A 57,671-nucleotide genomic window follows, 5' to 3' on the forward strand; every position below is an offset into this window, starting at 1 on the left:
GTTGTCATCGGTTACGGCGAACCCGAGAAGGTAGTTCTTGACCCCGATCTCAAGTAGAGCGAGAAGGTCGCTCGGACCACGCCATGGAGCCCGAACTAGCTATCGCGGCTTCGGTCGAGACCTTGCGTATCGCGATCGGGTAGATGTCTGCCGGGAGGCTCTGGCCGCGCGGGTAGCGGTCACCGTTCGCCCCACACCACCCGCGCCAACTCCCGCCACGGCGTGACGCGCACACCGAGCCGGTCCTGGCTCGCGTCGCCGCCGTACACGAGGTACCGCTCCCAATCGTTCTCCGGTAGTCCGGTCAGGTGCCGCATGAACTCCGCCTGCACCGTCTGACCGGCCTTGGCCTCAACGGCGATGCCCCGTGGGTGCCCTGGGATCAGCACGTCGATCTCGGCGCCGCGGACCTCGCGGTAGTGGTGGAGGTCGGCGGTGAGGCCGCGGTTCAGGTGCCACTTGAGCAGTTCTCCCGCCACGAAGGTCTCGAAGATCGCGCCCCGCAGCGGGTGGTTGGTCAGCTGGGCGGGGTCGGAGATCCCGAGCAGGGCGCAGGCCAGGCCGGTGTCGACGAAGTGCAGCTTGGGGCGCTTGACGAGTCGCTTGGTCACGTTCGGGTGCCAGGCGGGGAGCTGGAAGACGAGGTGGCTCGCCTCGAGCACGCCCAGCCAGGCGCGCGCGGTGTTGTGTGACACGCCGGCGTCGGCGCCCAGTTGGCTGAGGTTCACCTCCTGCGCCGTGCGGCCGGCGCTGAGACGCACGAGGCGGGTGAACGCGCTGAGGTCGCTTACCTGCGTGAGCTGACGGACGTCGCGCTGCACGTAGGTCGTGATGTAGTCCTGCAGCCACCGGTAGTGAGGTATCCCGGCCACCAGCGGCCGGGGGTAACCGCCCTGGACCAGGACCTCGTCCAGCGAAGCGTGGCGGGGTCGCGCAGCGAACCGCTCCTCGAGGGAGAAGGGGAGCAGCACGAGCATCGCCGTCCGGCCGGCCAACGACTGGCTGACCGTCGTGGTGAGGTTCAGGTTCTCCGAGCCCGAGATGATGAAGCGCCCCGGCGTGGGGTCCTCGTCGACCAGTTCTTGCAGGTAGCTGAACAGCTCCGGCACGCGTTGTGCCTCGTCGAAGATCGCACCGGCCGCGTGCTGGCTCAAGAAGCCGCGGGGATCGGAGGTGGCGAACTCCCGGTTGTCGAGGGGTTCGAGGGAGACGTACGCGTGCTCCGGGAACGTGGCTCGGCACAGCGTCGTCTTGCCGGATTGGCGCGGCCCGGTGACCGTGACGACCGGGTACTGCGCCGCGGAGGCCAGGAGGGGCCCAGCGAGCGTCCGCGGGACGAACTCGGCCATGCACCGATTGTAAATCAGATTGACAGATGGTGCAAACCGGCGAGTCGCCGTGTCGTCACCGGCATCATCTCGTCCGCGGATCGAACGCGTCCCTCAGCCAGTTCCCGAGGAATATCAGGCTGAGCGACAAGAGGGTGATGGCCACCCCCGGGAAGGTCGCCAGCCACCAGGCGGTCGACACGTACTGCTGACCCTGCGAGAGGAGTTGGCCCCACGTGAGGGTGGGGGGTTGCACGCCGAAGCCGAGGTAGCTGAGGGTCGACTCGATGATTATCGTCGAGGACGCCTTGAGGGTGCCGAGCGCGATGACGCTGCCCATGATGTTGGGCAGCACGTGGCGGACGGCGGTGACGCCCTCGCGTTGGCCGAGCGCGCGCGACGCCTCGATGTACTCGCGGTTGCCGATGGAGAGCACCTCGCTGCGGATGATGCGCGCGGTGGTCGTCCAGCCGAGGAGGCCGATGACGGCGATCAGGAGCGGCAGGCTGGGGCCGGCGAGCGCCATGATCGTCAGGTAGAGGATGTAGTTGGGCACGGAGACGATGATGTCGACGAGGCGCATGATGGCCGTGTCCCACGCGCCCCTGAAGAAGCCCGACACCACGCCGAGGGCGACGCCCACGAGCATCGCCAGGCTCGTGGCGGCGAAGGCGACGAGGACGGCCACGCGGCTGCCGTAGAGCACGCGCGACGCGAGGTCGCGACCGAGCTGGTCGGTGCCCAGGGGGTACGCGCGGCTGCCTCCTTCCAGCCAGAAGGGCGGCAGGAGCCGCGCCCGCAGGTTCTGCTGCAGCGGGTCGTGAGGCGCGAGCACGGGCGCCAGCAGGGCCATGAGCAGGAACGCGAGCAGGATGATCATGCCCGTCACGGCCAGCGGGTTGCGGTGGATGCCGCGGAGCTGCCTCACTGGTAGCGGATCCTCGGGTCGATGATGGTGTAGAGCAGGTCGACGACCAGGTTGGCGAAGATGACGAGGACGGCGGAGAAGATGACCACGGCCTGGATGAGCGCCATGTCGCGCCCGCCGAGGCCGTTGATGAACAGGAGGCCCATGCCCGGCCAGGCGAAGATGCGCTCCACCACGACCGAGCCGCCCAGGAGGCTGGGGACGGCGAGGCCGAGGAGGGTCACGTAACCCAGCGCCGCGTTGCGCAGCGCGTGCTTGAGCAAGACGGTGCGGCGCGCCAGGCCCTTGGCGTGCGCGGTGCGCACGTAGTCCTGCTGCAGGGCCTCGATGAGGCCCGAGCGCATGAGGCGCGTCTGGAGGGCGGCCATGGAGGTGCCCAGGGTGAGGGCGGGCAGGACGAGGTTGCGCCAGCTGCCGCTGCCCGACACGGGCAGCCAGCCGAGCCGCACGCTGAACAGCAGGATGAGCATCACGCCGAGCCAGAAGTTGGGCATGGCGTCGCCGATCACGGAGTAGACGTTCACGACGGTGTCGGGCAGCTTGTTGCGCTTGACGGCGGCGAGGATGCCGCCAGGCAACGAGATCAGCACGGCGACGAGCAGGGCGGCGGCGGCCAGCGTGGCCGTGGCAGGCAGGCGCTCGAGCAGCAACGCCAGGGCGGGGCGGTTCTGGTAGATGAACGACTGGCCGAAGTCGCCCCTGGCGACGTTGCCCAGGAAGACGAGGTACTGGACGGGCAGGGGGCTGTCGAGGCCGAGGTGCCGCCTGATGGCGGCCTCCTGCTCGGGGGTGATGACGGCGCTATCGGCGGCGTCGCTCCCCAGGTAGGCGGCGATGGGGTCGCCCGACAGGCGCAGCGTCACGAAGACGAGGAGGGTGATCCCCACGAGCGTGGGGATCACCTGCAGGAGCCGCCTGAGGACGTAACCGGTCATCGCTTGCCTGGGCCGCCTACTGGGCCGGGGTGGTCTCCGCCAGCACGATCAGCGAGTCGGCGCGCGGCGTGAACGAGACGCGGTTGCTGACCCCGACGAAGGAGGCGTTGCTGTAGAGGTAGTACTGGGGGCGCTGCTCGAGGAGGATCTCGGTCGCCTGGCGCAGCAGCTCGGCGCGCTTGGCGTCGTCGAACTCCTCGTTGGCGGCCTCGACGAGGCGGGTGTACTCCTCGTCGCACCAGTGGCTGCGCTTGGCGTGCACGCCGTTGGGGCAGGTGAGGTCGACGAGGGAGTTGCCGTAGTCGAACGACGAGTCGCTCGAGGCGCCGAACGCGACGTTGGTGAAGTCGCCGGGCTGCCAGTAGCGGCTGTTCCACACGCTGCTCTCGAACAGCTCGATGCTGGTGTTCACGCCGACGTCCGCGAGCATGGCGGCCACCAGGTCGGCGAGGTCGGCGTGGCTCGTGTTGCCCATGAGGGTGAGGGTCAGCGCGCCGTCCGCGTAGCCGGCCTCGCCCAAGAGGCGGCGGGCCTCCGCCGGGTCGTAGAGGTAGGCGTCGTAGTACTCGAGCGGCGAGAACGACGTCTCGGGCGACACGCGGGCGCGCACCGGCACCCCGGCGCCGTCGGTGAGGATCTCGGCGAGGAGCGCGTCGTCGACGGCGTAGTCGACGGCGGCCCGCACGAGCGGGTCGGCGGTCGGCTGCCCGGTGGAGACGTTGAAGGTGATGTACTGCGTGCTGTTGCCGCCCACGTGCTCGACGCGCGCGCCGCTGGCGCCCTGGATGCGGCCGACCTCGGCCACCTTGACGTTGGTCACGATGTCGACGCCGCCCGTGAGGAGCTCGCTGACGGCAGTGGAGTTCTCGGGGATCACGCGGAAGACGGCGCGGTCGAAGGCGGCGCGCCCGCCCCAGTAGTCGGCGAACGCCTCGAGGACGAGCCTGTCGTCGGTGCGGTACTCGACGAAGCGGTAGGGGCCGGTGCCGATGGGGGCGAGGGCGGCCTGCTCGACGCCGACGGCCTCGTAGTAGTGCCGGGGGATCACGCTGGCGCCGTTGCGGCTGAGGGCGCTGAGGAAGGTGGGGTCGGGTCCGTCGGTGTGGAACACGACCTCGTGGTCGTTCACGACCTCGACGTCGGTGATGTTCTTGTAGTACGAGTGGCGCACCAGGAGCTCGTCCTTGGCCACGCGCTCGAACGTGAACTCGACGTCGGCGGCCGTGAACGGCGTGCCGTCGTGCCACTTGACGCCCTCGCGCAGCTGAACGCGCCAGGCGCTGCCGCCCACCGGCTCCCACGCCGTGGCGAGGGCCGGCTGGAAGGCGCCGGTGGCGTCCTTGAAGATGAGGTAGTCGAACAGGTTGATGTAGATGCCGGAGGCCACGGCGCGGTTGTTGTTCTGCGGGTCGAACCCCGGCGGGCCCTCGGGCACCGCGATCGTCACGGTGCTCTGGGCAGCGGCCAGGGCCAGGCCCATCAGCAGGGCCGTCGTCGTCAACAGGGTGCGGAATCTCATGGTGCTTCTCCCGTAGCTTCGTTCCACGTCACGGCTGCTTCGCTTCCGCCGGCGCGCCGTCAAGCGCCGACGAAGACCCCGTTCTCCGCGAAGATCTCGCCGTCGAGCGAGATCCGCCCCCCGCCACGTAGGTCCTTGATGAGGTCCCAATGGAGGGCGCTGTCGTTCAGCCCCCCGGTCTGTGGGTAGCTCTTGCCGAGCGCCAGGTGCACGGTGCCGGCCGTCTTCTCGTCGAAGAGGGTGGCGCCGAGGAAGCGCGTCATGCGTTCGTTGCCGCCGATGCCGAGCTCGCCGACCACGCGCGCGCCCGCGTCGACGGCCAACCGGCGCGTCAGCGTGGCCTCGCCCTCGACGGCGGTGGCCCGCTCGAGCCGACCGCGGTCGAACTCGAGCGTCACGCCCGCGACGCGCTCCGGGAAGTTGTAGCTGGGCACGTCGAAGCGGATGACGCCGTGCGCCGACGTCTCGACCGGGCTCGTGTACATCTCGCCGCTGGGAACGTTGCGGCGACCGTAGCTGTTCACCCAGCCGCGCCCGGCCGTGCTCAGGGTGAGGTCGGTGCCGTCGCCCTCGATCCGCACCGTCCGGGCCGCGCGCAGCCGCGCGAGCAGCGCCTCCTGGCGGTCGCGCAGCGCGTGGAAGCCGACCACCGGGTCGGGGTCGTCCAAGTGGAGGAGGCCCGCGTAGTAGTCGGCGAGCTGCGCCTCCGACATGCCGGCGCGAGCCGCGAGCGCCACGTCGGGCAGGTAGGTGGAGGTCTTGCGGAGCGTCATGCGCAACTGGCGCACGGTGGCGCTCGGCTCCGGCCGGTCGGCCGGCGCGGCCGCCACGGTGCGGAGGCTGACGTAGCCCGTGAGGCGGCGCCAGAGCGCCTCGTCGGTCGCGGCCCCTCGCGGGTCGTCCAGGTCGACGAGCAGCGCCTCCGCTCCGCGCGCGCCGAGCGCCTCGGCGACCGACCGGCCCACCGCGGCGGTCGCCGCCACGACCTCCACCAGCACCAGGTCGCCGGCGGCGGCCTCCTGGCAGAAGCCGGCGACGAGGTTCGCGAAGGCGGCGCGGCGTTCCGGGGTCATCAGACGTCGAGCCTCCCGGCGTCCATGACGACGCGGCCGTCCACCGTGATGGTTGGGTCGTGCAGCACGAAGTCGTAGTGGCACTTGGCCTTCACGTCGCCGCCGAGGGTGTAGCTGCTGCCGATGCCGAAATGGCAGGTGGTCGCCACGCCCTCGTCGTCGAGCATGCGGCCCGTGAGGCGGCAGCTCGGGTTCATGCCGATGCCCAACTCGGCGAGGTGGTAGACGTTCGGGTCGGCCAGGGCCTCCCAGGCGGCCCGCACGGTGTCGGCGGCGGCGCCACCCTCGATGCTGACGACGCGGCCTTCCTCCACCGTGAGCGTGACGGGTTCCGTCAGGAGCCCGATGCCGAGGTAGGGGATGCTGGCGTCGCACACGATGACGCCGCTGCCCGTGACGGGGGAGACCGGCGCCTCGATGTCGGGGATGGGGTGGAACGTGCCCGGCCGCACCACGCCGGTCTTGGCGTGGGGGGTGCCGAGGCGACCGCGGATGTCGAGGGTCATGTCGGTGCCGGCCGCGCTCGTCACCCGGACGGTGGAGCCCTCGTCCCAGACGCGCGCCATGCGCATGACCTGCGGTTCGATGGCGCGGAAGTCGGCCTCGATGCCGCCGCCTTCCAGCATCTCGGGCACCCACTGGGTGAGCGCGGCCACCCGGGCGCCGGCGGCGCAGGCCGCCTTGGTGGCCTCGGTGTGCGTGAGCGACACCTGCACGGCCGTGAAGATCACGTCGGACGCGAGCATGGCGGCCGCCACGGGCGGCGCGGCCTCGCCGGAGTCGGTCTTGGCGCTGTCGGTGAGCAGCACCGTGGCCACAGCGCCGACCTCGCGCAGCGCCTGGGCGAGCGCCCTGCCGATGAGGGGGTCCGTGGCCGTGTCGATGACCACCAGGCCCTGCTCGCCCGCCTTCACGTCGGTGCAATGCGAGACGAGCCGGCGCGCGCCGTACATGTACTTCTCTTCGACCATGGTGGATGCTCCCACCTTGGCATCAACGTTGTCAATCTTGATTGACTGTCAAGATGTTGCTAGCCTGGTCGTCACCATGGCCGAGACCTCGAGCGACTACATGACAGCCACTGAGGCCGCCGACTTCCTCGGCGTGTCGAAGGCGACGCTCTACTCCTACGTCAGCCGCGGCATGCTCGCCTCGCTGGAGCTCGAGCCAGGCGCCCGCCACCGCAGCTACCGCAGGGCGGACCTCGCCGCCCTCAAGCACCGCAGCACCTTCAGGAAGAACCCCGACCTCGCCGCCACCGAGGTGATCGAGTTCGGCACGCCCATCCTCGCCACGGCCATCTCGCAGATCACCGAGGCGGAGCACTCGTACCGCGGCGTCAGCTCGCGCGAGCTGGCAAGGCTCTACTCGTTCGAGCAGGTGGCGGAGTACCTGTGGACGGGCGAGCCCGCGGCCGCGCCCAACGGCGCGCCGCTGCCCCCACCCAGGGACGTGTGGCGCCGGCCCATCGACCCCGGGTTCGGCGGCAGGCCGCGCGTCGCCCTCAGCCCCGTAGAGCGGCTGCAGGCCGTGCTCCCCCTCATGGAGAAGGACGACCTGCACGCCTACGGGGTCAAGCCGGCGGTCCTGTTGCCCGCCGCCGCGCGCATCGTGCTGCAGCTGGCCGCGTTCGCCAGCGGCACCCGCTACGGCGGCTCGCTGGCCGGCACGCTGGCGGATGCCTGGGGCGCGGACGCCGCCAAGCTGGACGCCCTCCTCGTACTGGTCGCAGATCACGAGCTGAACATCGCGACCTTCACGGCCCGCTGCGCCGCCAGCGCCGGCGCCAGCATCTACCAGGCCGTCCTCGCGGGCCTGGCGGCGCTGCAGGGGTACAAGCACCTGTACGGGCAGGTGGCCGAGGCACGGGCGTTCTTCGCCGAGGTGGTCGCCGAGGGCGGTCCGGCGCCCGTCGTGAGGCGTTACCTGCGCCAGCGCGGCGTGGTGCCCGGCTTCCACAACCCGTACCGGCGGCTCTACGCGGGCAACGACCCGCGGGTGGCGGCGCTGGTCGAGCTCCTCGCCGACTCGCCCCGCTACCCGCTCCTCCGCGAGACCCTAGACGTGGCGGAGGCCGCGACCGGCGAGCACCCGCGCGTCGACTTCGCCCTCGCCGTCGCGGAGCCGCTCCTCGAGCTGCCGGAGGACGCCATCTTCAGCCTCATCGCCCTGGGGCGCACGGCCGGCATGATCGCGCACGTGTTCGAGCAGTACGCCTCCGAGCGCGTCATCCGGCCGCGCGCGCGCTACGTGCCGCGCGTGGGGTGAGGGCGGCGGGCCCGCGCTGGCGTCACCACGGCCGCGCTCGTGCCATCTATACTCCGCTCAGCATGCCGAGGCCGACGGTTCCCCGCGCCCCCGAGCGGAGCACGCGGTGAGCCTCGACGGCCGCACCGTCTTCGTGATGGGGGTCGGCTTCCTGGCCGTCACCACCCTCACCCTGGCGCTGTTGGTGCGGACCCTCCCGCGAGACACCCGCCGCAGCGCGCTCGTCGGCGCGTTCGCCAGCGCGACGCTCGCGCTCTCCTGGACGCTGATAGCGCTCGAAGGTCACGTGCCGGAGGCGGTTTCGGTCGTGGGCGCCAACCTGCTCTACCTGGTCGCCATGGCGCTCGTCTACCAGAGCGTGCGCCTACTGGACGGCGAGCCAGCCGGGTCGGGCGTCTACCTGCGCGTCGTCGCCCCCACCATGCTGATCGTCGTCGCGGCGCGTTACGTGGTGGACCTGTACGAGGTGCGCGTCATCGCGATGTCGGTGGCGCTCGCCCTGCTCCTGGCACTCGCCTCGCGGCGGCTGTTCACGGCCGCGCCCGGAGCCCCGCCCAACCCCGGCAGGCGCGCGGCGGCCTACTGGCTGGCCACGTCGGCGGCGGTGCTGCTCGCGAGGGTGGTGATCACCGCGGCGCAGGGCGGCGCGAGGCCGCTGTTCGGCGACGACGCCGTGCCAGGCCTGCTGGTCGCGGGCAGCGTCGTCGTCGCCCTGGGCGCGGTGTTCGCCTACTTCCTGCTGTTCAGCGGCCGCGTCACGGCCGAACTGGCGCTGCAGGCCCACCTCGACCCCCTCACCGAGGTCCTGAACCGCCGCGGCTTCGAGGAGCGCGCGCGGCAGGAGCTCAAGCGCGCAGCCAGGTCGGGCACGGCCGTCAGCCTCCTCATGGTCGACGCCAACGAGTTCAAGCGCATCAACGACGGTTGGGGCCACCAGGCCGGCGACGAGGCGCTACGCGCGATAGCGAACGGCATCCGCGCGCAGGTGCGCCCCTACGACCTGGTCGCGCGCCTCGGCGGCGACGAGTTCGTGGTCCTCCTCCCCGGCCTAGACGCGCAGAGCGCCGCCGACCTGGTGACGCGCCTGCGCGCCTCCGTGGCCGCTCAACCCACCTCGCACGGCGGCGGCCTCGACGTGAGCATCGGTCGCGCCAGCCTGACCCCCGGCGTGAGGAGCCGCGAGGAGGCGGAGCCCGACGTGGACGAGGCGCTGCGGGCGCTGCTTGGCGCGGCGGACAAGGACCTTTATGGGGTCAAGCACACGCGTTACTAATAAGTAGTGGGCGTGTGCCCTGACCACGGGCGTAGGGCCGCGCGCCCAGCGGGCGTCTACGCTGCTAGGTGCCTGGCGCCTGGGGAACGCGGACACGGGTGGCCGTCGGCCGGACCCGACCGCGCCCGTCAGCCCCGCTGGGCAGTCGCGGCGTCGCCGAAGATGAACGCGTAATCGCCCGCGAACACGCGCCCGAAGAGGCCGCGGATCATGATGAGGATCGTCTCGTCGTAGGGCGCCCGGTACTCCTCGAGCAGCTCGTAGGTGTTGGGGTCACGCACCTCGCCGACGAGCGTGCCCTTGCTGACCACCTTACCGAGCCGTTCGAAGCCGATGGCCGGCACGAATACCCCGCCCTGGAGGTGCCTGGCCAGCTTGCGATCCCCGATGACGACCTGCCGCGGGTTCTGCGTCGGAGCGCCCTCCAGCATGCCCAACGCGCGCATGACGTTGTGCACCCCGGCGACGGAGCGGTCCAACACCGCCTGGGAGCCGCTGGTGACGGCGCCACCCAGCATGGCCACGACGGCCGGTATGCCCATCGACTCCGCCAGTTCCGAGATGGAACTGATGGCGTCCGGGTCGGTGCGAGTGATGGAGAGGTAGTCGGAGCCGAACGCCTTGGAGAGTTCGAGGATCTTGGGGGCGACCGGCCCGCCGCTCTGCTTGACGAGCGTGTAGTCGATGGCGCTCTCCAGCCCGCCGCTATGGAAGTCGATCAACGCGTCGAGGTGCGGCAGGTACTGCTTGGCGATGACGTGCGCCATCTGCGCCACGAGCGAGCCCGTCGGTGAGCCGGGGAAGACGACGTTCAGGTTCACGGCGTCCGTGGTCATCCCGATGCCGGTCAGGCGCGTGAACGTCTCGAACGCCACGGGGTTGCATACGGGGAGGCCGAGGACGGCGCCGCTCAGGGTGGCCGGGTCGAGATTGTCCATGACCTCGTGGATGGTCCTTATCGCGAACGCCTCGTCGCCGTGTGAACCGGACTCCAGCCCAAGCACGGGGCCCGGCTTCAGGCCGACGACCGCCCGCACGACCAGCCCAAGGGTGTCGCCCCGCGGCATTCGAGCGACCGGGAGGGTCACGAACTTGCTCTCGCCGGGGCGGATGGTGGTTCCGGCAACGGTAATCGGTTCCATGTTCAACGCTCCTTGGTTACCTTTCGGCACGGGTCGGTTCAGTTCTTGATGCGCGGGTCGAGCCTGTCTCGCAGGCCATCGCCGATCAGGTTGATGGCCAGGACGGTGAGCATGATCGCTAGGCCGGGCAGCGTCGCCGGCCACCAGGCGATGAGTAGGTAGGTGCGGCCGTCGGCGAGGCTGGCGCCCCACGACGGCGTGGTGGCACCGACTCCGAGCCCCAGGAACGACAGGGTCGCCTCCGAGACGATGGCCGTGGCCACCCGAGACGAAGCGATGACGATTATCGAGGAGAAGATGTTGGGAAGGACGTGCCGCAGCATCACGCGCCACGGGCCGGCCGCCAGGGCCTGCGAGGCTTCCACGAACTCGCGCTCCTTCAGCCCCAGCACCTTGGCGCGCGCCACGCGGGCGTACGGCACCCAGCTCGTGAAGCCGAGCACGAGTATCACGTTGGTGAGGCCCGGGCCCGTCAGGGCCATGACCACGAGGGCCAAGACGAGGAACGGGAAGGCGAGGAAGACGTCGACGATCCGCATCACGATCGAATCGAAGACGCCGCCGAGGTAACCCGACACCAGTCCCAGGAGCGTCCCGAAGCTGCCGCCGATCATGACCACGGTGAGGCCCACGACCAGGGAGACGCGTGCGCCGTAGATCAGCCTGGACAGGATGTCGCGCCCCAGGCCGTCGGTTCCGAGCAAGAAGCGTGGGTCGCCTCCCAACCACGACGGTGGCTTCAGGCGCATGATCAACGTCTGTAGGCCGGGGTCCTGAGGCGCCAACCACTGAGCGGCCACGGCGCATACGACCGGGACCACCAGCAACGCGGCTCCGATGCTGAGCATCTTGTTGCGCGCGAGGGTCCGCCTTAGGCGCGAGCGGGGTCGGGCGTCAGTCATAGCGGATCCTCGGGTCGAGGAACCCGTAGGCGATGTCGACGACGAGGTTGATGCTGACGAAGAAGACCGCGAAGAGCACCACCGCGGCCTGGACGACGGGGTAGTCGCGGTTGGATATCGATTGGATCATCAAGCGCCCGACGCCCGGCCACGCGAACACCGTCTCGACCACGACCGAGCCGCCCAGCAGCGCACCGAACTGCAGGCCCAACATGGTGACGGTGGGGATGAGGGCGTTCTTGAGGGTGTGGTGCCATACCACCGCCCGCGGGCTCGCGCCCTTGGCCTTCGCGGTCCGCACGAAGTCCTGGGTGAGCGTCTCCAGCACGTCGGTGCGGATAAGTCGCTGGATGATGGCGACCATGCTGGCGCCGAGGGTGAATGCTGGCATGACCAGGCTAGGGAACCCGTTGCGGCCCGAGATCGGGAACCACTTGAGTTGAACCCCGAAGATAAGGATGAGCATGAGGCCCAGCCAGAAGTTCGGCATCGACATGCCCAGTAGCGAGACCGAACTGAGTCCGATGTCGATGGCCGAGTTGCGGCGCAGGGCGGCGGCTATGCCAAGGGGGACGCCGACCGCTACGGCGAACGCGAGTGCGATGAGCGAGAGCTCCAGGGTGGCGCCGAGACGGGAGACTACGCTTCCCATGGCGTCCTGCCCGCCGTAGTACGACACGCCGAAGTCGCCCTGCAGCGCGTTCGTGACGAACAGCCACAACTGCACCGGTAGTGGCTGGTCGATGCCGATAGACCGGCGGATCTCCTGCAACTGCGTCGGGGTTATGGCCGTGTCCGGAGGGATCAACATCACGGCCGGGTCGCCGAGCAGCCGGAGCAGGAGGAAGACCGTGACCAACACGCCCAGGAGCGTGGGCACGGCTAGAGCGATGCGGCGGAGGGCGTACGTCAGCATCGGGAGGGCGACGGTTGACCGATCGTGGGTGCCCGCACCGGCCGGTGGTGCGGGCACCCACGACGGGCGTCAGTCGTTGAGGCTGGCCCCGTAGAAGTAGAGGCGTTCGTCGATCCGGGGCTGCCAGTTCACACGGTTCGAGAGCCCGTAGATCGCGTCGAGGTAGTACATGAAGATGTGGGTCGCCTGCTCCTTGACGCGCTCCTGCAGCTCGCCGTAGATGCGGGCCCGGTCGGCCTGGTCGAGGTTGAAGCGCGCCGCGATGATCATCTCGTCGGTGACGGGGTCGCTGTTGAACGAGCCGGTGCCCTTGGTGTGGAAGAGGCCGTAGAACACGCCGTCGGGGTCGTTGTCCCAGGTCTTCCACTGCCAACGAATCATTGGTGCGGCGGTCCGGTCGCCGTAGACCAGAGTCCGCATCACGCCGTACTCGTTGACCCTGAGGTTGACGTTGATGCCGACCTGACCGAGGTAGGCCACGATGGCCTGCGCGACCTCGAGGTTGTTGGTGCCGCCGACCGACGGCGTGATGTCGAAGTCGATGGAGAAGCCGTCAGCGTAGCCGGCTTCCGCCAGCAGTTCCTTGGCCTTGGCGGGGTCGTAGGGGTAGGGCTCCACGTCGGGGTTGAAGCCCAGGACGAACGGATGGACGACGGTGGCGTAGCGGTGAGCGTAGCCCGAGAGAAGGGTGCTGATGATCGTGTCGAAGTCGATGGCGTAGTTCATGGCCTGCCGCACGCGCAGGTCCTGAAGCGGGCTCTCGACGTCCGTCCGCAGGATGATGACCTCGTTGATCGGGCTGACCCTGGTCACAACCTGAGCGGTCTTGCTTGCCTTCACCAGGTCGATGAACTCGGGCTGGAGGCCCGTGACGACGTCGACGCCCCCGGCGAGCAGCTCAGAGACGCGCGACGACGCTTCGGGGATGGCGCGGAACACGAGCCGCTTGATCGCGGGCGCGCCCAGGTAGTAGTCCTCGTTCGCTTCGAGCACGATGCGGTCGGCGGCTATCCACTCTACGAACTTGAAGGGGCCGCTCCCGATCGGGTGGCGGTTGAAGTCGTCGCTCTTAGGGTTGCCGAGCATGCTCGGCGGAGCGATGAAGAAGTTCTTCATGCGGGCCGGCAGCAACGGGTCGGGGGCGACCGTGGTGATCTCGAACTGGTACTCGCCCGTCTTGCGCCACTCCTTGAACACGTCGAACGAGTAGCTGGCTCGCGGCTCGTTCGGATCGCTCATGCGCTCCAGGTTGGCGATGACGACGTCGGCGTTGAACACCTCGCCGTTATGGAACTTGACGCCTTGCTGCAGGTTGAACCGCCAGGTCGTGTCGCTGACGGCCTCCCAAGAGGAGGCGAGTGACGGCGACAGGTTGCCGTCGGCGTCCAGCCTGGTGATGCCATCGAACAGGGCCATGAGGACGTGGGCAGAGTTGCCGGGTGCACGATGCGGGTCGAGGTGGTCGCCCAGGGCGTCGACCGCCACCACGAGTTCGCCCGGGTTGGCCGCCAACGCGTTCGGCGCCACCAAGAGCAAGAGCGAGGCGAGCACCGCTAGGATGGTTCTCTTCATTCTTGTTCCCTCCTACCGCCACAGTTAGACGCCGTCCGCTGTTACGCCGGTGAGTGCTCTGGTGCTGGAAGGCCAGGCCGCAGACGCCGGCGGCTGGCAGGGATGCGACGAGCGGGTCACGACCCGGACGTAACGGCTTGAGACCTCCGAGTCGGACTATATGGTCACCCGCTGCTCATTGTCAACGGTCGGCTGTCGACCGTGTACACTGATGCCAGACCGCGCTGCCGGATGGCCGACCCCGCGCCTTCCCATGCGTACCCGCCTCAAGGAGGAAGCAGCATGCCCATCAGGCCTGAAACAGTGTCGTTCCTCGGCAGACAGCTCTTCGCCGCACCCGTGCGTGCGGGGCGCGACGCCGAGCAGCTCGATAACAAGGTCGCGGCGGCCCTCACGGCGATGGAAGCGCACGACACCCCGCAGACCCGCGTCCGCCTGATCGCCGCCCTGCGCGAGGCGGGCCGCTACCGCATGGCTATCGCCCGCGCGACGGCGGGGCTGCGGCGCTGGCCCAACGACGCCACGCTGCTCACGGAGCGTGGCCACACCTACGTGAACGTACGAGCCATAGGCGCCGCGCTCGCCGACCTGGAGGAAGCCGTCCGCCTCGCCCCCAGGTCGACCGAGGCCTGGTATCACCTAGGCCTCGCGCTATGGTTCTCACAGCGCTACGACGACGCGGCCCGTGCCTTCGCGAAGACGGCGGAGGTCACGCCGAGCGCCTCCACGCGGCTGGCCGCACGTACCTGGCAGTACACGGCCCTGCGGCGTGGCGGCGACACGGCGGCCGCGGCCGCCCTCCTCCCCGCCATCGAGTGGGACGTCGACCTCGAAGGCAAGAACCTCAACTACCAGCTCCGGGCGCGGTTCTACCAAGGCGACCTGACTGAGCAGGACCTGGTCGCTGCCCAGGAGCCCGGCACCAAGTCGGAGGGCTCGCTCTCCTTCGGGCTCGGGGTGTGGCACCTCGTGAACGGCGACACCGCCGCGGCGCGACGCCACTTCGAGGCGGGCGCCGGGTCGGAGTTCTGGCCCGCCTTCGGGGTCGCCGCCTCTGAGATGGAACTCGCGCTCATGGACGGCGAGGCCGTGGTGGAGCCCGAAGCCTACGGGATCCTGGGCGACCCGCTTCATTCGCTGGTCTCACAAGGTGATCAGGCGCAAGAGCTCGAGGCGAAGGTGCGGGAAGCCCGAGCCGCGTTCGACGAGGACCCGATCGCGCCGGAGGCGATCCGCGCCTACGCCAAGGCCCTGGCCAGTGGTTCGGCGCGCTACCGGGAGGCCATCGCGGTCCTGGATGAGGGCCTCGCACACCACCCAGAGCACCCTATGCTGCTCTGCGACCGTGGCCACTACCGCGTGAACACCCGCGAGTTCGCGCTTGCCAAGGCGGACTTGACCCGCGCCAGGGAACTTCGAGACGATTCTAACGACGTCTGGTACCACCTCGGCCTTGCCCACTGGATGTCGGGTGAGTTCGAGCCCGCCCTTGACGCGTTCCAACGCGCCCTGAGCCTGGCGGAGGACGAGTCGCGGACGGTTGCCTACTCCGATTGGGTCTACCTCGCCCTCAGGCGCCTCGGCAGGCACGCGGAGGCGACGGCCGCCATCGCGCCGATCCACAAGGACATGCACACGACGATGAACAACCACCTCTACCTGAAGCGCCTCCTCTTCTATAAGGGCGAGTGGACGGAGGAGCAGTTGGTCGAGGTGTTCGAGCAGGGTGGGTTGGCGTTCGCCGCGTACTACGGCCTGGCCTGCTGGCATCTCTACGAGGGGAACGACGCGAAGGCGCGGGAGTACTTCCTCAAGGTCGTCGACAACGGCACCTCCTGGGGCGGTTTCGCTCACGTGGCGTCCGAGGCCGAACTCTACCGGGGGCTCCTGTGAGCGAACTCGAGGGGCGGCTGAGCGCCATGGGCGTCGTGGTGCCCGACAGGACCTGGAACAAGGGGAAGAACGTGGCGGTTAACCACGTTGGGGATCTACTCTACGTGGGCGGCCACGGCCCCACCGACCCCGACGGCGTGGTACGCCTGAAGGGCAAACTCGGTCGTGAACTGACGGTCGACCAGGGTTACCAGGCGGCGAGGAACTGCGCCGTAGTCGCGTTGGGTAACCTGAAGTCGTACCTCGGCGACCTCGACCGCATCTTGCGCGTCGTCAAGGTGCTCGGGTTCGTGAACGCGGTTGAGGACTTCCAGCAGCACGGGAAGGTGATCGACGGGTTCTCCGACCTGTGGATCGCCCTCCTGGGCGAGGCCGGTCGCCACGCACGCAGTTCGATCGGTGTCAGCTCTCTCGCAGGCGACATCGCGGTGGAGATCGAGTTCATCTTGCAGGTCCGCTGAAGGGGCGGGGAGGGGAGGTGGTGTCGATGTTGCCCAGCGAGGCGACCTCTACCACCGGCATCAAACGCTATACGCTCACCGAACAGATAGTCGAGTGGCTCTCCACCCGGATCATCACGGGGGAGTACCGACCCAACACGCCGCTCACCGAGGTCGAGTTGGCCGAGACCATTGGGTGTAGCCGCAGCCCGTTGCGAGAGGCGCTGCGGGTACTGGCTCAGGAGGGGTTGGTGGACCTGGTTCCCGGCAAGGGCGCCACGGTGAGCCCGCTGGAGCCCAAGCTGGCCGCCGACCTCTACGACACGAGGGCGCTACTGGAGCCGGCGGCCGCGCGGCTGGCGGTGGCCGTCATCACCGGCGCCGACCTTGCTCGTCTGCGGGACGCCTACGCCGAGCTGCGGCTGGCTGCGGACAACCAAGACGTGACGCGGTACCAGGGCCTCAACTGGTCGTTCCACTCTGACCTCTACAGCCTCTGCCCCAACTCCACGATCGTCGACCTCATCCGACTGACGTGGCGCAGGAGCCTACGCTACGGCCAGCTCCTGCGTAGCAACAGGGACAGGCCGAGGGGCTCGGTCGTGAGGAAGGCGAGGCTCATGGAAGCGATCGAGGCGAGAGACGCCGACGGGGCCGCCGAGCACGTGGCGGCCATCATCATGAGCGGGCGGTCCGACGTCCTGGAGGCGCTGACGGAGCGCCCCGACGACCCCTACAGCTACTGGGAGAAGAGCGAGCTCGCGGCCGGCTGACCCGCGGGGTCGCTCTCGTTCGGCTGGTCGATCGCGAGCCGCCCGGGTGGATGGGCGGCTCGCGACGGTTCGGGTTCTTGTGATCGACGCGGCTCGGCGGCCGCTCAGGCGTTGACGATGACCTCAGCGGACGAGAGGTCGCCCAAGATGTAGGCGTAATCGCCCGGGTTCACGCGCGAGAGAAGCCCCCGCATCATGATCATGATCGTGTCTTCGTAGGGTGCGGTGAACACGTCGAGTTCCTCGAACGTCTGCGCGTTGAAGACGCGCGCCAGGACCGTCCCGCCCTTCACGGCCTTGCCCAGCTTGTCCATGAAGACCTCAGGCTGGAACATCCCACCGTTGGTCGGGCGCACCAGCACGCGCCGCCGCATGAGGTACTGCTTCCTCGGCAGCACCTTCTCGCCCTCCCACATGCCAAGCTCGATCATCACGTTGAACACGCCTTGCACGCACTTCTCGAGGTAGTCCGGGTCGTTGGCCAGCACCGAACCGCCCACCTCGACCACGACGGACGGCTTGCCCTGCTCGATGGCGAGGTCCGTGAGGGTGCCGGAGTGCACGGGCTTGGCGTGCTCGAACAGGATCTCTGTGCCGTACACGCGTGACAGGTGGCGTGAGCGCGCATGAGTCTCGCCGCCCCCGGCGTGAGTGAGCACGTAGTCGATGCCGCTCTCCACCCCGCCGCAGTGGAAATCGAGGACGTAGTCGGCCTTGGCGACGAACCCGGTCGAGATCGTGTGCGCCATCTGCTGGGTGAGCCAGCCACCGGGGTCGCCGGGGAACACCCGGTTGAGGTTGTTCATGTCCGTGTTCATCCCCTGGCCCGTAGTGCGCGTGAACGACTCGAACGCCACCGGGTTACCGAGGGGCATGGCGAGGATGCGCCCCTTGAGCCGCGCGGGGTCAACCCGCTTCAGGACCTCCCTGATGACGAGGACGGCGTACGCCTCGTCGCCGTGAGAGGTCGAGAAGAGGCCGAGGGTAGGGCCTGCGGCGGCGCCTTCGAGCGTGTGCAAGGCGATGCTCAGCTTCTCGCCGGAGGAACGGGTCGTGACGGGCAGCCACTCTAGCTTGGTCATCCGGCGTTCTCCCGTTTCTCCTCCGCGATCCGGAGGTACTCGACGAACGTGGCGCAGACCGACTTGATGTTGTCCTTCAGGCCCTCGACGACGGCGTACTCGTTCGGTGCGTGGATGAGGCCGCCGTGCCCCAGGCCGTACGCGATGAACGGGATGTTCAAGTGGGCGTTGGTGAAGAGGTACGCGGGTCCGGAACCCGGGTAGATGGGCCAGATCTCGCCGTTGGTGTGGCCGGCCTTGTCCATCGCGGCGACCGCGGCCCTGGCGAGGTCGGAGTCGGGGTCTGACTTCGAGTAGGGCGTCACCTCGCTGAAGGTCACCCTGACGTCGTCGTACCCGTGCTTGGCCAGGTGGTCGAGGACGCTTGCGATGATCTTGTCGCCATCCATCTGCGGCACCATGCGCACGTCGATCTTCACGCGCACGCGGTAGGGCACGATCGTCTTCTGGCCGGGGCCGGTGTAGCCGCCGTAGATGCCGTCGATGTTGAAGGACGGCGTGAAGAGGAACTTCTCCATCAAGGCACGACCCTCGAGCCCGTCCATGAACCGCGCCACGTCGGCGCGCTCGGCGAACATCTTCGTGTCGAACGTGGTGAGGAGCCGATCGAGCAGCTGCGTGTCGGTCTCGCCGGGCGGGAGGACGTCGTCGTAGAAACCGTCGACCAGTACCTTGCCGTCGGGCGTGCGCAGGGTGGAGAGGGCGTGGACGAGGCGCCAGACCGGGTTGTCGACCCACGCGCCGTTCATGCCGTGGATGTCCACGCTGCGCGGACCGCCCCAGTCGCCGCCCTTGATCTCGAGCTCGAAGTAGGCGATGCCCTTGTTGCCGAGCAGCACCTTCGGCTTGCCGTTCTCGTCCTGGCGTAGGCCCGGCAGGTAGACGCCGTCGGCGACCCTGAGCTCGTCGGCGTACTCGGGGACGAAGCGCTTCAGGTTCTGGCTGCCGACCTCCTCCTCGCCTTCGATGACGAAGATCAGGTTGATCGGCGTGTAGCCGAGGACCGCCTGCATGGACTTCACGGCGCTGAAGAAGTTCACGAGGGGCCCCTTGGAGTTCGTCACGCCGCGTCCCACGACGCAGGGGCCGTAACCGTCGACGTCCACGATGTCGGCCCCGAAAGGCTCCACGTTCCACTCCTCGAGCGGCTCGGGCGGCTGCACGTCGTAGAGGCAGTACACGATCAGGGTCCCGGCGTTGGGGTCCTCGCTGTCGAGGCGTCCGTAGACGACCGGGCTTCCGCTCTCGTACTCCACGAGGCGCACGTCCTTCGAGCCCAGCTCCCGGATCATGTCGCGCACCATCTCGGCCGCCTCGTGGATCCCCCAGGATTGCGCTGCCACGCTGGGTTGGCGCACCAGGGTCCGGATGTCTTCGAGGTAGCCGTCGAAGTTCTGGTCGATGTGCTCGTAGAGCTTCGCCAGAGCTGCGTCGAGGCTCATGGTTCTGGTCACGCTCACTGTGTCCTCCTGCCTAGTCGAGTTTGAGAAGCTTCATGGCGGTGCCGCCGAGGATCTTGGCTCTGGTCTCCTCGCTCACGTCCATCTCGCGGATCGGGTCGAGGTTGTACTTGAAGCGCCACGTGCGGTTCGGGTTCGCGTCGGAGCCGTATAGCACCTTCTCGTCCGAGCGCATCCAATCGAGCATCTCCGGTCCGATCCGTGGGATGAGCCGGGCTATCTGCGCGAACGTGAGGGTGGTGTCCAGGTAGACGTTCGGGTGCTTGCCGGCGATGTAGGGGTCGGGTCCGAAGGGGTTGCCGTGAGCGATGATCATCGTCGTGTTCGGGTGCCGGATCGCCAGCTCGTCGATCAGGAGAGGATCGCCGTAACGGATGATGCCCTCTCGCAGGAAGACGCCGCCGGTATGGAACAAGACGGGTAGGTCGAGCTCGGCGCACTTCTCCATGAGCGGCGACACGCGGGGGTCGTCAATCGAGAAGTGCTGGATGGGTGGGTGCAACTTTAGGCCACGGAAACCGTGGTTGCGGACCAGTTCCTCGAACTCCTTGACGGCGTTCTTGCGAGTGGGCGTAACGGAGGCGAAGCCGGTGAGTCTGCTCGGGTGCTTCTCGACCAGACCGGCGATGAGGCGGTTAGACGCCTCGAGCTCCTCCTGGTCCTGACCGAGCGCGAGCACCACCGAGAGCTGGATGCCCTCCTTGTCCATCTCGGACAGGAAGTGGGGCACGTCCGTTCCAGGTTGGATGTGGGTGTGAAAGTCGATGACCATCTGATCCTCCGACCTCGCGGTCCGGCCGTCCTGCAGGACCGGTCTCTGTCTAGGCGGCTGTACGGCACGGCTGACCGGTATTCCAAGGTGTCGACTGTCGACAGCAGCCTGGTTAGAACATAGCATGCGCGGAGGTAGGCGTCTCGGTGCGCTGGTCGTGGGTCGATCGGTCAAGGGGTTCGAGCGCTGCGCGAGGGACGGCGTCTGTCGCATCTTGCCGGGAGAACGGTCATTCGAGCAGAATCATCGCGCCATCAACGGCCCAAGAATCTTGATTCCACCGCTTCTACAAGCTCTCTCCGTGTCAATATGCGATGCGGAGCGGACGACGGACGCCCATCCGGAAGCCTGCGGGCTCGCGCTTGCCGCACCTCCGCAGGTGCCCACCTTCCTCAAGTAACGCCGGCCACGAACCCCACCCGCTCTATGACGCGCCGCCGCCGCCTGTACATCCGGTCGAGGAGGGGTACCTCAGCGTCGTGGTAATCGTGCAGCTCAGGCACCGAGGTTCCGCTGCCGCGAGTGATGCGGCCCGCCAACTGGATCACCTTGCCCTTGAACGACACGGGCATGGTCAAGAAGAGAGTGTCGAGCGCCGGTAGGTCGAGCCCTTCCCCCGCGATCTTGTCTATCGCTACCAGAACGCTGCCGCCTCCGGTAGAGCTCCGTGCCCGAGCCATGACAGCGGACCGTTCCTTGGTCTTCAGCTTGCCGTGGAGTACTTCGGCGTCGGCGCCGGCCCGTTTGATGAGGTCGTTCAACACGTCGGCATGATCCACGCGGTTCGTGAGTACGAGACAACGACGGCCCCGACCAGCCGCTGCTAGCACGTCGGCGACTATCTGTTGGTTGCGTGTCGGATCGGTAGCGAGCTCACCGTAGATGGCCTGGATCGAAGCGCCGGACCGTCCATCTTCACGTGTCACGAACGAGGTGGTGTGCACGTGCAGACAGCGCGCTTCGTGTGGCGCCACCATCGTGTGGCGCACCGGCCCGCATTGCATGGTTATCAGTTCGTCCATGTGATCGGCGCGGAACGGGGTGGCGGTCAACCCAAGCCAGTAGGGCGCTTCTAGCTTGTCGAGGGCCGCCAACGCGGCTGGGGCGGCCGCGGCATGGCACTCGTCGATCACGACGTGTGCGTAACCGTTCAGGCTATCCGGGTCGAACCCACGGCGACTGATGGTCTGTAGCATGACGATGTCCAACAGCCCACCCAGCCGCCTGCGGCCCGCACCAAGCTGGCCGATCGAATCGGCCTGGACTCCCAGGAAGCGCATGAGGCTGGCGCGCCACTGGTCGACGAGTTCAGCGCGGTTCACGATCACGACGGTCGGCACCTGACGCGCGGCGATAAGGTTGCAGGCCATCACCGTCTTGCCTGCGCCTGGAGCCGCGACGAGTATCCCCACCGGGTGACGTCTCAGGGCGGCCGTCGCCACCCTTTGCTCGGGTGTCAGGTGGCCCACGAACGAGAACGGAACAGTGAACGGAGCGGGTTCGGTTCGTGAGGTGGCCACCGTGATCCCTGAGGCCTCGAGCAGCCCCTTGGCGACCTCCAACAAACCTCGGGGTAAACGCAGTTCGCCCTCGCGGAGCTCATACGCCGTGACGAGGCGTGGCGTGCCGAACGTACTGAACCTCTGGGCTTGCTTCCTGTAGAACTCGGGGTTCGGCAGCGACGCCGCGTGCTTGAGCGAGTTGATGGTGGCGGGCCCCACGCCCTCCAGGGGGATGTGCACCCCGGCGTCCAAGCGGAGAGTGACGTTCGCGGCGGGGACGCCACCAGGTGCAGGTATAGGTCGGCTCGGTGCCGAGAGGACACGCTCAAGGTCACTAGCGGAGACCTTGGCGATGGACGCTAGGTGCGCGAACTGGTCGTCGTGGATCTCCCAGGTGGTTGGATCGGCGAAGACCGTAGTGCCCCGCTTCCGACTTTCACCCTGGAGTGGGAGCGCGATCAGGTTGCCCAACCGGGCGCGGCCGTTGGCGTTCGTCGGGAGGAGGTCTTGAGAAGGGAATAGGCGGTCGTAACTCCCGAAGCTCAGCGTGCCACGACGGTCCATGGCAAGTTTCAGTAGCTCGGCGCCCAGAAGCCTGGCCACGCGGGCGGGTGTCGGCGTTTCGAAGAATAGCCAGACGTGAGCTCCTCGCCCGGACCGCGAGATCTCTACTAGCGGCGAGAGGCCCCGCTCCTGACACGCCGCCGCGTAGGCTGCCGCGTCTGCCTGCCACTTGGACTCATCGAAGTCGCACGCGAGCAGGCTGCACGCGTCGTCGATCAACAGCGGGTAGATGCCTGCGTGGAAGCTATCGCCGCGTGGCGTCCTCCCGCGCAGGTGCTGATCCACGACCGTAGCGTTGTATGGCAGGTAGTCCTGGGGGGCATCGCCGTCAGTGTGGTAGCCGCCTCGCACGGCGGGACTCCAGCCCGCCTTGCCCGTGCGCCCACTTACCCAGCGCGTGGCGAAGACATCCGGACGGCCGATGAAGTAGCTCATGAAGAGCGCGACCTTGGCCTCTGGTGACGAACGGGCGTCGATCGTCGTCTTGGCAGGACCATCCCGACGAGAGTTCTGCAGCTCGGCAAGTTCTGCCCTCAACGCCGCTAGGCGCGCCGCGGTCGAGGCGATCTCCTGTTCGAGTCGGCGAATGCGAGGGTCGTCGGGCGACAGGTTCATGACGAGGGTCTCAAAGACTGACCAAGCAGAGTAAGCATGGCGGCGCGGCCCAACCTCGGCGTCCGATCGATGCCGAGGTGAAGCCCGACGACCACCTTGCTGCGCACCCCACTACTCGACAATGTACTCAAGCCGAGTCGGTCTTGGGCCGCACCTCTCGCGCCGCCACGAACGCCTCGAGCGTGTCCAGCCCCCGCCGCATGTGCGCCTCGACCTCGTGAAGCATGGCGTTCAAGTCGTCGCCCTTGGCGAGCGCCACGTAGGTGTCGTGGGCGTCGGGGAGGGCCGCCTTGCGGTGGTGGGCCTCGTGGTGGAGGGTGAAGTAGAAGTGGAGCCGGCTGCGGAGCAGGTTCCACGACTCGATGAGGCTGCGGTGCTTGGAGTACTCGTAGACGAGGCCGTGGAGGTCCATCTCGCGCTTGATGGCCTGCTGCTGGTCGCCGGCGTAGGTGGCGTAGGCGAGGGCGCGGTGGCGCGAGTCGAGCGCGCGGAAGAAGTCCTCGCCGCGCTTGTCCCACACGATCTTGAAGGCGAACGACTCGAGGAGGGTGCGGAAGGAGTAGATCTCCTGGATGTCCTCGATGGATAGGGACCTGACGACGGCGCCGCGGAAGGGCACCTGGTCGACGAGTCCCTCCTCGACCAGTTGACGGATGGCCTCCCTGAGCGGACCGCGGCTGACGCCGAGTTGGTCGGCGAGGGTCGTCTCCACGAGGCGCTCGCCGGGCGGCAGGGTCGCTTCGAGGATGGCCTGACGCAGGGCGATGACGAGCTGTTCGCGGAGCGTCCTGCCGGCACCCTGTTCGCGGTCGAGTCGACCCAGCCGTTCGAGCACTACGTACCTCCATGCGCCCCGGCGTGAGGATGCCTCATCCCACCGCCAAGGAAGCCGACCCCCGGCGCCTGCCGTAGGTTAACGCGCTATCCCGGCCCCGTCCTGCCTGGCCGCGCCGCCACGTAACGCGCCTTCGCGTCCTCGTACAGGTTGGCCAACCGCGCGGTGACCGGCCCCGGCACCGCCCCGTCCCCTATGACCCGCCCGTCCACCTGGGTCACCGGCGTCAGCCCGCCGAAGGTACCGGTCACGAACGCCTCGTCCGCGCCGTACACGTCGGTCAGGGAGAAGTCGCGCTCGAACACCGGGATGCCGTTCTCGTGGCAGAGACGGATCACGTTCCCTCGCGTTATCCCGTTCATGCAGTACTGCCCGGTCGAGGTCCACACCTGCCCACCGCGGACGCAGAAGAAGTTGGTGGCGTTGCAGGTGGCGACCGCGCCGTTGGGGTCGAGCATCAGGGCCTCGTCGGCACCGGCCAGGAGCGCCTGCTGCAGCGCGATCACCTCGTGGAGCTTGCTGTGGCAGTTGAGCTTCGGGTCGAGCACGTCGGGGGAGGGGCGCCTGACCGTCGAGGTGAAGAGCTTGACGCCGGCCGCGCGCACGCCGGGGTTGCTCGCCTTGTGCTCCGCGATGATGACGATGGTCGGGCCCGTCACCACGAAGCGCGGGTCCTGCGACGGCGTGCGCTTGCTGCCGCGCGTGACCATGAGGCGCACGTGCACGCCGTCGCGCATGCCGTTGGCGTTCAGGACCTTCCAGATCTCGTCCGTGAGCTGCTCGGGGGTGAGGCCGATGTCGAGCGCTATCGCCTTGGCGCCCTCGTAGAGGCGCTTCAGGTGCTGCTCCAGGAAGAGGAGCGCGCCGTCCTGCAGCCGGAGCCCCTCCCAGACGCCGTCGCCCACGAGGTAGCCGCTGTCGAAGACCGACACGGTGGCCTCCTCGCGCGGCTTCAGGGCGCCGTTCACGTAGACGCGCACGTCCTTGTTGCGCTCGTCGGGCAGGGCGTCGTGCGTGCCCCAACTGGAGCTACTGGTGGTCGTCGTCATGCTCTCCGATCTTCGGACTTCGAATGGACGGTGGGGGGAACGCCACTAGCCCGCCAGCGCGCTGCCGAACAACCCCACCACGAGCACGAGCGACAACAGGAGTCTCTTCACGGTCACGCTTCTCCCTTCGGACGCGCCGGGCGGGATCCCGGCGGGCTTCCTTCGGCGTTGGTCCGGTCCCGCTCGCGAGGGCTGGTTGTGGGGAGCGTAGCGCCGGGCGTGCTAGATTGTCAACAGTATGAGAAATGGCTGAAGGGGCGGCCTGCCCGCTCGTCCCGGAGCCGACGATGGGAGTCCACATGCCGAACCCCACAGCTAGACTCGGCCGCTTGCGGCAGAGCATGCAGCGTCACGGCGTGGCCGCCTGGCTGGCCACCACGGGCGACGCCCACCTCAGCGAGTACCTCTCCGAGCGGTGGCGCGCCCGCGCCTGGCTCAGCGGTTTCCGCGGGTCGGCGGGTCGGCTGGTGGTGACGGCCGACCGGGCCGGCCTCTGGGTCGACCCGCGCTACCACATGCGGGCCGACACCGAGACGGCCGGCGCGCCCATCGAGGTGTTCAAGGAGGGCAAGCCCGGCACCCCCGACCTCGCCGCCTGGCTCGTCGAGACGCTGCCGAGAGGCAGCGCGGTCGGGTTCGACCCCGAGTCGGTGAGCGTGGAGGCGCTCCACGCCCTGGAGGCCCGGCTGGCCCCGGCGGGGCTCGGCGCCAAGGCGTGCCCGGGCCTGCTCGACGAGGTCTGGACCGACCGCCCGGCCGATGAGCCGGCGCCCGTCGTCGACCACCCGCTGAGGCACGCGGGCGAACCCGCCGCCGAGAAGCTCGGCCGCGTGCGGGCGCGCCTGGCGGACCTGGGCGCCGAAGGCATGCTCGTCACCGCCCTCGACGAGGTGGCGTGGCTCCTCAACCTCCGCGGCAGCGACGTGCCCATGAACCCGGTGGCGCTCGCGTACTGCCTCGTGCGGGGCGCCTCGGCGGAGCTGTTCGTCCACGAGGAGCAGGTGACCCCCGCCCTGCGCGCCTCCCTGCTGCCCGAGGTGACGCTGCGCCCGTACGACGCCGTGACCGCCGCGCTGGCGGAGCTGCCCGCGGGCACGAGGCTGCTGCTCGACCCCGCCAAGACCAACGTGCTCCTCTACGACGCGGCGGCGCGCCTCGACCGCGTGCTGGCCGCCAGCCCGGTCGACGCCATGAAGGCCAGGAAGAACGAGACCGAGATCGCCGGCGCACGCCAGGCGCACGCCCTCGACGGCGCCGCCGTGACGCGGCTCCTCCACTGGCTGGCCACCACCGACCCGAGCGCCGAGACGGAGCTTTCCGTGTCTGAGAAGCTGCAGGAGTTCCGCGCGGGCCTACCCGACTACCGCGGACCCAGCTTCGACACCATCGTGGGGTTCGGCCCGAACTCGTCGGTGGGTCACTACCAGCTGAACCGCGAGGACCCGCAACCCCTCGCGGCCACCTCGGTGGTCCTCATCGACTGCGGCGCGCAGTTCCCGAGCGGCACCACCGACACGACCCGCACCGTGGCCCTCGGCACCCCCACGCCGGCGGAGAAGCGCACCTACACGACCGTCCTCAAGAGCCTCATCGCGCTCGGCGCCGCCCGCTTCCCCCGCGGCACGACCGGCCAGCGGCTCGACGCCCTGGGCCGGCAGCACATCTGGGCCAACGGCTGGGAGTGCCGCCACGGCATAGGCCACGGCGTCGGCAGCTACCTCCACGTGCACGAGGGGCCGCAGCGGATCAACAAGACGAACGACGTCGTGTTCGACGTCGGTCACGTCAACTCGTGCGAGCCCGGCGTGTACTTCGAGGGGGTGTTCGGTGTGCGCCTCGAGAACGTGATGACCGTCGCGCCGGCCGAGTCGGGCCCGTTCGGCGAGTTCCTCGCCTTCGAGACCCTCACGCTGTGCCCCTTCGACCGCGACCTCATCGACCCGGCGCTGCTGACGGCGCAGGAGGTCGCGTGGCTGGACGCCTACCACCACAGGGTGCGCGAGGCGTTGAGCCCGCTGCTGCCCGAGGAGGTGCGCGCCTGGCTCGTGGGTAGGACGGCACCGCTCGGTACGCTCAGCTGACCGAAGCGGTCGGCCGGGGGCCGGGCCAAGCGCAACGCGACGACCGACCCTCCTTACCCGCCCGGCGCCGTCAGGTCCCTGAGCGTGTCGCCGAGCAGGTTGACCGCCAGCAGCGTCACGAGCAGCACGAGCCCGGGCATGGTGGGTAGCCACCAGGCGACGGCCACGAACACCTGGCTCTCGGCGAGCATGCCGCCCCAGCTGGGCGTGGGGGGTTGCACGCCGAGGCCGAGGAACGACAGGCCCGCCTCCGCCAGGATGAGCCCGCCCAGCTGGAGGGTGCCCTCGACGACGATGATGGGCACGAGGTTGGGGAAGAGGTGCTTGAGCATGAGGCGCCAGCGGCGCGCGCCGAGCGCCTGGGCGGCCACCACGTACTCCTCGTCGCGCAGCTCGAGCACGCGGGCGCGGGTCAGGCGCGCGAACGACACCCAGCCCGTGAGGCCCAGGGTGAGGATGACGACGGGCAGGCTGGCGCCCACCGCCGCGATGACGGCGATGGCGAGCAGCACGAACGGCAGCGCCATGAGGGTCTCGGTGATGGCGGTGATCACGGCGTCCACCACGCCGCCAAGGAAGCCGGCCAGCACGCCCAACACGACCCCGAGGGTCATGGCGATGGCGAGGGCCGTGGCGCCCAGCGCCAGGGACACGCGGGCGCCGGCCAGCAGTCGGGCGAGGACGTCGCGGCCGAGCTGGTCGGTGCCGGCCACGTGGGTGACCCCGCCGCTCGCGAACATGGGGGGCTTGAGGGTGGCCATGAGGTCCTGCTCGAGCGGGTCGATGGGGTAGAGGGGCCCCAGCAGCGCGCCCGCCACCACGGCCGCCAGCGCGATCACCGACAGGAAGACGCGCGGGCGGCGCAAGTGCTTGGCGAGCCGGAGGCGCCACCGTGCCGCCGTCACTGCAGCCTCACGCGGGGGTTGAGGAGCGTGAAGGTGATGTCGACGAGGGTGTTGACGAGGATCAGGAACACCGCCACCACCAGCACGCCCGCCTCCACCACGGGGTAGTCGCGGGCGTAGACGGAGCGCACCAGCAGCCGGCCAAGGCCGGGCCAGGCGAACACCGTCTCGGTGATGACGGAGCCGCCCAGCACGAAGCGCAGCTGCAGCCCGATGACGGTGACGACGGGGATGGCGGCGTTGCGCAGGGCGTGGCGCCACACCACCCGGCCGCGCCTGAGGCCCTTGGCGCTGGCGGTGCGCACGTAGGCGGCGCCCAGCACCTCGAGCATGCTGATGCGCGTCATGCGCACGATGCCGCCCAGCAGGAAGAGCGCCAGCGTGCCGGTGGGCAGCACGTAGTGGCGCCACGTGGCGGCGCCCGCCGCCGGCAACCACTTGAGCTGCACCGCGAAGAGGAGGATGCCCATCACGGCGACCCAGAAGACGGGCAGCGACTGGCCCGTCACCGCCACGCCGGTGATGACCGCGTCGCTCGCCCCGTCGCGCCGCAGGGCGGCGAGCACGCCGAGGGGCACGCCCACCACCACGGCCAGGAGGATGGCCAGCCCGGCCAGCGAGAGGGTGGCGGGGAGGCGCTCGAGCACCAGCCCGAGGGCGTCCTGGCGGAACTGCAGGGAATCGCCGAAGTCGAAGCGCACGAACTGACCGAGGAAGCGCCAGTAGCGCTCGACGAGCGGCGCGTCGAGGCCGAGCGTCCGGCGGAGCTCGTCCACCTGGGCGTTGGTGGCGTCGGGCGGCAGCAGCAACCTCACCGGGTCGCCCGAGAGGTTGACCATCGTGAAGACCAGGAGCGACAGGCCGAACAGCACGACGAGGCTCATGACCAGGCGCCTGCCCAGGTAGGTCAGCATGGCGCCAGAGTACCCGCCCTCACGGCGTCCGGTATCATTCTTCACTGAGTTCGGGACGGGGACCCGGGCTCCGGGGGTCACTAGGAGGCAACCGATGCTCGGTAGAGTCCGCAACCTACTCCTACTACTCGTGGTGGCGTTCGCCGCGCTCGCGGGCGCGCAGAACGTGGTGGTCATGCAGAGCGCCGACGCCAAGACGCTCGACCCCACCCAGAACCGCGAGACCCCCACCTTCAACGTCATGCTGCACCTGTTCGACGCCCTCGTCTTCAAGAACCCCGACGGCACCTTCGCGCCCGGCCTGGCCGAGTCGTGGTCGGCGCTCGACGACCTCACCTGGGAGTTCCACCTGCGGGACGGCGTGAAGTTCCACGACGGCGAGCCGCTCACCGCCGACGCCGTCAAGTTCACGGTGGAGCGGATCAAGGACCCCGAGGCCGCCTCGCCCATCGCCGGCGGCTACGCCTTCATCGACCACGTGGAGGTCGTCGACCCGTTGACCGTGCGGATCGTCACCAAAGCGCCCACGCCGCTGGCCGAGGTCTACTTCTCCGAGATCTTCATCGTGCCGCCCGCCTACTACCAGAGGGTCGGCGCCGCCGAGTTCGCCTCCCACCCCGTGGGCACGGGGCCCTTCAAGTTCGTCGGCTGGACGCGCGACGTGAGCCTCACCCTCGCCCCCAACGCCGATTACTGGCGGGGCGCGCCGAGCCTGCCGGGCATAGTGTTCCAGCCCGTGCCGGAGGCCATCACGCGCTTCTCGAGCCTCAGCGCCGGCGAGGCCGACATCATCACGCAGGTGCCGCCCAGCCTCACCGCCGCCGTCGACGGCGCCACCAACGCCCACCTCGCCACGGTGGACGGGGCGCGCGTCCTCTACATAGGCATCAACACCACGGGTAGCAACGCTGCGCTCAAGGACGCGCGCGTGCGCCAGGCCCTCAACTACGCCGTCGACCGCAACGGCATCGTGCAGGGCATCTTCGGCGGGCTGGCCACCGCCACCACCGGCCTCTTGACCCCCATCGACTTCGGTTACGACCCCGAACTCGCCCCCTACCCGTACGACCCGGAGCGCGCGCGGGCGCTGCTCGCCGAGGCCGGTTACGCGAGCGGCCTCACCCTCGTGCTGGGCACCCCGAACGGCCGCTACGTGAACGACGTGCAGGTGGCGCAGGCCGTGGCCGCGCAGCTGCAGGCCGTGGGCGTGACCGTCGACCTGCAGGTGCGTGAGTACGGCGCCTACGTGGGCGAGCTCTTCGGCGGCGCCGCCCCCGACCTGTTCCTCATCGGCTGGGGCAACGCGCCGTTCGACGCCGACTTCGTCTACTGGAACCTGCTGCGCACCGACCAGCTGCTCAGCTACTACTCCAACCCCGAGCTCGACGCGCTCATCGACGTTGGCCACACCACCATCGACCGCGGCGAGCGCCTCGCCGCCTACCTGAGCGCCGCCGTCATCATCCAGGACGAGGCGCCCATGATCTTCCTCTACAAGCAGAAGGACGCCTACGGCGTGAGCGACCGCCTCGTGTGGGAGCCGCGCGCGGACGAGTTCATCTACCTCTACGGCGCCACGCTCAAGTGAGTGACGGCGCGCCGCAGCGCGGATCCGGCGGGGGCATGACGCTCCCGCCGGAGCTCGCGCGCTTCGCCAAGGCGGCCATCGCCGACCTCGTGGCCATCCCGTCCGTGGCCGCGCAGGGCCGCGGCGTGGCCGAGGCCGCCGAGGCCGTGCGCGCCCTGCTCACGGCCGAGGGGTTCCCGGCAGAGCTGCACGCCACCGCCGGCAACCCCGTCGTGTACGCCGAGGGGGGCGCCACCGCGGCCGGCGCGCCGACCGTCCTCTTCTACAACCACTACGACGTGCAGCCGGCGGAGCCGTTCGAGGAGTGGGACTCGGACCCGTTCACGCTCGACGAGCGTGACGGTGCCCTCTACGGCCGCGGCGCCGCCGACGACAAGGGCGAGCTGGTCACGCGCCTCGTGGCCCTGCGCTGGTTCCAGCTCCGCAACGGCCCCCTGCCGTTCAGGGTCAAGTTCGTGGTGGAGGGCGAGGAGGAGATCGGCAGCCCGAGCCTCGCCGGCTACCTGGAGCGCGAGCGCGAACGGCTCAAGGCGGACGCGGTGGTGTGGGAGTTCGGCGCCGTCGACGCCCACGAGAGACCCACCACCTTCCTTGGCCTCAAGGGCATCCTGGCGCTCGAGCTGCGGCTCAGGACGGCCGACCGCGACCTGCACTCGTCGTACGGCCCCGTCGTCGACAACGCCGCCTGGCGCATGGCCGCCGCCCTCGCCTCGCTGCGCGACGCCACCGGCCGCGTGCTGGTCGAGGGGTTCTACGACAAGGTCGTCACCCCGCCCCACGACGTGGTGGCAATGGTGGACGCCCTGCCCGCCGAGGAGAGCGAGCTGGCGCGCCTATTCGGTCTGCGCGGCTACCTGAACGGCGCAACGGGCCGCGACTGGCTGCGCGCCGTGGTGCTGGCGCCCGCCCTCAACGTCAACGGCATCAGCTCCGGCTACGCCGGCGAGGGCGCCAAGACCGTCATCCCCGCCGCCGCCACCGCCAAGATCGACGTGCGCCTGGTGCCCGACCAGGACCCGTTCGAGGTCAAGGGGTTGATCGAGCGACACTTGGCCCGCGCCGGCTTCGCAGACATCGAGGTCGTGCTCCTCCAGCACCACGAGAAGCCCGTGTGGGGGCCGCGTGCGCACCCGTTCGTCGATGCGGCGCTGGCCGCGTTAGAGGAAGTGCACGGGGTGGCGCCGGCCGTGTACCCGAACACCCCGTCGTCCGGCCCCATGCACCCGTTCGTGGAGCAGCTCGGCGCGCCCGTCGTGGGGTTGGGCGCCAGCTACCCCGGGGGGCGGATCCATAGTCCGAACGAGCACGTGCGGTGGCGGGATATCGAGAATGGGAGTGCGGTGATCGTCAGGGCGTTGGAGAGGTATGTGGTGGGGGGGTAGGTCCGGGGGCGTTCAGATGTGGGTCGCGGCGTGGTGCAAACTGCGCGCGAAGGGGCCGGTGTGGACGCCGGCACGCCGTGATGGGCCGAGTCACAGGTGGCGAGTCGGTTCGTTGTAAGGCGGATGCCGCCCGGTGGGGGGAGTGCAGCGGTTCCTTCCGACACATAGGCCGGGTGGCATATGGGGAGTGGCTGCGGCGCCGCGTGCTCGGGACGCGCGGATAGGGAGAGTCAATAGCCGTCCTGTCGCCGAGGCAAGAGTTGTTTCCTACTCGGCGTAGCCACGTCGGATTTGGGGTGGGCCCCGGCCTGGGGCCCGTAGCCGTAGCCGTAGCCGTAGCCATAGCCGTAGCCGTACTTGCCGACCCTAGCTGCTCTCCCGCCGTGGTCGACGTTCGTGATCACGGTACCCAGGACGCGCACGCCGATACGCTCGTAGAGATCGAGTGTGGCCGCCGTCGAACGACGGTCCGTGGTTGGAAGGCTGAGCGCTAGAACCACGGCCGTTGCGTGTGGGGCGATGGTCAGCGTATCGGCCACGGGGAGCGTGGGAGGCGAGTCGATGACGATCGCGTCATACTGCCCCTTCAACCGCATGAGGAGCGTAGCGAACGACCGCGATAACAACTCGGTGGGGTCCGGAGCCGGCTCGAGCGTCGGTAGTACGTCCAGGCCCACGCCGTCCAGATGGACCGTGACTGGCCTGCCGCTACCATCGGGGTTCTCCAGGAACGCTCTAAGCACGGAGTTGCCAACCTGATCCTTCGTCAACCCGGCCCTGGCTGATACCGTGGGTTTCCGCATGTCTGCGTCTATCAGCAACGTGTTGTAGTCATTCCTCGCGAGGCTCTGTGCCAGGCCCAGCGCCACGGTGCTCTTCCCCTCGGCGGGACCGGGGCTAGTCACGACGATGACCTTGGGTAGGTCCTGAGAAGTTGCGAACATGATGTTAGTGCGGAGGTAACCGGTCGCCTCGCTGGGTAGGCGCGTGGTCCCCGATGGAAGTCGCGGGAACTCTCCCAGGACAGGTAGTTCCGTCGCGCGCTGTATGTCCTCGGAGTTGCGGAAGCGCGTGTTCATGGCCTCCCGCAACATGACGAGGCCGTATACGAGGAAGAGTCCTAGGGTGAAGGCCAGTGCAGCGTTGCGCGCGGGTTGAGGTCTCGATGGTCGCAGGGCTGGCATCGCCGGCTCGAGTACCTCGAGGAGCCCGACCGCCGATGCGCTGAGGGCGCGTACCGCGTTCAGCTGGTTCGCTCTGTCGGCCCGCAGGGCCTTGATTCCCTCCACCTGCGTCGACTGCGAGGCATCTGATCCGACGCCCGTGGAAGCACCAACGATCTCCGCATCGAAAGCGTCGATCTGTGACTGGAGGGTCGCGATGAGGACTTGGAGGTTCTGCTTAGCTCGCGCTATGTCCCAGCCGAGAAGCGCATTCCCGAGGGCGTTAGCCGCCTCCGCCGCCCACGACGGATCGGCGTCTCGCACCGTCACGCGCAAGAGGCTCGACTGCTGGGCCGATTCAGCCCGCACACTCACTACTTTCGAGAACGCCCCGACCGTAGCGACGCCAGCGTCGTGGACACCAAGCGTCTCGAGGGCTGTCGACAGAACTGGGTAACTCTTCGCAGCGGCCTGGTACGCCGTGATGTCGATAGTGGGTGCGGTTACAAGCGAGACTCCGAACGTGCCCTGGGCGCTGCCTGGTCTACTGACCAGCAGCGTTGCAGTCGAGTCGTACTCGGGCGTCATGCGCCTGCTCAAGTAGTAGGTCAACCCGGTAGCGCCAAGTGCAACGGCAAGTGCGAACACCAATCCGCGGCGCAGCAATTGAACTAGGTCCTGAAGGCTTATCTCCTCTTCGTATTCCATGTCTTGCGATACTTCCTATCGCTGCATGCGCGGAAGGAATACCCGTCCCCCTGGCCTCCCCCAGCACATCTCCCCGTCCCCGGTCGCAGCAAGGGCGATGTGGCGCGAGCATAACCCGGCTATGATTCTCGGAACCGATGTTGGCTGGCGTTCGGCCGCGGCGGGGCTTCTGCGTCTCTTGGGCGTCTTGTTGCGGTCGCGCCGGCTGGGTCGGGCGTTAGGAAGGTGATCGGTTTGAGGTTCCCGGGGAGGCTCTCTCGCAAGTCCATCTGGCCGGTGGTGGCCACGTTGGCCCTCGTGCTGGCGGCGTGCACGCCGCCCGATTCGACCCCGCCCACCGTGGCCATCACGGCGCCGGCGGCCAACGCCGTCGTCACGGCCGGCACCACCGTTCACGTGACGGGCACGTCCGACGACAACGTGCGCGTGGCCGGCGTCACCGTCCTCGTGAACGGTGAGGCGCTCAACACCGTGGTGCCCTCCGACACGGGCGACTGGGCCCTCGACTGGGTGCCCACCACCGAGGGCGCCGTCCAGCTCGTGGCCAGGGCGAAGGACACGGGCGGCAACCCCGCCGACTCCGCCGCCGTGTCGGTGACGATCAGTGGCGCCACCGGCAGCGTAGTGGGCACCATCACGCGCGCCCCCACCACGTTCTCGCTTGGCGCGCAGGCCGCCGGGCCCGAGGCCGCTCCGGTGGTGCCTGGCGAGCTGTTCGTGACGTTCGAGCGCGGCGCGCGCGACGCGCGCTTCGGCACCACCGCCCAGGGCGCGGCGGAGGGCTTCACCTTCCGCGCCGACGGCGGCTTCGCCTTCGGCGGCACGAGCTTCGCGGCCGTGACCACCTTCCCGCTCGTGGAGGGCCTGACGCTCTACCGCGCCGCGGGCCTCGACGCGGCCGCCACGCGAGCCATGGCCGAGCGGCTCTCGGCCACCGGCTTGGTGCGGAGCGCCTTCCCGAACTGGATCCTCTCCACCACCGCCCTCACGCCGGACGACCCCCTCTACGCGGGGCAGGCGTGGCACTACGAGCTCCTCAACCTGCCCGAGGCGTGGGAGGTCGAGACGGGCGCCACCGATAAGGTCACGGTGGCCGTGCTCGACACGGGCAAGTACGACCACGCCGACGTGCAGTGGGCCGCCGGCGGCGCCAACTTCGCCAACTGGGACCCGGTTGCCCAGATGCCCGGCGAGGGCACCATCGACGACCCGTACACCCTGGCGGGCGGCTCCACCCACGGCACGCACGTGGCGGGCACCATCGGCGCCGTCACCGACAACGCCGTGGGCGTGGCCGGCGTCAACTGGAACGTCGACGTTCTGCCCGTCAAGGTGCTGGGCGCGAACGGCAGCGGCAACTTCGCCGGCATCCTCGAGGGGCTCTTCTGGGCCGCTGGAGTCGACGACCCGGCCTACGGCGGTCACGTGAACGCCAACATCCCGCGCGTGATCAACATGAGCCTCGGCGGCAACGTGTTCGCGGCGTGCCCGGCCGACGCGGACGCCATCTTCGGCGCCCTCGCCAGCATGGGCATCACGACCGTGGTGTCGGCCGGCAACGACGGCTCGGCGGCCGACATCTTCTTCCCCGCCAGCTGCCCGAGCGTCATCACCGTGGGCGCCGCCGGCCCCACGGGCGCTCGCGCCTACTACTCCAACTACGGCCTGCAGGTCGACGTGCTGGCGCCCGGCGGCGACGACGACTACGCTCACCCGGACCTCCCCGGCGACTACGCCTACGCCGGTGTCCTCAGCACCGTCTCCGACGGCGTGATCGAAGATTACGGCCTCATGGAGGGCACCAGCATGGCGGCGCCGCACGTCAGCGGCGTCGTGTCGCTCATGCTGGCGCGCGAGCCCGGCCTCAGCACGGCGCAGATCCGCGCGCGGCTGCACGCCGCCTCTGCGCCCCTCGCCCTCGCAGAGTGCGCCGCGCCCGTGCAGGGTCTCGCCGACTTCAACCTGTGCGGCGCGGGGCTCCTCGACGCCAACGCGGCGCTCCTGGGCCTCACCCTTGCAAGCAGCCCCACGGCCACCGTGTACGCCCTGCCGTACGTGAACGGCGTGGCGCCCGACCCGGGCTTCGGCAGCCTCCCTAGCCTCGGCGAGCTGGCGCCCTACCAGACGGCCGCCGTGCCCCTCGGCGACGGCACGTACACCTACACCCTCGACGGGCTCGCTCCCGGCACCTACCTGGTGCTCAGCATCGAGACGCGCGACGCCGCCACGGGCATCTCGGGCGTCGACCGCGTGGCGGTCGTGGACGAGGTCGAGGTGACGGCCGGCGCCGCCACCGACGTCGACCTCACGGGCGTGCCGCTCTACACCTTCTACTAGGCGCGCGCATGAAACAGGTGGCGCCGGTCATCACGACCGGCGCCACGTCCTCTCTCCGACCCAGTCACGGTGGCGGCGGCCCGCGTGACCCGCACGCCGCGGCGGCCGGCCCTTTCCGCGCCGACGCTTGCTGGCTACTCACCGGCCACCGCCGTGAGCCCCGCCACGAAGTGGTCGATGAAGAAGGTGTACAGCACGGCCACGGGGATGCTGGCTATCAGGGCGCCCGCCAACAGCGGGCCCCACCTGAACACGTCGCCGCGCACGAGCTCGGTGGGCACGCCGATGCTCACCGTCTTCTGCGCCGAGTCCTGCACGAACGTGAGCGCGTACACGAACTCGCTCATGGAGAGCGTGAACGCGAACACCACCACGGTGAGGATGCCCGGCACGGCCAGCGGCAGCACGGCGCGCACGAAGGCGCCGAAGCGCGAGTAGCCGTCCACCATGGCCTGCTCCTCGATGTCGGCCGGTATGCCCTTGAAGAACCCCATGAGGAGCCACGTGCAGAACGGCACGGTGAAGGTGGGGTAGGCGACGACCAACGACCACATGGAGTTCTGCAGCCCCAGGAACGCGATCACCTTGGCGAACGGCAGGAACAGGAGCGTGGGCGGGATCAGGTAGGTGAGGAAGATGCCTATCGCCAGCGCCTCCCCCCAGCTGCCCGCCAGGCGCGCCAGGCTGTAGGCGGCCGGCACGGCCAGCACCAGCGTGATGGCCACCACCAACCCGCCAACCAGGAACGAGTTGAGGAGCCAGCGCACGAACAGCGTGTCCTGGAAGAGGAGCCTGATGTGCTCCAGCGTCGGCGACTGGCTGAACCAGAACGGGTTGGCGTTCGGGTCGAAGAAGTCCGAGTTGCGCTTGAACGCCGTGATGAGCATGACGTAGAAGGGCAGCGCCGCGAAGACGGTGAAGAGCGCGATGACGAGGTAGAAGACGCCGCGCCCCGCCAGGCGCCCCGCGCCCCCGCGCCCGGGCGCGCCGAGCGACGTGGCGGCCATCAGCCGACCTCGCTGCGGCGGATGAGGCTGAGCAGCACCCCGCTCACGCCCGCCAGGGCGGGGAAGAGGAACAGCGCCACGGCCGCGCCCTTGCCGAGGTTGCCGCCCAGGATGCCCGTGAAGAACGCCATGGACGCCACCACCTGCGTGCTGTTGGCCGGCCCGCCGCGCGTGAGGATGAAGATGCTGATCATGTCGCCGAACGTGAACACGAACGTGAACAGGATGGCCACGAGCAGGATGGGCGAGATCATGGGCAGGACGATGTCGAACAGTCGCCTCAGGTAGCCGGCGCGGTCGATGCGCGACTGCTCGATCACGTCGCGCGGCACGGAGTTGAGGCCCGCCAGCACGATCACCGTGGCGAGCGGCAGTAGCCGCCACACGTTCACGACGATCACCGACGGCATGGCCAGCTGCTTGTCGCCCAACCAGTAGAGGTTGGGCATGGCGCCCAGGAGCGCCCCGGGGCGCCCCAGGAGCCCCAGCTGCCTGAGCAGCCAGTCGATGGGGCTGAACACCGAGTCGTACATCCACAACCAGCCGATGAGACCGAGCGCCACGGGTGCCGTCCACGGCAGCAGCAGCAGGAACCTCACCACCCACTTGCCGCGGAACTTGCGCATGAGCAGCTCCGCCTGGATGGTGGCGAGGACCAGCACGGCCACGAGCGTGCCGAACGTGAACCAGATGGTGTTCTTGAGGGCGGTGATGAAGTTGCGGTCGCCGAATAGCTCGAGGAAGTTGCCCGCCCCCACCCAGCGCGGCTCGGTGCCGCCCGTGGTCACGTCGTGCAGGCTGTAGTAGATGGCCAGCCCGAACGGCACGCCCACCAAGAGCACGATGAAGAGCACCGCCGGCAGGAGCATGCCCACCGCCAGGAGGGCGTCGCGGCGCTGCGGCGCGTGGGCGCTCATGCCGTCTCGGCGGCCGCGCGGCGGCGCCCGGTGGCGGGGTCGAAGACCTTGACGAGGCCGGGCTGCACGAAGAAGTCGTGCTGCACGCCCACCTCCACCCGCCCCGCCAGCCGCGCGGGCAGCTTGGCGATCACGTCCGCGCCCTTCGGCCCATCGACGAGCATGGCGGCCGCGGCGTCGGTCGCGCCCTCCTGCGGCACCTCCTCGGCGTTGGGCACGCGGCCGTACAGCAGGATGTCGGCGCCCAGGTCCTCGACGCCCGTGACGTAGAAGCCCAGGTGCCTGGCGCCCGGCCGAGCCTCGAACTCGCCCTTCGGCAGGAAGTTCTCGGGGTGGAAGCCGATGACCTCGCCGCCCACCCGGAGGAGGTTCATGGCGGGCGAGCCCATGAAGCGCGCCACGAACGTGTTGGCGGGCTCGCGGTAGATGTCGGACGGCGTGCCGATCTGCTCGATCTTGCCGTGGTTCATGACGGCCACGCGCTCGCCCAGGCCCATGGCCTCCACCTGGTCGTGCGTGACGTAGATGGTGGTGATGCCCACGCGCTGGTGGAGCTTCTTCAGCTCGTGGCGCGCCAGGTGCCGCAGCTTGGCGTCGAGGTTGGAGAGGGGCTCGTCGAGGAGGAACAGGTTGGGTTCGCGCACGAGCGCGCGCGCCAGCGCCACCCGCTGCCGCTCGCCGCCCGAGAGCATGCGCGGCTTGCGCCTGAGCAGGTGCCCGATGCCGAACAGGCCCGCCGCCCAGTTGACCTTCTCCCTGATGACCGCCTCGCTCGTCCTCACCGCCTCGAGGGGGAAGGAGATGTTCTTGTACACGCTCTTGTGCGGGTACAGGGCGTAGCTCTGGAACACCATGGCGATGTTGCGCGCGTTGGGGGGCAGGTCGTTGACCACCCGCCCCCCGATCAGCACGGCGCCCGACGTGAGCTTCTCGAGCCCCGCGATGGTGCGCATGAGCGTCGTCTTGCCGGAGCCGGAGGCGCCCAGCAGCACGAGGAACTCGCCGTCGCGCACCGCCAGGTCCACGCCGTCGACGGCGCGGACCCCGGCGAAGTGCGTGTGCAGCTCCCGGACCTCTAGGGTGGCCATGTCAGGCCGCCGCGCGGGAGGCGGGCGCGCGCCCACCTGGCGGGGCCGCGCGCGACCCCGCGCGCGCGGCGGCCTTGGAGCGGGGGCGGTGGTGCAAGGTCAGATCAGCCCCCGCTGGCGCCAGCCCTCGAACACCTTGCGCGCCTCGGCCGCGCCCGTCTTGATGGCCTGCTCCGGCGTCTCGTCGCCGCGCACGGCGCGCGCGAACATGTTGGGGATCACGAAGGTGTTGAACACCTCCGCCACGGCCGGGCTCGTGTAACCGGGCCGCCCCACGTTCGTGGTCCACTCCACCGCGTTCTTGAGGGGCTTCAGCTTGCCCGCCGGCTCGCCCTCGAGGCGGAACGGGTCGTCGTCGAACCACGCCTCGTGCAGGTCCGCGAACGTCTTCGCTCCCGCCACCGCCGGGTACTCGCCGGCGCCCGTCACTGGCGCGTTGAAGTAAGAGGGCGAGTTGTACAGCTTGCTGGCGTACATGGCCTGGTCGTAGTTCTCGGCCAGGTCGAGCACGAACTGCTTGGCGGCGTCGACGTTCCCCGAGTGCTGCGGCACGATGTAGTTGTAGATCACGTGCGCGTTGCTCCAGGCGCTGCCGCGCGGCCCGTGCAGCGCCGGCCCGAAGAACACGTCCTTGGCGATGTCGGGCACGTCCGCCTGCGCCGAGCGGTACGCCGAGATGCTGTTGAGGATGTAAGACGCGCGCCCGGCCAGGAGCGCCTGGTTGTTGGAGGCCGCGTTCCACGCGAACACCTCCGGCGTCATGGCCGCCTCGTACAGCCGCTTCATGAAGTTGACGGCCTCGAGCGCCCGCTCGAACGGCTCGCCCGAGTCGATCACGATGTTGCTCTCGGCGTCCTGCAGCATGCTGTCGAACGAGTACAGGATGGCGCGGTGCGCCATGTTCGAGTCGAGCTCCTGCGCCAGCCCGATGCCGAGCTGCACCCCCTGCTCGTCGCGGATCTTGCCGCCCACCGTGACGAGGTCCTCCCAGGTGGTGGGGCCGTCCGGCATGCCCGCCTTCTCCCACAGGCTGCGCCGGTAGTTGGCGGGGTCTATCGTCCAGCCGATGCAGAAGCCGTAGTACTTGTTCGTGACGGGGTTGAAGGAGTAACGCTTGCCGATGTCGAGCTGATCGCCGAAGCGGCTGGCGGCCTCCTGGTTGATGTCGGTGAGGTCCAAGAGGCTCGGCTCGAACTGCCCCGCCTCGGCCCCCACGATCTCGATGAGGTCGTGCCCGCTGCCCGCCGAGATCTCCGCCGCCACCGCCGTGGGCAGGTCGGCCAGGTTCACGTGGTCGACGATCACGTTCACGCCGTTGGCGGCGCCCCACGCCTTGGCGTAGGCGTCGAACCAGGTGTCGTAACTCGGGACGAAGTGGCTCCACTGGAGGATGCGCAGCGTGCCCGACTGCCCCTGCGCCCGCACGAGCGCCGGCCCGGCGGCCGCGGCCGCCGCCGCCACCCCCATCAGCTTCATGAACGACCTACGCGAGATGCGCTTCCTGAACGGGTCGAGCCTAAAGAGCTGATCCACCTTCACTCCTTCCACTCCCGTGCCGAGCACGGGCTGCCCGATGGGACCGCGGCCGGCCGCCTGCCGGCACGCCCGCCGCGAACGGCCCCCCGAGACGGGCATAGGGCGTCGCCTGAGGCCCGAGGCTCACGGCAGGGAAGGGAAGACGCGGTGGAAGGAGGCCCCGCGTGAGCGCGGGCGAGGCTGTTTGCACGACTCGACTCCGGCTCGCCTCCTTCTCGCGCGAACGCGCGCGCCTGGCGAGGGTGGCTCGGCGCGCCGCTCGCGGCGCCCGGCCGGCCACGGCCTGCGCGGCCCGCTGCGCAGGTGCGCGCGGCCGCCGCTAGGTCGCCAGGTTAGTTACCGAGGTCACAATAGGTCCGGGCGGGCGGGCGGTGCAAGGGTAGATGGGCGGAGGGGGGTGAGCGAACGGCGTGGAGAACCCCTCGACCGTGAGCCTTCGTGCACCGCGGCCACACTCACGCTTCTCACTGCGCTCGGGCCGAGACTCGGGCCACGAGGGGCAGCCCTCGAAACGCGTTGAAACCCGGTCCGTATCTGGGCGCCTGGGCCGGGTGGAGCGAGTGGCGCAACCGGTTCGAGCAAGCCCTGGCGCTTGTGCCAATCAAGCTGGTTGCCACCGCTCTAAGCGGCGCCCACGCGAAGCGGGGTAAGAGGTTGATGGCCAGGCAGGTCAGCATCATCGGTAGGCGTAACTTGCAGTTGCTCGTCGCAGGTCTACTCGTAGCGCTCGTCGCCGCCTGCTCCGCGGGTGAGACGACACGCGCAGGCGGCGTCGCAATTTACGCCAGTCTCGACCCCGCCCACGCCGACGCCTTCCCGCTCGACGGCCGCACCCTCGAGGTTTCGCCCCTGCACGTGTTCGTGCGCGAACCGTCGGGCGGACTCGAGTTCGTCGAGTTCACCGTGGTAGGCGCTGATGGCGACAACCTCCTCACCTACACCGACCACGACTCCCCCTTCACTCCGACGGCGGATGCCGGGCCGTTGGAGCTGGCCGAGTACGGCGAGGGCACGCTAACCATTGTGGCCAGGTCGAAGCTCGCCGCGGGCCCGACGGTCACGGCCCACGCCACCTTCCGGGTCGCGAGCGCACAACAGCCCCCGGCCGACCCCGATGACCCGCGCGAGCCTCACGACCCGAGCGGTCCGGGTGCGCCGGGGCGACCCACGACGGGCAACATCTGGCAACCCAAGCCCGGCACGTCGTGGCAGTGGCAGCTGTCTGGCAGGCTCGACACTAGCGTTCCCGCCGATGTCTACGACATCGACCTCGAGACCAACAGCGCCGCCACCATCGCCCAGTTGCACGACCAGGGCCGGCGCGTCATCTGCTACTTCAGCGCCGGCAGCTTCGAGCCCGGACGTTCCGACGCCGGGCAGTTCCCCGCGGCCGTGAAGGGCAAGAAGATGGCCGGTTGGAACGAGCTCTGGCTCGACATCCGCAAGATCGACGCCCTCGCCCCCGTCATGCTCGCGCGCCTCGACATGGCCGTCGCCAAGGGTTGCGACGCCGTCGAGCCCGACAACGTCGACGGCTACCAGAACGACACCGGCTTCCCCCTGAAGGCGGCTGACCAACTCGCCTACAACCGCTGGCTGGCCGGCGCCGCGCACGAACGCGGCCTCGCCATCGGCCTCAAGAACGACCTCGATCAGGTGACGGACCTCGTCGACCACTTCGACTTCGCGGTCAACGAGGAGTGCTTCGCCTACGGCGAGTGCCGGCTGCTCCTTCCTTTCGTCAGGGTAGGCAAGGCCGTGTTCGGGGCCGAGTACGAGATCCCGACTGCACGCTTCTGCGCCGAGGCGAACGAGCTCAACATGGACTTCATCCGCAAGAACTGGGACTTGGACGCCTTCCGGCAGTCCTGCCGCTGAGGGCCTTAGCGCGGGAGCGGGTCAGCCGGGCAGGCCGGTGACGTCGCGGTTGGTCACCTGCACCGGCACCTCAAGGTTCGCGCCGCGGGACACCGCGAAGTCGGCCAGTTCCGGCCGGTTGGCGTAATCGAGTACGAACAGCTCGCGCCCGGTCGCGCGCAGGCCCGGCAGGCGCGCGGCGTTGTCGAGGAGCTCGCGGCCGCGCAGGGCGCGGTAGCCGTCCTCCCAGGTGGTGGAGAAGGCCTCGAACAGGAAACCGTCCACGAGGGGCGCCAGGTCGGCGAGTAGCGCGTGACCGCGGTTAGCTAACATGTAACCTCCGGCGACGACGGCACGCAACTCGCGCACGACAGCGAGCGCCGCCCTGCGGTGGCCGCCAAGGATGGGCGGCGTCTCGAGGGTGTCGAGCAGGAGCCCCGTGAAACCGGCAGCCAGAGCCGCCTCTGCCTGCCGCCGCAGGTGCTCGTGCCAACCCGGGTGGGCTACGTCGACGTAACTGCCGCCCCACACGGGGTTCTTGCCAGCCAGCTGCCACGGCGCCATCGGGCCCGTGTCCTCGCCCACCGACAGGTAGGCCAGGGAGCTAACGCCCTGCGCGGTCAGCGCGGCGATCTCCCCGGTCGTGTAATGGTCAGGTTGCAGCACGACACGCCGACTGGCAGCGAGGGCGGGCAGCTGTCCGGAACCGTAGTAAACGAGGAGGTCGCCGTGACCCCTATAGGAGGTAGATGGCATACCGGCCCACCTGCCTGACACGCCACTGGGCCACGAGCAGTAGGGAGGCGGCCAACGCGACGCCCACCCAGAGGAAGGGCAGCCCCGCCCACGCCGCCACCCCCGCCAGGACGAACGGCACGCTGGCGCCGGCCGGGTTGCCGAGCGCGAAGTCGACCACGGCGATCCCGAGGCTCGTGCCGAACAGGCCGAAGGCGTACCAGTGGAAATGCCACGGCGCCGGCCCGGCGAGGAGCTCGAGAGCCAACGCGGCGCCCAATGGGACGAGGAACAGCGTCACGTAGCCGAGGAGGGCGAGCTGCGCGAACTGTTTGAAGTCCGCCCTGTTCCGCGCGCGCCAGAGGCGGTCGGTGAGTAGCGCCTTTAGGGCGATGAGGAGACGCTGCGACACCAGGATGATGACGAGCAGCAGTAGCGCGCCCGGCAGGACGTTGCGGTCGGGCTCCTGGTCCGCGAGGAGCGCGAGGATGAGCAGCCCCTGGCCCACGCCGTAGAGGAGCGGGTGTGGCACTACGCCGGCGCTGCGCCGCAGCCATGCCAGGCTCTGGCGCGGGTCGTGGCGCGCAAGGGGTAGGCACAGAGAGGTTGCCGTGCCGATGGCCACGAGCTGCACGACGATCGGTGGCAACGAGAACGCCGCCGAGAGCGCGAGGCCGGCCCCGACCACCAGCGGCACGGCGACCGCGGCGAGGTGCCGTTCGGCCCAGAGCAGGCTGCCAACCGCGAACCAGACGAGCGTTGGCGCCAGCGTGGCCGGCCCGAACCGCAGGAGCAGCCAGGTCAGGGCCAGCGCCACCAGCCCCAGCTGCACGATCACGGCCAGCGCCCCGCGTTGGTCGGCGTGCGGGAGCTCGCCCTTCGCCTTCATGAGTAGCGCGGACCCGACCTGCGACCAGACGAGCACGACGACGGCCGGCGCCAACATCTCCACCTGACTGAAGGCGCCCAGGAAGTAGGTGATCACGAACGCCAGGCACATGGCCGTAGGCGTGGCCCAATCGCGCTTGTCTTTGCGCTTCGGTTCGCGCCGCTCGCGGATCCTCGGGGTGCGCTCGTAGAGCGCGTGCGCCAGCTCGAAGTGACTGGTCACGTGGAAGCGCGCAAGGGCGGTCGGGCTGTTGAGGCCGAGCGCCTCCAAGTGCGCGACGATCTCGTAGGGGTCGCTTGCCTCCAGGCAGAGCCGGTTGAGGGAGCGGCCGAGCCGGTCGATGGGGTCGCTGCTGCGGCGCTCGGCTCCCGCCCAAGAGTCCGCCGCCACCTCGGGTGGCACGTAGTCGGGCGGCGTGTAGGCGACGGGCTGGCTCATCAGACGGCGCGGGCCTGCTTGCGGGCGCGCACCCCCAGCTCGCCATAGAGGCCGCGGTAACCGTCGTACATGCGCGAGAGCGTGAAGAGCTGTAGAGCGCGCTCGCGGGCGCCGACGCCTAGGCGCCGTCTGAGCGGAACGTCCACGAGGAGTTCCGTCAGAGCGGCGCCGAGCTCGTCGGGCGAGCGTGGGTCGACCATCCGCCCGAAATCGCCGACCGCCTCCCCGACGCCACCCACCTGGGTGGCCACCACCGGTCGGCCGCACATCATGGCCTCGATGGCAACGTACGGGAAGCCCTCGGAGATGCTGGAGAGCGCCACGACGTCGGCGGCGTGATAGGCGTGATGAACCGGCTTGACCGGCCCCTCGAAGGTGACGGAGCCGCCCAGGTCGAGGTCGCGCACGAGTCCCTTGACCTTGGCGTCGTACTCCTCGTTCCCCTTCGGGACGGGCCCGAAGAGCTTCAGCTTGGCCTCCGGCGCGGACTTCGTCACCGTCGTGAACGAACGCACAAGGGTCTCGAGGTCCTTGATGGGGTCGATGCGGCCCACCCACGACACGGTGGGTCGTGACTGCGTGTCTGTTGTGGCCACGGGGAACGCCTCCGGCGCGACGCCGTTGTACACGATGCGCGTTCTCTCGGCCGGCGCCCCGAGCTCGATCTGCCAGGTGCGGTTGAACTCGCTGACCGACACGATCAGGTCGGCCTCCTGGTACATCATCCGCGCCAGGGCGTAGTAGAAGCGGGACCGGAGCAGCTTGAGGCCCGGCGGGTTCTCCTCGCTCGTGAGGCTCAGGTACCGCTCGCGCAGGTAGAGGCCGTGCTCGGTGAGCATCAGCGGCACACCGTAGGCCTTGGCTACTAACCAGGCGGGGATGGCCGAGAGGCCGTTCGAGGTTGTGTGGGCCTGGTCGGCGTGCGGTGGGATGAAGAGGAGGGGCCCAAGCGTGCCCTTCAGCCAGTTGACCGCCAGCGCGACCTCCGCCATGGGCGGAGCCTCGCCGTTGGTGCGCCAGATGGCCACACGCACCGCCTCCCAGGTGGAGCGCTTGTCGAAGTAGGGCCACAGGTCGACGTCGGTGCCCAGCGTGGCGAGGTCTAGAAGCCCGGTCGCGAACGACTCGAGGTCGTCCTCGGCGAACCCAAGCAGGCGTTCCAGGCCGCGCGCGAACGTGCGTTCGGAGCCGCGCCCCTTGCCGGGACGACCGCTCCTTGGCGTCCACAGCCTGACGGAGGTCAGGCCTCTCACGTTGGCGGATAGGGCGTAGGCCGGCTTCGTCGGCAGCGGCCCGGTCACCTCGAGCAGGTGGTACTCGTGCTCGGCCATGCCGCGCACCAGCTGGTCGCACCAGGTCGAGACCCCACCCATGATCGAGGGGTAGGTGCCTTCGGTGGTCAGGAGGAGCTTCACGCCGCGCCCCCTGCGGCCGCGCGCGCGACTACCCACCACGCGCCCACCTCCGCACGCCGACGCGCGGTGCGGCGAGCGTGCCGCGCCGTGTGAGCGCCGGGTCGGAGGTGAGCGGGGCGGGAGGGCGGCATCGTCATGTCAATCCAAGAACTCGAAGCTCACGTCGATCGCGACGTCGGAACGGACGATCATGCTGCAGGTTTGCCCGGTGCAGGCTCCCGTGAAGCCGCCGAGGGTGGAACCGAGGAGCGGCACGGCCGTGAGGGTGACGGTGGTACCGGCCGGGACGGTGGCGCTGCAGTCGTCCACGCACGCCTGGCCGGCCGGGCTGGCGATGACGGCACCCAGGCCCGACCCCGAGAAGGTGAGGGTGAGTTCGACCATCTCGGTGACGGGCGGGGTCTCGACCGTCACCGTCGTCTCCCTGACGACCTCACCGCCGGGCCAGGCGGCCACCAGTTCGTACGTCGTGGTGGCGAGGGGGCCCACGGAGCGGCTGCCGTCGGCGGGGAGGTCGGTGGCCACCACGGCGCCGCCCTTCTCGCGCAGGACGATGCTCGTCGAGGTGCCGGTCACCGTCCAACTGAGGAGGGCGCTCTGGCCGGCCGTGATGGTCGCCGGCGACGCGCCGAACGTGATGCTCGGCTCGACCGGCGCCGAGGTGACGGCCACGGTGGCCGTCCGCACGATGGGGGCGCCCCCGGTCCAGGTGACAACGAGCTCGTAGGTGGTCGTAGTCGCCGGGCTCGCGGTGTGCGAGCCGGTGGCCGGCAGACCTCCCTCGACCTCGGCGCCGCCCTGCACCCGCAGCGAGATCGATTCGTGGGCACCCGTGACGCTCCAGTGGAGCTCGGAGCTGCCGCCCGCGACGATGCTCGCGGGGTCGGCGACGAACGTGATGGCCGGCGCCTCCGGCGGGGTGACCGTGACGACGGTGCTCGCCGTCACGGCGGCGCCACCGGAACGCGCGACGACCAGCTCGTAGGTAGTGGTGGCGGCCGGGGTCACCGCCAGCGTGCCGCTCGGCTGCAGCAGCGTGGCGACCATGCCGCCGCCGGCTTCTCGGACCGTAATCGTGTCGAACGCCCCCGTCACGTTCCAGCCGAGCGTGCTCGTGTCGCCGAGGTCGATGCCGGCGGGTGTGGCGGTGAACGACTCGATGACGGGGGCGGTTGGCGCTCCCCCGTCGACGCTGAAGCGGATCGTCTGCCCGGGAGCGAGGCTCCTCTGCGAGATGGTGCGACCGTTGTAGGTGACGTTGGTGGCGCCGCCGCCAAGCGACGCGCCAGTGAAGAAGACGGGGCCGCCAGCGGCCGACGTCAGCGTGACGAGCCCGGTGGATCGGTCCCACACTGCGGACACGCCCGCGTCCAAGAACTGCGTGCGCGCCAGGACGTAGTCGCCCGTCTGGTCGTTCATGTAAGTGAGGAGCGGCTCGTTGACCATGGAGGCGTACTTGCCAAGGAGCACCTCGGTCCAGTCGAAGAGCGTCGAGCGGCCGGCCTCGTACTCGTAGAAGTTGGGGATGTGGAAGTAGTGCGGGTAGGGCGAGCCGGCGAGCAGGTGTCCGAGCGCGATGTCGGTGTCGATGTCGAGGATCTGCTCGTAGGTCAGCGGATCGTCGTAGCCGAGCTCGTGGAAGGTACCCGGAGGGTAGACGATGTTGTACGCCTGCGTGACGGCCGCCGGCGTGGTGACCGTGGCGAACAGGTTGGTGGGGTAGCGCGGCACGAGGAACACGGCGGGGTCCATGGGGTGGACGATGCCGCACGACCAGCAGTCGGGCTCGTGGCTGGGGGTCGACATGTTGGAGGCCAGGTAGCTCTTGCCCGTGGCGACGGCCGCTTCGAGCAGGTAGGGGCTCGAGGCGTTGAGGCCGAAGTCGACCTTCTGCACCGGCTCGTGCTCGGGACCGAGCGGGTCGTACCAGCCGAGGCCGGAGATGTCGCCGGTCACCAGGCTCCTACCCGAGTAGGTCGGGGTGAGCCCGAAGGTCGACGCCAAGCCGTCGTTGAGCGAGATTTCAGTCGTTACCTGCGCCGTGTCGAGGTTCACGTGAGGCGGGTTGTAGTCCATGTAGGCGTGCGTCCACGTGTGGTTGACCCACCAGAAGTCGCCCGCCAGGCAGCGCGTCATGCTCGATAGCGTGTGCAAGTTGGTGGGCAGGGCGCAGTCGACGACGCTTCCGACGTCGGCACCCGAGCCGTTGAAGGCCATCGACCAGGTGAAGTCGCTGGCGATGCCGCCGCCGATGGCGCGCAACAGGTTCTGCTGCGCGACCAGGCTGTATGCGTCCTGCGCCGACATGGCGAAGCCGGGGTCGTCGACGATCTGCGCCGTGTCGACGTCCCACAGGCCGGTGACGCTGAACCAGTCGTCGACGTCGGCCTGGTAACTGTTGCGCTTCTCGCCGATGTGCACGCCGCCGAGCGCCCAGCGAAGGAGCGACGGCCCGATCTGTTGGGTGTAGATGGCTGGCGTGTTGGTGACGCCCCAGGCGGGGTTGTTGTAGAGCATGGCAACTCGCTCGCGGCCGTCCGTGTTCGTGTGCACGGCGAGGATGTCGCCGTTCGCGGCCGTGAGGAGCGGGGTGGTGCCGGGCTGCGGGTCGCTGCTAGGGAAGCCGGTGGTGCCGTAAGGGAGGATGACGCTGCTCACACCTAGGTCGGTGAAGACCGCACGGCCCGCCGCCGTGGCAGTCAGGGTCATGCCGTCCATCGGCGTCTCGCCGCCCACCGGCGTGACGCCGTAATCCTCGTGAGGGCTGTAGGGGCTGGCGAAGAGCGTCGCCTGGCGCACCCCGTAGGCGCGCTCGTAGTTGAACAGGACGTCCCACTCCGTGCTGCTGAGGGCCGAGGGCCACGCCGTGCCGTCGAAGTACACCAGGTTGCTGGTGCTGAGCAGCACCGCCTGGTAGCGACCGACGCCGTCCTCGCGCACGAGGACCTCCGGCGTGATGGTGGTGGTGCTGGCGACCACCCAGTCGTACGGGACGCCGGCCTGATCCAGGAGCGTCTTCCAGGCGCCCGCGGAGGCCTCCGCGACGAGGTTGTCTGTGGCGCTGAGGAGGAGGGCCTTCATCTCGACCTCGTCGCCTAGGGCCTGGGGCATGATCCAGCCGCTGGGCTCGCCTTCCGGGATGACGCCCAGGTGCAGCGGGGCAGAGTAGAACGGCCCGCGCGGCACGAAGGCGGCGCCGTCCCACTCGGGGGCGCTGGTGGGCGGGAGCTCGAAATCGGCTCGTGGGTCGGCGCTCCTTGTGGGGGCGCCCGTGCTGCTGCACGCAGCCAAGACGCTGATCAGCACCCCCATGAGGAGTAGCGTCACCGCCTTGAGCCAGACAGCGTCGCGGCCGCTCCTGCCGACCACCTTCACAGGCTCCCCGGGTAGGCGAGGCGAAGGGTGTTGACCATGAGGAGCGCGCTGCCGCTACGGGCCTGGGTGGTGGTGATGCGGCCCAACGTGTCTAGCGTGCCGGTGGCGAAGCCGGCGTCCACGAGCTCTTGACGCGTGGCGTCCGGGAAGACGAAGGCGCCGAGGGAGTCGTCGGCGAGGCACGAGTAGCTGACCCCACCGCTCGAGCCCACCAGGAGCACGGCGGCCTTGCCGGTGGTGGGGGTCCAACCGAACACGGTGTCCACCGTCACGCCGTTGGCGTCGAAGCCCGGAGCGACGACCGGTTCGCTGCCGGTGTCGACGGGGACGCCGGCGAAAGCCGGGAAGCCGCCGGTGGCGGCGATATCCACGGTGAGCGCCGCAGGCAACGGGCCGGTTGCCCCCGCGAGGTGGTAACGGTCGTTCTCGTCGCGAGTCAGGGACGCGTAAGTGCTGCCACCGACGTGAAGCGTGGGGTCGCCGGCGAGCAGCCGGTTCCCGCCCGCAGCGGGCGAGGCAGGACCCGTCCCGGGCGCCGCCGCCGACGCCACGCGGCAGGTGCCGAGCTGCTCTCCGAACGGCTCGGCGAGAAGTCGTTCCGCCCGCGCAGTGCCGAGCGCAACGAACGTCGCCTGGCCAGCCGCGGCGCCGGCGTGCGCCTGGGTCAGGAGAACCACGCCGACGCGGTCGACCGACCCCGGCGCGAGCTGATCCTGCGGCCTGCAACTGGCCAGCACCGTCGCCAGGCAGGCGAGCGCTGCTGCGGCGGCGAGCCTCGCGCCGCGGCCGGTACCGTGTGAACTCGTGAACGTCATCTGGCAGGGTCCTTTCGGTTGGGGGCGCGCCGCGCTGCCGGCTCGGGGCGAGGCGGGCGCGCGACTGCGGACCAGGTGCCGCGCCCCCGCGGCCGTGGGTCTCATATCGGGCAGCGCGAGTACTTTCGCGCTCGTACGTTGGAGAGTAGGTGATGGCTTCTTACAACGCTCTTATGCCCCCGGGCCGGGCCGCGCCCCAGAGAGGGGTGTGCCTCCGTGGCGCGGCGCCGTCGAACAGGCATGATACCGCGCTCCCGCCCCGCATTGCCGGGTCGAGGTGTCAATGAGGCGGTCGCCGCGCCTTGCACCGCGTCAGTCCTCGAACCCGAAGCGCGCCTCGACCACTAGTGGCTCGCCGGCCAGGACCAACGAGCATGCGTCACCGGTGCACGCACCGCCGAAGCCCTGGAAGGTCGAACCCAGGAGGGGCACCGGCGTGAGTGTCACGGTCGTTCCCTCGAGGTAGGCGACGGTGCACTCGTCGAGGCAGACGGCTCCGTTCGGGCTGCCTATCACGAGACCGAAGGCCTCGCCGGTGACCCGCAGCGTCAGGGTGGTCTCGCCTTCGCCTGGCTCGGGGTCCGGATCCGGGTCGGGGTCAGGGTCCGGTGCGGGCCTGACCACGACCGTGGTCTCGGCCGTGACGGTACCGCCCGCCCAGGTGGCTGCCAACTCGTAGGTGGTGGTCGCCGCTGGTGCGACTTGCCGCGTGCCGACCGTGTTGACGCCAGCGGCGATCACGTCGCCCCCCTTGATCCTCAACGACACGCCCGTGGCGCTGCCCGTGACCGCCCACGACAACTGCGTGCTCTCGCCCTCGGTTATCGTGGCCGGATAGGCAGATAGCGTCACCTCCGGCTCCACCGGTGCGGCGGCGACCTCGACGGTCGCTTGGCGCACGATGTCTGGGCCGCCGCCCCAGCTGACCACGAGGTGGTAGCTGGTCCTCGCCGTGGGGGTGACCGGGAAGCTGCCGACCGCGTCGGCGTTGGCCAACAAGATGACTCCCGCCTCCGTCTGCAGGGTCACGGCGTCGTGAGCCCCGGTCACCTCCCAGGCGAGCGTGGAGGTATCGCCCGCGACGATGCTCGCGGGGTTGGCCGAGAAGCTCACGGCGGGGGCGGCCGGGTTGACTGTCACCAGCGTCGCCGCCGTGACGGGCGCCCCGGCTGGCCACGTCACAACTAGCTCGTAGGTCGTGGTCGCTGTCGGGGTGACCGTGCGGGAGCCGGTGGCCCCAAGCCCATCGGCGATCGTTCCCGCCGAGTTCCTCAGGCTGATGTTCGTGTACGTACCGGTGACCGCCCAGCTCAGGCTTGTCGCCTGACCCGCCGTGACGGTGCCGGGGTTGGCGGTCAGGGTGGCTGCGGGAGCGACCGGCAGAGGTTCGACCGTGACCGTAGTGGTGGCGATGGTGGCGGGGGAACCAACCACCGGCGTGACGACGAGTTCGTAGGTGGTCGTTGTCGTGGGTGCGACCACGGCCGAGCCGGTCGCCGCAACGCCGGAGCTGACGATCTGACCGCCGGAGGTCCGCACGGTCGTGTTCGTGAAGTGGCCCGCCACCTGCCAGGCGAGGGTGCTCGCTCCTCCCACCAAGATCGTGGCTGGCTCGGCAGACAGCGTGCCACTGGGCGCAACCGGCACCTCCACGGTGAGCGCCGTCGTGCGGGTGACGGGTGCGCCACCGCTCCAACCGACCCTGAGCTCGTAAGTGGTGGAGGCGGCCGGGGTCACCGTGAGCGTCCCGCTAGACGCGAGGCCGTCTTGCACGAGGGTGTCGGCCGCGAACACGGCGATGCCGGTCGCCGAACCGCGCACCTCCCAGGCGAGGTGCGCGCTCTGCCCGGCGAAGACGGTGGTGGGGGCGACGGCGAAGCCGATGACCTCGGGCGCGACGGGGGCCGGGCTCACCGTGACGGTCGCCAGGCGGCTCACCGTGCCGCCGAGGTACTCGACGCGGAGCTCGTACGTGGTGGTGGCGGTGGGAGAGACGGGGAGGCTGCCGGTGCTCGCCTGGTCTGCGGCGAGGACGGTGCCCCCCTGGAGGACCGTCACCCGGGTGTGGCCACCGGCCACCACCCAGGCTAGCGTTGAGGTGCCGCCGCTGACGATGTCGGTCGGAGTGGCGCTGAAGGTGGCGGTGGGGACGACCGTGACCTGCTGGCTACTCGTGACCGTCCCTCCGGCCCACTCGACGCGAAGCTCGTAGGTGGTGGTGGCGTCGGGCGTCACGCTTATCGAGCCGTTGCGATCGAGGGCGGAGCCAACGGTCGCGGCCCCGGCGTGAAGCGAGGCGCGCGAGTAATCGCCAGTGATGGACCAGGTCAGGAGGCTGCTCCCGCCGAGGTCGAGGCTGGCGGGCGCGGCCGCCAGCGCGGCGACGGGCGCGACTGGTGGAGTGACGGCGACGGTCACCTCGCGTGTCACCGCGGGCGTCCTCGCCCACTCGACCACTAGACGATAGGTGGTGGTGACGTCCGGGTGGTGCGTGAAGGAGTCGGTGACGGCCGCGGTCGGCACGAGCACCGTACCGGTGGCGGTCTCCAGCCGGACGTTGGTAGCGCCAGCTCCGACGGCCCAGGAGAGGGTGACAGCGTGACTCGCGGTGATGCTCGAAGCGCTCGAGGTGAAGGTGACGGTCGGAGGTTCTGGCGCCGCCTCCACCGTGACGGTGACCGGGACGACGACGGGAGCCCCACCCACCCAATCCAGTACCAGCTCGAAGGTCGTCGTGGCGGTCGGGCTCACCTGCTGCGTGCCGGTGGCGATGAGGCCTGGATAGAGGACGCCTCCGCCCTGCGTGCGGATGGAGATGGACGTGGCGTCGCCGCTGACCTGCCACTCGAGCGTTGTCGCGTCGCCCGAGGCGATGGTGGGAGGCGTGGCGGTGAAGGTGGCGCTCGGTCGCACGGGGGCCGGCGTCACGGCCACCTCGACCGCAGCGCTCAGCGACTCGCCACCTGCCCAAGCGGCCGCGAGCTGGTAGCTCGTGGACTCGATCGGGCTGACCGTGAGGTTTCCAGTGGCAGCCAGGCCGTCTGCGACCACGCCGCCGCCAGTCCCTAGCGCCCTCAGTTGTACGTTCCCGTGCGCCCCGGTCACCTCCCAGGAGAGGGTGCTCGACTCGCCGGCGACCAAGACGGTCGGGTCGGCGACGAGGCTGACGGTGGGGGGCTGGATCACCGCGACCGCCAGCTCGCTAGTCAGCGTCCCGCCGACCCAGGAGACGACGAGCTCGTAGGTGACGGTCGATCGTGGCTCGACGGAACGCGACCCGCTGGCCGGGAGGCCGGTTGCTACGTCGCCACCGCCCTTCGCGCGCAACGTGATGTCCGTGTTGGCGCCGATCACCGCCCAACTCAGTTCGACCGGCGCGCCGGCCACCACCTCGAGCGCTGACGCCTCGAACGAGCTGATCTGCGGCGCCGAGGGCGGCGTGCCAGCCACGTCGATGGTCACGCTCTGGTTGGCGGTGAACGCGCGTTCCGAGATGACGCGCCCGTTGTAGGTGACGGTCGTGGCGCCGCTCCCGAGTGACGCGCCCGTGAGGAACACGGTGCCGCCGTTGGCGGAGGTGACGGTGATCTCGCCGGTCGTGCGGTTCCACACACCGCTGACTCCTGCGCGAGCGAAGTCGGTGCGCTTCTGCACGTACGCTGCCGAGTCGTCGTTCTTCAGGGAGTGGAGGGGTTCGTTCACCAGCGCGGCGTACTTGCCGATCAGGACGCTCGTCCAGTCCGTGAGCACCGACTTGCCGGGCTCGTACTCGAAGACGTTGGGGGTATGGAAGTAGTGCGGGTACGGCGAGCCGCTTAGTAGGTGACCCAGGGCGATGTCCGTGTCGACGTCGAGGATCTCCTGGTAGGTGAGGTCGTGGTCGAAGTGGTTCTGATCGGTGCCGTGCTCGCCGTAGACCATGTTGTACGCGTCCACGACCTCCGCCGGGGTGGTAACGGTCGCGAACAGGTTGGTGGGGTAGCGAGGGACGAGGAAGACCTCGAACCCCGACGCCGCCCCGTAGACGTTGTTGGCGAGCGTGAGGTAGGTGCCGCACGCCCAGCAGCCCGGCTCGTGGCTGGGGGTCGACATGTTCGACGCCACGTAGCCGTGCCCGGTGCTCACGGCCGCGCGGATGAAGTAGGGGCTCGAGTAGTTCAGGCCATGATCCACCTTGGGGCCGGTGTCGGGGCCTTGCGGGGCGTACCATCCCAAGCCCGAGATGTCGCCCGTTACGACGCTGTTCCGGGAGTAGTTGGCGCCGAAGCCGTAGGTGACGGCGAGCTGGTCGTTGTCGGATAGGCGCTGCTCGACCTCGGCCTGGTCGAGGTTCACGCCGAAGGTTGGGATGAAGTCCATGTACTCGTGATCCCACGTATGGCTAACCCAGAAGAAGTCGTTGGCAACGCACTTGGTGATGTAGGTGAGTGTCGCGGAGGTGGATTCGGTGCAGTTGGTGGGCACCTGCCCCTGACCGTCGTACGTGGTGCCCATGCCGTTGAAGGCCATGCTCCACGTGAGGGCGGAGGCTATCCCGCCGTTCTGGGAGCGCAAGGCCTGCTGTTGGTCGCGCAGGCTCAGGACGTCCTTCGCCGTCAGGTTGAAGGCGTCGTCGTCGATCTGGTGCGTGTTCGCGTTCCAGTGTCCTGCGTCTAGGAACCAATCGTCGATGTCGCCCTGGAAGCTGTTGCGCTTCTCGCCCAAGTGGATCCCGCGGGTGGCCCACCTGACGAGGGCGGCGCCCAGTTGCTGGGTGTAGGCCACCGGCACGCCGCCCCAAGCGGCGTTGTCGAAGAACAGCCCTACGTACTCCCGGCCGCCGTTCGTGACCCGCACCGCCATGACGCTGCCGTCCTGTGCGGTCAGGAGGGGGGTGGCGATACCCGGGTTGACCAGGGTGCTCGGGTAGCCGTAGGAAGCCTCCACGGTGATCTGGCTTGCGGCGTCGACGTCGGAGAAGACGTCGCGCCCGGCGCTAGTCGTGCCGAGTTGGTAACCGGTGAGGCCCACTCCCGTTACGGGAGGGGTGACCCCGTAGTCGTCTGGCGAGCCCCAAGGGAAGGAGGGCTGGGCGTATAGCGCCACTTGACGCACCCCGTAGGCGCGCTCGTACGCCTGCAGCACCGCCCACTCGGCCGCATCGAACGCGGATGGGAAGGTGCCGTCGGGCGCTTCGTAAGCGAGGTTGTTGGTGGCCAGGAACACCGCCTGGTACCGGCCGGTACCGTCGCTGGCGACCAGCCGGTCCGTGAGCGACTGCGGGTTCCACTCCGGGTCCGTGGCCACGATGTGGTCGTACGGCATGCCGACCTGCTGGAGCAGAGCTAGCGCGGCGTTCAGTGACGGTTCGAAGGGATCGGTCGCGTGGAACGGTCGCGCCGAGATGACCAACGCTCGCATCTGCACCACGACATCACCAGGGGCCTGCGGCCAGAGGACCGTCGCCTCTGGATCGGCGGCCGGCAGGATGTAACCGAGGTGAAGTGGGAGCGATGAACCCGGACCCTTGCGGGCGAGGTTCGGGTTCCAGGCCGGGGCCTCGGGCGGGACCGCAGCCTGCGGTCCGTCTCGCCTCGGGCCGGCGTCAGCGTTCGGGCCGTCGCCGCTACACGCGGCGACGGCCAAGACGACGGCGATCAGCAGGAGGGCGAAGCGGATGGCGGCGCTCCTCGTCAAGCGGCGGTGCTTGGGTGCTCGTGGCATGACGTCACTCGTTCCTTGGGTCGGTGAGGCGGAGGGCGTTGATCATCAGGAGCGAGCTGCCGCTCGTGGCCTGGGTGCTGGTGATGCGGCCGACGACGTCGAGCTTGCCGCCGGCGAAGCCGGCCGCTGCGAGCTCCTGGCGCGTGGCCTCGGGGAAGGCGAAGGTGCCGGTGGCGTCGTTGGCGAGACAGCTGAAAGCGGTTCCCCCGCCCGAGCCGATGAGGATGACCGCCGAGCCAGCCTCGCCCGGGTCCCACGCGAACGCCGTCTCGGTCGTGATGGCATCGGGATCGACGGTGTCGGCGAGCCGCAGCGCCGTTCCTGTGGCGACACTCAGGTCCGTCAACGACGGGAAAGCTCCGCTCACGGCCAGGTCGAAGCTCAAAGCCGCAGGCAGTGGCTCGGTCGCGCCAGCCAACTGGTAATGGCCGGAGTCGGTGCGCGAGAGGGAGGCGTAGTTGGTGCCGCCAGCCCGGAACGTCGCGTTACCGGCGTTCAGCCGGTTGCCGGTTGCGCCGGGGGCCATCGGACCTGCCGAGGGGTCTACGTCACCGGTCACGCGGCAAGAACCGACCTGAGCACCGAGCGGCGCCGCTACCTGGGCCGCTGCGCGCGGCGCCTCTAGTCGGGTGAAAGTCGCCTGCCCGGATACCTTTCCGCTTGGTGCCTCGCTCAGGAGCACCACCCCGATGCGGTCGACAGATCCGGCCGGGCGGCCCTCCGGCGGCCTGCACGCCACCAAGACCGCGCCCAGGCAGGTCAACAGCGTGACCCATCGACGCCACGCTCCGTTCATGGTTCTGGTGCTCCGCGAATGCGCCATGCCGTCCGGTCCTTCCGTGTCCCGGTCGGTTGCGCTACTGGCTCAGCGTGCTCCAAGCGCCCATCTACGGAGCACGCGTCGTTGCTTCGGGTTGTGTAGGGCTCGCCCCAAGGTCAGCGTTTGGGCGAGCCCTTTGGATGAGAAGTATATGTGTGAAATTCTCACGGCGTTCTTACGTGGCCACCCGGTAGGGCTCCGACATCCCGGCGCGGTCGAGGCGAGGAGGCGATCTTGTGATAATCCCGCGAGAGCCTCCTAGCTAAGATGGTGCCAAGCTCGGCCTGGTCGGTTCGCTCCGACTACGGCCGCGTTCGTGCCGCTGCACGCCGAGGAGGGCCAGGACGATGTTGAGAAGGTTGACCGTACCGTTCGTGATCGCGCTGCTCATGGTTGCTTGCACGCCAGAGCAGGGACCCGCCAAGTTGACAATCAGTTCCAGGACGCCGGCCGCCGGCGCGGCCAACGTTGCCATCGACTCCGTGGTGAGCGTCACGTTCAGCACGGCCATCAAGGTGGCTAGCCTCGACGGCAAGTTCACGCTCGCACGAGGCGGTGCCGCGGTCCCGGGGATCGTCAGCTACGACCCCGCCGCTCGCAAGGCCACTTTCACCCCGGCGACGCCACTCGCCAACGGCACCGAGTACACCGCCACGGTTGGTGCCGAAGTGGAGAGCGCCCAGGGCGTGAAGCTGGGCGCCAAGAGTTCCTGGGTGTTCACGACGGTGGCGGTCGCCCCCAGCGTGACTAGCGTCACCATCCAGGGCGGCGACCAGGCCGTGACGGCCGGTGACTCGGTGGACCTCGACGTGGTCGTCGAGGTCGTCGGCGGCGCAAGTCAAGCCGTGACGTGGAGCAGCAGTGACGATGCCGTCGCGATGGTGACTGCCGACGGTGTCGTGACCGGCGTTGCCGCCGGCAGCGCGACCATCACGGCCACGAGCGTGGCCGACGCGGAGAAGTTCGACAGCGTGACCGTTACAGTCGCGGCCGCACCCGCGGTCACGGGCATCGCCATCGACCAGGCCGCCCCGGCCACCACCGTCGGCGGAACCGTCACCCTCACGGCGACTGTCTCCACCGTCGGGGGGGCGAGCACCGCCCACACCTGGGCCAGCGCCAACGAGGCCGTCGCCACGGTCGACGAGGCCACTGGC

Annotated in this window: 41 protein-coding genes and 2 riboswitches (1 of these 43 cut by a window edge); of the genes, 11 read left to right on the forward strand and 30 right to left on the reverse strand. The window is 69.3% G+C overall.

Annotated elements, in window-relative coordinates; translation table 11 throughout:
* Positions 1-179: 179 nt before the first annotated feature.
* The 6 genes from H3C53_02275 to H3C53_02300 form a co-directional block, all read right to left on the reverse strand.
* A complete protein-coding gene (locus tag H3C53_02275; protein ID MBW7915502.1) occupies positions 180-1,349 on the reverse strand; it encodes an ATP-binding protein in 1,170 nt (389 codons plus the stop codon).
* Positions 1,350-1,413: 64 nt separating this feature from the next.
* Positions 1,414-2,256, reverse strand: coding sequence for an ABC transporter permease (locus H3C53_02280; protein ID MBW7915503.1), 843 nt, complete (start codon positions 2,254-2,256; stop codon positions 1,414-1,416).
* On the reverse strand, positions 2,253-3,191 hold the full coding sequence (locus H3C53_02285; GenBank protein MBW7915504.1) for an ABC transporter permease: 939 nt from the start codon (positions 3,189-3,191) through the stop codon (positions 2,253-2,255). Before H3C53_02285 ends, H3C53_02280 begins: the two co-directional genes overlap by 4 nt.
* A gap of 16 nt (positions 3,192-3,207) precedes the next feature.
* Positions 3,208-4,710 carry a hypothetical protein gene (locus H3C53_02290; GenBank protein ID MBW7915505.1) on the reverse strand — a complete coding sequence of 501 codons (1,503 nt, stop codon included), beginning with the start codon at positions 4,708-4,710 and terminating at the stop codon, positions 3,208-3,210.
* 59 nt (positions 4,711-4,769) lie between these two features.
* Complete coding sequence (locus H3C53_02295; GenBank protein MBW7915506.1) at positions 4,770-5,783, reverse strand: aminopeptidase; 1,014 nt, start codon at positions 5,781-5,783, stop codon at positions 4,770-4,772.
* Positions 5,783-6,754, reverse strand: coding sequence for a leucyl aminopeptidase (locus H3C53_02300; protein MBW7915507.1), 972 nt, complete (start codon positions 6,752-6,754; stop codon positions 5,783-5,785). Before H3C53_02300 ends, H3C53_02295 begins: the two co-directional genes overlap by 1 nt.
* 76 nt (positions 6,755-6,830) lie before the next feature.
* Between H3C53_02300 and H3C53_02305 the strand changes: the two genes are divergently transcribed.
* Together H3C53_02305 and H3C53_02310 are read left to right on the forward strand one after the other, a co-directional pair.
* Positions 6,831-8,051, forward strand: a complete 1,221-nt coding sequence (locus tag H3C53_02305) for a helix-turn-helix domain-containing protein (GenBank protein MBW7915508.1) — start codon at positions 6,831-6,833, stop codon at positions 8,049-8,051.
* A 106-nt stretch (positions 8,052-8,157) separates the two neighbouring features.
* A complete protein-coding gene (locus H3C53_02310) occupies positions 8,158-9,324 on the forward strand; it encodes a GGDEF domain-containing protein (GenBank protein ID MBW7915509.1) in 1,167 nt (388 codons plus the stop codon).
* 128 nt (positions 9,325-9,452) lie between these two features.
* Here H3C53_02310 and H3C53_02315 read toward each other — a convergent pair whose 3' ends face one another.
* The 4 genes from H3C53_02315 to H3C53_02330 form a co-directional block, all read right to left on the reverse strand.
* A complete protein-coding gene (locus H3C53_02315) occupies positions 9,453-10,466 on the reverse strand; it encodes a succinylglutamate desuccinylase/aspartoacylase family protein (protein ID MBW7915510.1) in 1,014 nt (337 codons plus the stop codon).
* A gap of 38 nt (positions 10,467-10,504) precedes the next feature.
* Complete coding sequence (locus tag H3C53_02320) at positions 10,505-11,368, reverse strand: ABC transporter permease (protein ID MBW7915511.1); 864 nt, start codon at positions 11,366-11,368, stop codon at positions 10,505-10,507.
* Positions 11,361-12,284: an ABC transporter permease gene (locus tag H3C53_02325; GenBank protein ID MBW7915512.1), complete on the reverse strand. Its 924-nt coding sequence runs from the start codon at positions 12,282-12,284 to the stop codon at positions 11,361-11,363. The genes H3C53_02320 and H3C53_02325 overlap by 8 nt, the downstream gene beginning before the upstream one ends.
* 69 nt (positions 12,285-12,353) lie before the next feature.
* A complete protein-coding gene (locus H3C53_02330; protein MBW7915513.1) occupies positions 12,354-13,856 on the reverse strand; it encodes a hypothetical protein in 1,503 nt (500 codons plus the stop codon).
* A gap of 282 nt (positions 13,857-14,138) precedes the next feature.
* On the opposite strand from H3C53_02330, the gene H3C53_02335 reads away from it, so the two are divergent.
* From H3C53_02335 to H3C53_02345, 3 genes are read left to right on the forward strand one after another with little or no spacing between them, the layout of a single operon-like run.
* Positions 14,139-15,749 (forward strand): tetratricopeptide repeat protein, encoded by a 1,611-nt coding sequence (locus tag H3C53_02335; protein MBW7915514.1) that lies wholly within the window; start codon positions 14,139-14,141, stop codon positions 15,747-15,749.
* On the forward strand, positions 15,746-16,210 hold the full coding sequence (locus H3C53_02340) for a RidA family protein (protein ID MBW7915515.1): 465 nt from the start codon (positions 15,746-15,748) through the stop codon (positions 16,208-16,210). Before H3C53_02335 ends, H3C53_02340 begins: the two co-directional genes overlap by 4 nt.
* A gap of 26 nt (positions 16,211-16,236) precedes the next feature.
* Entirely contained in the window at positions 16,237-16,962 is a 726-nt protein-coding gene (locus H3C53_02345; GenBank protein MBW7915516.1) for a GntR family transcriptional regulator, read from the forward strand.
* A 104-nt stretch (positions 16,963-17,066) separates the two neighbouring features.
* On the opposite strand, the gene H3C53_02350 is transcribed toward H3C53_02345, so the two are convergent.
* The 6 genes from H3C53_02350 to H3C53_02375 all read right to left on the reverse strand — a co-directional run bounded on the left by H3C53_02350 (position 17,067) and on the right by H3C53_02375 (position 24,841).
* The gene (locus H3C53_02350) at positions 17,067-18,044 is read right to left on the reverse strand and encodes a succinylglutamate desuccinylase/aspartoacylase family protein (protein ID MBW7915517.1); all 978 of its coding nucleotides are present in this window, start codon (positions 18,042-18,044) and stop codon (positions 17,067-17,069) included.
* On the reverse strand, positions 18,041-19,504 hold the full coding sequence (locus H3C53_02355) for a M20/M25/M40 family metallo-hydrolase (protein MBW7915518.1): 1,464 nt from the start codon (positions 19,502-19,504) through the stop codon (positions 18,041-18,043). The genes H3C53_02350 and H3C53_02355 overlap by 4 nt, the downstream gene beginning before the upstream one ends.
* 13 nt (positions 19,505-19,517) lie before the next feature.
* Positions 19,518-20,276 (reverse strand): amidohydrolase, encoded by a 759-nt coding sequence (locus H3C53_02360; protein ID MBW7915519.1) that lies wholly within the window; start codon positions 20,274-20,276, stop codon positions 19,518-19,520.
* A gap of 392 nt (positions 20,277-20,668) precedes the next feature.
* Positions 20,669-22,957 (reverse strand): DEAD/DEAH box helicase family protein, encoded by a 2,289-nt coding sequence (locus H3C53_02365; GenBank protein ID MBW7915520.1) that lies wholly within the window; start codon positions 22,955-22,957, stop codon positions 20,669-20,671.
* Positions 22,958-23,084: 127 nt separating this feature from the next.
* Positions 23,085-23,723, reverse strand: a complete 639-nt coding sequence (locus H3C53_02370) for a GntR family transcriptional regulator (GenBank protein ID MBW7915521.1) — start codon at positions 23,721-23,723, stop codon at positions 23,085-23,087.
* Positions 23,724-23,878: 155 nt separating this feature from the next.
* The gene (locus H3C53_02375; protein MBW7915522.1) at positions 23,879-24,841 is read right to left on the reverse strand and encodes an aminotransferase class IV; all 963 of its coding nucleotides are present in this window, start codon (positions 24,839-24,841) and stop codon (positions 23,879-23,881) included.
* A gap of 245 nt (positions 24,842-25,086) precedes the next feature.
* Here H3C53_02375 and H3C53_02380 point away from each other — a divergent pair, with 245 nt between their 5' ends.
* The gene (locus H3C53_02380; protein ID MBW7915523.1) at positions 25,087-26,922 is read left to right on the forward strand and encodes an aminopeptidase P family N-terminal domain-containing protein; all 1,836 of its coding nucleotides are present in this window, start codon (positions 25,087-25,089) and stop codon (positions 26,920-26,922) included.
* Positions 26,923-26,975: 53 nt separating this feature from the next.
* Here the strand turns inward: H3C53_02380 and H3C53_02385 are convergent, their stop codons facing one another.
* Complete coding sequence (locus H3C53_02385) at positions 26,976-27,827, reverse strand: ABC transporter permease (GenBank protein ID MBW7915524.1); 852 nt, start codon at positions 27,825-27,827, stop codon at positions 26,976-26,978.
* Positions 27,824-28,741 (reverse strand): ABC transporter permease, encoded by a 918-nt coding sequence (locus tag H3C53_02390; GenBank protein MBW7915525.1) that lies wholly within the window; start codon positions 28,739-28,741, stop codon positions 27,824-27,826. Before H3C53_02390 ends, H3C53_02385 begins: the two co-directional genes overlap by 4 nt.
* Before the next feature lie 94 nt (positions 28,742-28,835).
* Here H3C53_02390 and H3C53_02395 point away from each other — a divergent pair, with 94 nt between their 5' ends.
* Positions 28,836-30,329 (forward strand): ABC transporter substrate-binding protein, encoded by a 1,494-nt coding sequence (locus tag H3C53_02395; GenBank protein ID MBW7915526.1) that lies wholly within the window; start codon positions 28,836-28,838, stop codon positions 30,327-30,329.
* A gap of 35 nt (positions 30,330-30,364) precedes the next feature.
* Positions 30,365-31,711 (forward strand): M20/M25/M40 family metallo-hydrolase, encoded by a 1,347-nt coding sequence (locus H3C53_02400; GenBank protein ID MBW7915527.1) that lies wholly within the window; start codon positions 30,365-30,367, stop codon positions 31,709-31,711.
* 230 nt (positions 31,712-31,941) lie between these two features.
* On the opposite strand, the gene H3C53_02405 is transcribed toward H3C53_02400, so the two are convergent.
* Entirely contained in the window at positions 31,942-33,582 is a 1,641-nt protein-coding gene (locus H3C53_02405) for an AAA family ATPase (protein MBW7915528.1), read from the reverse strand.
* Between the two features lie 225 nt (positions 33,583-33,807).
* On the opposite strand from H3C53_02405, the gene H3C53_02410 reads away from it, so the two are divergent.
* The gene (locus tag H3C53_02410) at positions 33,808-35,919 is read left to right on the forward strand and encodes a S8 family serine peptidase (protein MBW7915529.1); all 2,112 of its coding nucleotides are present in this window, start codon (positions 33,808-33,810) and stop codon (positions 35,917-35,919) included.
* Between the two features lie 134 nt (positions 35,920-36,053).
* Here H3C53_02410 and H3C53_02415 read toward each other — a convergent pair whose 3' ends face one another.
* The 4 genes from H3C53_02415 to H3C53_02430 all read right to left on the reverse strand — a co-directional run bounded on the left by H3C53_02415 (position 36,054) and on the right by H3C53_02430 (position 40,464).
* The gene (locus H3C53_02415; GenBank protein ID MBW7915530.1) at positions 36,054-36,926 is read right to left on the reverse strand and encodes a carbohydrate ABC transporter permease; all 873 of its coding nucleotides are present in this window, start codon (positions 36,924-36,926) and stop codon (positions 36,054-36,056) included.
* Entirely contained in the window at positions 36,926-37,795 is an 870-nt protein-coding gene (locus tag H3C53_02420; GenBank protein MBW7915531.1) for a sugar ABC transporter permease, read from the reverse strand. Before H3C53_02420 ends, H3C53_02415 begins: the two co-directional genes overlap by 1 nt.
* A gap of 44 nt (positions 37,796-37,839) precedes the next feature.
* Positions 37,840-38,931 (reverse strand): ABC transporter ATP-binding protein, encoded by a 1,092-nt coding sequence (locus tag H3C53_02425; GenBank protein ID MBW7915532.1) that lies wholly within the window; start codon positions 38,929-38,931, stop codon positions 37,840-37,842.
* 99 nt (positions 38,932-39,030) lie between these two features.
* Positions 39,031-40,464 (reverse strand): extracellular solute-binding protein, encoded by a 1,434-nt coding sequence (locus H3C53_02430; protein MBW7915533.1) that lies wholly within the window; start codon positions 40,462-40,464, stop codon positions 39,031-39,033.
* Between the two features lie 503 nt (positions 40,465-40,967).
* Positions 40,968-41,049, forward strand: a riboswitch (cyclic di-GMP riboswitch).
* 441 nt (positions 41,050-41,490) lie between these two features.
* Between H3C53_02430 and H3C53_02435 the strand changes: the two genes are divergently transcribed.
* Positions 41,491-42,345, forward strand: a complete 855-nt coding sequence (locus tag H3C53_02435) for an endo alpha-1,4 polygalactosaminidase (GenBank protein MBW7915534.1) — start codon at positions 41,491-41,493, stop codon at positions 42,343-42,345.
* 21 nt (positions 42,346-42,366) lie between these two features.
* On the opposite strand, the gene H3C53_02440 is transcribed toward H3C53_02435, so the two are convergent.
* The 7 genes from H3C53_02440 to H3C53_02470 all read right to left on the reverse strand — a co-directional run bounded on the left by H3C53_02440 (position 42,367) and on the right by H3C53_02470 (position 56,220).
* The gene (locus tag H3C53_02440; GenBank protein MBW7915535.1) at positions 42,367-42,990 is read right to left on the reverse strand and encodes an endo alpha-1,4 polygalactosaminidase; all 624 of its coding nucleotides are present in this window, start codon (positions 42,988-42,990) and stop codon (positions 42,367-42,369) included.
* A 70-nt stretch (positions 42,991-43,060) separates the two neighbouring features.
* Entirely contained in the window at positions 43,061-44,386 is a 1,326-nt protein-coding gene (locus tag H3C53_02445; GenBank protein MBW7915536.1) for a hypothetical protein, read from the reverse strand.
* Positions 44,386-45,801 (reverse strand): GT4 family glycosyltransferase PelF, encoded by a 1,416-nt coding sequence (gene pelF / locus H3C53_02450; GenBank protein ID MBW7915537.1) that lies wholly within the window; start codon positions 45,799-45,801, stop codon positions 44,386-44,388. Before pelF ends, H3C53_02445 begins: the two co-directional genes overlap by 1 nt.
* Positions 45,802-45,939: 138 nt before the next feature.
* Entirely contained in the window at positions 45,940-49,170 is a 3,231-nt protein-coding gene (locus tag H3C53_02455; protein ID MBW7915538.1) for a hypothetical protein, read from the reverse strand.
* Between the two features lie 2 nt (positions 49,171-49,172).
* A complete protein-coding gene (locus tag H3C53_02460) occupies positions 49,173-49,991 on the reverse strand; it encodes a hypothetical protein (protein MBW7915539.1) in 819 nt (272 codons plus the stop codon).
* 312 nt (positions 49,992-50,303) lie between these two features.
* Positions 50,304-55,694 carry a hypothetical protein gene (locus H3C53_02465; GenBank protein ID MBW7915540.1) on the reverse strand — a complete coding sequence of 1,797 codons (5,391 nt, stop codon included), beginning with the start codon at positions 55,692-55,694 and terminating at the stop codon, positions 50,304-50,306.
* A 4-nt stretch (positions 55,695-55,698) separates the two neighbouring features.
* Positions 55,699-56,220, reverse strand: coding sequence for a hypothetical protein (locus tag H3C53_02470; protein ID MBW7915541.1), 522 nt, complete (start codon positions 56,218-56,220; stop codon positions 55,699-55,701).
* A gap of 311 nt (positions 56,221-56,531) precedes the next feature.
* A riboswitch (cyclic di-GMP riboswitch) is annotated at positions 56,532-56,614 on the reverse strand.
* Positions 56,615-56,861: 247 nt separating this feature from the next.
* On the opposite strand from H3C53_02470, the gene H3C53_02475 reads away from it, so the two are divergent.
* A protein-coding gene (locus H3C53_02475; protein MBW7915542.1) for an Ig-like domain-containing protein crosses the window boundary here: on the forward strand, positions 56,862-57,671 show its 5' portion. Its footprint extends 774 nt past the window's final position; 810 of the gene's 1,584 nt are visible here — the first part of the coding sequence; its start codon is at positions 56,862-56,864; its stop codon lies off the right edge, out of view.

The sequence above is a fragment of the Trueperaceae bacterium genome (assembly GCA_019454765.1).
Taxonomy (GTDB): Bacteria; Deinococcota; Deinococci; order Deinococcales; family Trueperaceae; genus JAAYYF01.

Coding starts and splice junctions, on each gene's coding strand:
- H3C53_02275 (MBW7915502.1), bottom strand. CDS start 1,349: ATGGCCGAGTTCGTCCCGCGGACGCTCGCTGGGCCCCTCCTGGCCTCC.
- H3C53_02285 (MBW7915504.1), bottom strand. CDS start 3,191: ATGACCGGTTACGTCCTCAGGCGGCTCCTGCAGGTGATCCCCACGCTC.
- H3C53_02290 (MBW7915505.1), bottom strand. CDS start 4,710: ATGAGATTCCGCACCCTGTTGACGACGACGGCCCTGCTGATGGGCCTG.
- H3C53_02295 (MBW7915506.1), bottom strand. CDS start 5,783: ATGACCCCGGAACGCCGCGCCGCCTTCGCGAACCTCGTCGCCGGCTTC.
- H3C53_02300 (MBW7915507.1), bottom strand. CDS start 6,754: ATGGTCGAAGAGAAGTACATGTACGGCGCGCGCCGGCTCGTCTCGCAT.
- H3C53_02305 (MBW7915508.1), top strand. CDS start 6,831: ATGGCCGAGACCTCGAGCGACTACATGACAGCCACTGAGGCCGCCGAC.
- H3C53_02315 (MBW7915510.1), bottom strand. CDS start 10,466: ATGGAACCGATTACCGTTGCCGGAACCACCATCCGCCCCGGCGAGAGC.
- H3C53_02320 (MBW7915511.1), bottom strand. CDS start 11,368: ATGACTGACGCCCGACCCCGCTCGCGCCTAAGGCGGACCCTCGCGCGC.
- H3C53_02325 (MBW7915512.1), bottom strand. CDS start 12,284: ATGCTGACGTACGCCCTCCGCCGCATCGCTCTAGCCGTGCCCACGCTC.
- H3C53_02330 (MBW7915513.1), bottom strand. CDS start 13,856: ATGAAGAGAACCATCCTAGCGGTGCTCGCCTCGCTCTTGCTCTTGGTG.
- H3C53_02335 (MBW7915514.1), top strand. CDS start 14,139: ATGCCCATCAGGCCTGAAACAGTGTCGTTCCTCGGCAGACAGCTCTTC.
- H3C53_02345 (MBW7915516.1), top strand. CDS start 16,237: ATGTTGCCCAGCGAGGCGACCTCTACCACCGGCATCAAACGCTATACG.
- H3C53_02350 (MBW7915517.1), bottom strand. CDS start 18,044: ATGACCAAGCTAGAGTGGCTGCCCGTCACGACCCGTTCCTCCGGCGAG.
- H3C53_02360 (MBW7915519.1), bottom strand. CDS start 20,276: ATGGTCATCGACTTTCACACCCACATCCAACCTGGAACGGACGTGCCC.
- H3C53_02365 (MBW7915520.1), bottom strand. CDS start 22,957: ATGAACCTGTCGCCCGACGACCCTCGCATTCGCCGACTCGAACAGGAG.
- H3C53_02375 (MBW7915522.1), bottom strand. CDS start 24,841: ATGACGACGACCACCAGTAGCTCCAGTTGGGGCACGCACGACGCCCTG.
- H3C53_02380 (MBW7915523.1), top strand. CDS start 25,087: ATGGCTGAAGGGGCGGCCTGCCCGCTCGTCCCGGAGCCGACGATGGGA.
- H3C53_02390 (MBW7915525.1), bottom strand. CDS start 28,741: ATGCTGACCTACCTGGGCAGGCGCCTGGTCATGAGCCTCGTCGTGCTG.
- H3C53_02395 (MBW7915526.1), top strand. CDS start 28,836: ATGCTCGGTAGAGTCCGCAACCTACTCCTACTACTCGTGGTGGCGTTC.
- H3C53_02400 (MBW7915527.1), top strand. CDS start 30,365: ATGACGCTCCCGCCGGAGCTCGCGCGCTTCGCCAAGGCGGCCATCGCC.
- H3C53_02405 (MBW7915528.1), bottom strand. CDS start 33,582: ATGGAATACGAAGAGGAGATAAGCCTTCAGGACCTAGTTCAATTGCTG.
- H3C53_02415 (MBW7915530.1), bottom strand. CDS start 36,926: ATGGCCGCCACGTCGCTCGGCGCGCCCGGGCGCGGGGGCGCGGGGCGC.
- H3C53_02420 (MBW7915531.1), bottom strand. CDS start 37,795: ATGCTCCTGCCGGCGGTGCTCTTCATCGTGCTCTTGGTGGGCGTGCCG.
- H3C53_02425 (MBW7915532.1), bottom strand. CDS start 38,931: ATGGCCACCCTAGAGGTCCGGGAGCTGCACACGCACTTCGCCGGGGTC.
- H3C53_02445 (MBW7915536.1), bottom strand. CDS start 44,386: ATGAGCCAGCCCGTCGCCTACACGCCGCCCGACTACGTGCCACCCGAG.
- H3C53_02460 (MBW7915539.1), bottom strand. CDS start 49,991: ATGACGTTCACGAGTTCACACGGTACCGGCCGCGGCGCGAGGCTCGCC.
- H3C53_02465 (MBW7915540.1), bottom strand. CDS start 55,694: ATGCCACGAGCACCCAAGCACCGCCGCTTGACGAGGAGCGCCGCCATC.
- H3C53_02470 (MBW7915541.1), bottom strand. CDS start 56,220: ATGGCCCCCGGCGCAACCGGCAACCGGCTGAACGCCGGTAACGCGACG.